Below are 57,671 nucleotides of genomic sequence, written 5' to 3'. Positions count from 1 at the left end.
GTCCAATCGCAGGCGCGATGGCTGGTGCTACCATAAACACCATCATAATCAGTGACATCACCCGTGCCATATCATTGCCGTTGTATTTATCACGCACCACGGAAATGGTCGCCACATACGGCCCGGCCACGCCAATGCCCTGAATAAAACGACCCAGCAAAAACACCTCAAAACTGGTAGTGAGATAACACAGCAAGCTACCCACAAAATAAATGGCAATGCCGGAAAACAAAATGCGCTTGCGGCCAATGGCATCCGACAATGGCCCGGCAATCAGCTGACCCAGTGTCATGCCCGCAAAAATACAGGTAATCACCCATTGCACATGGTTGGGGTTATCAGTTGCAAACACACGGCCAATTTGACCCAATGCAGGCAAAATAGCATCTATGGAAAAAGACACCACCGACATCAGTAGCGCCATCAGCAAGGCAAATTCTCTGGAATGAATTTTGGACATGATTATTCTCATTAATATAAAAAAACTGGCCTACCCAAGCCTGCTTTACCGCGCTAACATCGTATTATTGTGTGTTGACAGTTTAATAGTTATACCTGCCGTATTCCAAGATCTAGTATTTTGCCCAGTTTAAAAATTCTAATTAGGACAGCAATAAAACTTAAACCAGCCCGGCCAGATATTTGCCAAACCATTTTGCGGTTTCAATATCGCCTTTTGGCGGCGTTTCTTCAACGGGTGCATTATCGGACTGGGTCATTAGGCCCAAAAAGCCGGACAGCCGGTTCAGGTCATTTTCATTGTGACCGGATGGCATTAGCGGAATACCACTCCACAGCATGCCATGCTGCATGGCAAACAGGCAAATTTGCTGCAATACCGCCAGCTTATCACCGCTTAAACCGCCAGAATTGGCAAACCCTGCTGCCAGCTTGCCCACCCACAGGCGGTTTTTCCAGCGTTTGGAGGTAGCATCCATAAACAGCTTAAAGCCACTGGTCACGCTACCCATATAAGTGGGTGAACCAAAAATGATGGCATCTGCATGATCCAGTGCATGCCAGTCTACATGCTCTACCGACATCACATGCACCTGAGTATTGGCTACCTGCCGGGCACCATCTGCAATGGCACGTGCCACGCGTTCGGTATGCCCATACGGACTATGGTAGACAATACACACCTGTTTGCAGGGTACTGGCGGGGTCAAAGCAGGATTAGAAGCAATAGCGTGGGTCAATTCAACATCCTAAAAGCGGCCTGCATAAAAATGCAGCTCAGGCGCCACATCATAACAGTTTGCAGGTTTCACCACAAAAGCTGATGCAAAACATCATCATAAAAACAGCAATACACAACACGATAGCCAGTATGTAGTTATCAACTTATTTACCCACTCATTCAGCATTCTGGATCATCACAAAGGTTGCCATGCGGCCTGTCCTTGCTGTGTGCCGGTATGAGTAAAACGTAGTGGAATCCTGATAACTGCATTGTGCGCCACCACTGATGTGCTGGATTCCCAATCGGTGCAGACGCTGGCTGGCTAGTTGATAAATATCGGCCAGATATTTACCTGTCTTATGGTTGATAAAAGCACTGGCGGCCTCAGAATGGTGCTGGGTAAAAGCCTCAAACACCTCTGCGCCCACTTCAAAACTGCATGGGCCAATTGCCGCTCCAAACCAGGCAAACACAGCAGGTGACTGCATGGCATTGACAGTATTTTCAATAATACCACCCAGCAAACCACGCCAGCCTGCATGAATACAGCTCACCTCAGTGCCGTCTGCATTGCTCAGCACAATTGGCAGACAGTCAGCAGTCATGATCATGCAGGCCACACCAGTTTGCCGCGTCACAAGCGCATCTGCATTGATGGGCGAAAATGGCATGGCCTGTTCAGTGACTTCATGCACGCGGGTACTATGGGTCTGTTCCAGCCATACCAGACGTTTGGCCCCATAAGGCTGCAATGCCTTTAACAGCTCAATGCGCTGCTGCTGGACGGTGCCGGCATCATCCCCCACATGCAGCGCCAGATTAAAACCATCAAATGGCGCAGCACTTTGCAGTAATGGATTAAATGCCTGCCGGGTGGTTTGCCCTGCCAGTATCTGAGCAGGCAATCCTGTTGCATTGATTAATTGAGGCATGTCCGGCTGCACAAGATTTTCCATCATTTTCACCTTGTTTATACGCTAACCGGATTAGGTATGATGCCCTTCATCACGCAGCGCCTGAACCAACTGGCTGAAATCATCCGGCCATGGCCCTTCAAACTGCATTTGCTTGCCCGTATGCGGATGCACCAGCCCCAGTTTGCGGGCGTGTAATGCCTGCCGCTTGAAATTTTGCAGGTTCTTGATCAGATTCTGGCTGGCCCCTTGTGGCAAGCGCCGACGGCTGCCATACATCGGATCACCCACCAGCGGAAAGCCAATATGCGACAAGTGCACACGAATTTGATGGGTACGTCCGGTTTCCAGTTGCGCCTGCACCAGTGTATGTGTGCCAAAGCGTTCCAGCACGCGGTAATGGGTCACCGAAGCACGTCCGCCGGGCTGTACACTCATGCGGGTACGCTCTACCGGGTGGCGTTTGATGGGCTGATCCACCGTGCCACCAGCAATCACATGACCCACCACCACTGCATCATAAATCCGGTACACCGACTTGTCGGCCAGCTGCTTGCTGAGGTGATGCTGAGCTGCCAGATTTTTGGCAACGACCAATAGGCCACTGGTGTCCTTGTCAATGCGGTGCACCAGACCAGCACGCGGCAATTCCTTGAGCTTGGCATCATGGTACAGCAGGCCATTTACCAGCGTTCCAGACCAGTTGCCTGCCCCCGGATGCACCACCAGACCAGCGGGTTTGTTAACGACCAGAATATGCTCATCTTCATACACAATATCCAGTGCCATTGGCTCTGGCTCAGTGGTGTTCTGCTCTTGCAGGGTCACTTCCAGATTGAGCACTTCGCCGCCCAGACAACGGTTTTTGGGTTTTACACTTTGGCCATTAACGGTAAGCTGGCCATCCTGTAACCAGCTTTTGAGCCGTTCACGCGAGAATTCAGAAAAAATACTGGCCGCCACCTGATCAAAGCGCAGCCCAAGCATCTCATCGGGCACCACCGCCTGCTGCGAAATTCTGGTTGCACTAGCTGCTTGATTTGACGCCAGATCTACCTCAAACAGGTCTTCTTGCAGATCAGCAAATAACGCATTGTCATCCTCAGGCAGCTCATTTATGCTTGAATCTGGTGTTTGCTGTAGATTTTGTGTATGGGCCATTTGGTATCTGTCATCAAAAATGGTTAAATAGCCCCCATTGTAGCGTATTGCCCGTTAAGTCCAGAGGAGTATTTATGTCGCTGCCCCGTTTTAGTGTGTTGATGTTGTCATTATCCGTGGCAATTGCAGGAGGAATGGCGGGTTGTAGCAGCTTTCCAAAAAAGAAAAATGATCTGAAGGACGCAGGCCCGCAGCGCAGTGAGCAAGCCTATTATGAGTCTGCACAAAAGAGCCTGAAACGCGGCCAGTACACCGAAGCCAACAAATCACTGGAAGCGCTGGATACCTATTATCCAACCGGTGAATATACTGAACAGGCCCAGCTAGACCTGATGTATTCCCGTTTCAAGCAGGGTGATTATCCGGGCGTGGTGACGCTGGCGGATCGCTTCATTCGCTTATACCCCAGCAATGCCCAACTGGACTATGCCTATTATATTCGCGGGGTTGCCAACATGGAGCAGCATTATGATGGTTTGCTGCGCTACACCAACCTGAACCAGTCACACCGTGATGTCAGCTACCTGCGTCTGGCCTATAGCAGCCTGCGTGAATTTGTACAGCGTTTCCCCAACAGCCGTTATGCGGTAGATGCAGCGCAGCGTATGCAATACGTTAATCAGGAACTGGCTGAAAGCGAAATGAACGTGGCACGCTACAACCTGAAACGTCAGGCATGGCTGGCTGCGGTACAACGTGCACGCTGGGTGCTGGAATATTATCCTCAAACCCCGCAAGTTCCTGAAGCACTGGCCACTATTGTGTATGGCTACCAGAAACTGGGCGACCAGCAAACTGCCAATCAGTACCTTGAAATCATTCGCCTGAATTATCCCAAGCTGATCAAGGGCAATGGCGTAGACCTGAATGCAGCACGCGGCAAGGCCTCCTGGGTTAACCGTGCCACGCTTGGTATTTTTGGCCGTGAAGCGCAATCGTTTGTGCCACAGAACCGCGAAAATGCAGCCGTTGTGGTTCCGCCTGCGGCCACCCCGGCCACCAGCAATGAACTGACATCCGAGCAGATCAAGCCTGATGTTCCGCAACCGGATCTGGATAATGCTGTACAGCAGCCTCCAGTTCCCAGCATTGGTCTGGGCCTGCCCGAGCTGACCTCGCCGCAGCAGCAGCCGGAATCTGCGCCATCCAATGCGCCATAACTTTATAATGCGTGCAAAACATAACTGATTATTCACCTTATGCTATAGTGCTCCCACTGCCTGTTTTTGGTAAATAGTGCAGCGGGGGCAACATGGCAATTCCACAACATACCATCGACCAGATACTGGATCGCATTGATTTGGTAGAGCTGATTGGCAGCCGGATCAAACTCAAAAAATCAGGCAAAACCTATACTGCCTGCTGTCCGTTTCATCAGGAAAAATCCCCGTCATTTAATGTAGACCGCAATAAAGGCTTTTATCATTGCTTTGGCTGTCATGCGCACGGCAATGCTATTGGTTTTTTGATGGAATATGAAAACCGCAATTTTATTGATGTGATCAAGGATCTGGCGCAGCAAGCAGGGATTGAACTGCCCAAAAATTCACAGGATGACAATAACAAATTTAGCTATAAACGCAGTGCAGCGCCCAAGCCAGCTGTGCCTGCTGCTAAAAAACCCGTAGCACCACAGGCTGGCACCCCCGCCAGAAATATCAAAACGCCTGCTAGCCATCAAGCTGCATCTGATAGTGATCCTTTTGATATTCCCACAGATGTTGATGGTACAGCGCATCTGATGCTAGATGACATCTGGCATGACAGCACCAGTCAGGACGTGCCCAATGATGACATGGCAAATAATGCCTCATCGAAAGAAGGTAATTTGTATGACCTACTGGAACAGGTGGCACAGTTTTACCAGCAGCAACTGGCTAAAAACAGTGCAGCGCAAGCCTATTTAACCAGTCGTGGGCTGGATGAAAAAGCGTGTGAATTCTGGCGGCTGGGTTATGCGCCAAGTGACTGGCAACATCTGCAACAGCATTTTTCCCGCGATATTGAAGGCTTAAAAACCGTCGGCCTGATCCGTGATAGTGAAAAAGGTCGGGCCTATGACCTGCTGCGTGACCGGGTGATTTTTCCCATTCGGGATGCCAAAGGCCGTGTGGTGGGTTTTGGTGGCCGCGCCATGAGCGATGACATCAAGCCCAAATACATTAACTCGCCGGAATCAATCATTTTCCATAAAAGTGAAATCCTGTATGGCCTGTATGAAGGCCGCAAGGCCCGCGCTACTCAATGGCTGATGGTAGAAGGCTATATGGACGTGATTGCCCTGCAACAGGCTGGGCTGGCTGGCGCAGTGGCATCCCTGGGCACAGCCACCAATGTGGAACATCTTAATACCCTGTTTAAGCAAAGCAACAAGATCACGCTGGCCTTCGATGGCGACGCGGCTGGACAGCGTGCTGCGTGGCGTACCCTTGAGCTGGCATTGCCTGCGCTGACTGATGGGCGAGAACTGCGCTTTCTGGTGTTGCCCGAACAGCATGATCCGGATTCCTTAATCCGGCTGGAAGGCTTGAGCGGTATCCGGCGGCGGATTGAACAGGCGCCGCCGCTGTCGGACTTTTTGTTTGAAAGTCTGGCCCAGCAAATTGACATTAAGACACCTGAAGGCAAAAGTCGCCTGATGCAGGAAGCCCGTTCCTTAACTGCCCTGCTGCCTGCAAAAGGTAGTTTTAAGCGACTGCTGGAACAATCCTTGCGTGACCGTTTAGGGCTAGGCTGGAATAAAAAACCAGCGGCACAGCAGCAATTATTATCGTTTGAACAAAGCTCCAGCCTGGAAGAAAAAGCCCTGCTGCTGCTATTACAGTATCCGGCTTTATTTAACCAGATGAGTGGATTACTTGAGCTGGTAGATGCTAATCATGCCTTTGGTCGTGCGCTATACCTCATGCAGCAGGCCGATGAAGAACTGCCGGACGACCCGGAACAATGCCTGTATTTCATGCTGGGTGCGTGGCCCAATGAACAGGAGCGCAACAAGTTATGTCATCTGCTCGATGCCGTGGATATGGGCGTCTATGTGCAGCAGCCTGAACGGCTGGATGGCCTGTGTCAGGAACTGGTGATGCAGCTTACCGAACAGTATTTACGCAAAAAACTGAATTTATCCGGCTCCATTCAGGTTCGCCAGCAATTAAAAAACCAGTTGCTGGAAATTCGCAAGAAACAATCGTTTCGGGAAGATATTGTTTAAAAATCTTCAGGTCTAAGACCTGTTTATCATTTTTAAAACTTCAATAAAGCCAGAAGTTTATCGATACTCCACCGCTTTAGTGACTGTCTTTATTTTGCCATGATTTTGTCACTTGCCTGTCATCAGCCCACTATAGCTTAAGCCAGTCTTTAATCTGGAACTGCTTTATGCAACTCAACTATAAATCGCTCATCATTGCCATGAGTGCACTGGCGCTTGCCGCCTGTAATGACGACAACGATAACCAGGACAACACTGCCCCGGTAGCCCAAGTACAAACTGGCTATTTTATTGATAGCGCAGTAAGTGGCCTCAGCTATAGCAGCAGCTCGCAACAGGGCGTTACGGGCAGTGATGGTAAATTTAATTATAAAGCCGGGGAAACCGTTACCTTTAAACTGGGTGACATTACACTGGGTACAGTCAAACCTACTTCCGACAAGGTACTACTTAAAACATTGAATAACGGGACTACTGAACAAGGCAACCTGAGCAATAGCAGCATTAATCGTGCAGTATTGCTGCAAACACTGGATCAGGATGCCGACAGCAGCAATGGCATTCAACTCGCCAGTACAACATTGGCACAGCTTAAAAATATTGGCACGCTGGATTTTACTATCGCGCCTGAGCAGTTTGCCCAGCAGCTTAGCAGTTTGCTGAGCAAATTGAATATTTCAGCCAGTATCGTGGACGCGGCACTGGCAAAAGATCAACTGCTTGTTAGTGAAGCCAGTGCGATGGGTAAAGCCACGATCAGCTACGACAAAACCACAGGCAGCGGGCTGGTCAGCAGTATTGAACGCCACGTCATTCCTGATATTTACGTGCCTTATAGCGGTACCAATGCCAGTCTTAAGCAATATTTCCCCAAAGGCTTTCCATTGGCCGTGGGTTCGGGACTAAGCTTTGTGAGCGCACAAAATGGCGTTTCTACCTTTTATGCCATTACGGATCGCGGGCCAAATGCCGACTCACCGATGCTGGCAGATGGCACAGCCACCAAGGTTTTCCCGGCACCACAGTTTGCCCCTACGTTGGTTAAACTGACTGTTGACCAAAATGGCGTCAAACTGGCCAGCCAACTGGAACTCAGTCTAAACGGCAAGAAAATTACTGGCCTGCCCCTGCCGTCTGGTAGCGTTGGTTCCAGTAACGAAGCGGCCCTATCCGAAGACCTAAAAATCAATCTGGGCACAGATGCTAATGGCTTGGACACTGAAGCCATCACACTGGATGCAGACAATAAGCACGGCTGGATTTGTGATGAATACGGCCCGTTTGTGGCCAAGGTTGAACTGTCCAGCGGCAAGATTATCGAAAAATTTGGTCCTGGGACTGGCCTGCCTGCCCTGATTGCCAAGCGCCAGCCAAACCGTGGTTGTGAAGGCCTGGGCTATAACAACGGCAAGCTGTATGCCATTGTGCAAAGTACGCTGGACATCAGCAAAAACAGCGCCCTGTTTACCCGTCTAGTGGAATTTGACCCACAAACCCGCACCAGCAAAACCTACGCCTACCCGATTACTCCAGCGGACTGGCAGGATGGCAAGGCCGGCAAAGCCAAACTGGGCGATCTGGTGGCACTGGGCAATGGCCGCTTTATGACCATTGAACAAGGTACTTTTGCCGACAATAAAATCCATAACAAGCTGTATGTGGTTGACATCAAGAACGCCACAGATATCAGCAACCTGAAATCCGGTGAGGATGAGCTGGAAAAAATCAAGGAGCCTGCCAAGTTACTGGCTGCAGGCGTTAAGACAGCCAGCAAAACCTATCTGCTGGATTTGAAGGATTACGGCTGGCTGATGGAGAAAGCGGAAGGCCTGACCTTAATTGATGCCAACACCCTTGCCATTAGCAATGACAATGACTTTGGCCTGTGTGTCGATGCGCGAGACAAGAGAGGCAATAACATAGATGCCACTGAATTAACAGTTGACGCACAAGGCAACCTGACGGATAAAAATGGCAATAGCGGCTATAGCTATAAAATTATTGCCAACAAACCGGAAGAACGCCATAGCCAGTTGTGGTACATCAAACTTAATCAATCGGTAAAATAATATTGCTTAGACTTTATTCATAATTTATTACTTTGCCTTCGACCATTTCGACAAGTCCGGCGTGAGCTTGGTCGAGTGCTCAATGACCGCAGGCTACAGTGGTTGTCCTTCGGCAAGCTCAGGAACCATGGTTGGTGAGCTTGTCGAACCATGTCGAAACCACACTTTTAAAAGAACTCTATTTTTTACAGATCACAAAAAGGCGGCTATAAATTAATAGCCGCTTTTTTAATACTTATGATACGGGTTCAATTAAGGCTTTAGCAGCTCATTGCTGGGCTGTGGTTGCGCTGTCTGCTCCTTGCCTTCTGCTGGTTCATTCGAGACAAGCGCTTCAATTCCCAAAGCACTCATGCTCCATTCCAGTATTTCCGGATTTTCATGCATGGCCGCCTGCCGAACCAGCTGGGATGGCGCATGGGCCAGCTTTGCGGTTAAGGCATTAGCCAGTCGTTCCAGCACCTGTTCGGCATTCTGTCCCTGTGCCAATAGCTGTCTGGCCTTGTCCAGTTCACTGGCCTTAAGCTGCTCAATATGCCCACGATACGCCACAATATACGGTGTAGCCTGCTCACTGCGCTGCTGACGGATAAATTGCGCTGACAACTGGCTTACCATCACTTCAGCTTCCAGCGCTGCCTGTCGGCGCTGTGCCAGATTGCCCTCAATGACGGTTTGCAGGTGATCCACATCATATAAATACACATCATTGAGCCGCGATACGGCCTGATCAATATCACGCGGCACGGCCAGATCAACCATCAGCATCGGCTTGAAGCGGCGTTTTTTAAGCGCCTGCTTAACGTCACTGGCATCAATAACCTGATGCAGACTGCCCGTGCAACTGGACACAATATCAGCACGTGGCAAGGCATCCGCCAGTTGATCAAAAGGAATAATTTCCACAGGCACCCGCGCCATCAGCTCATCCGCCAGCAGGGTTGCGCGCTCCACGCTACGATTGCAAATCAGCAGACGTCCCACGTTTTGCTCAACCAGATGACGTGTCACCAGTGTGTTCATTTCACCGGCTGCCACAATAAGCGCAGTGGTTTGGCTTAAGCTGCTAAATACCTGCTGCGCCAGTTGCACTACGGCATAGCCCATGGAAATGGCCTGCTCACCGACAGCCGTTTCAGAACGTACTTTTTTGGCTGCATAAAAGGCATGTTCAAACAGGCGGCTTAACTGGCTGCTCACCGTACCGGCCTGCCGGGCCAATTGTAGTGCGTTTTTCACCTGACCAAAAATCTGTGGCTCACCCAGCACCATCGAATCCAGACCGCTGGCGACCCGAATCAGGTGAGTAATTGCTGATTCATTATCAAATTGATAAACATGCTGCAACAGATCAGTACGCTGCAAACCATTAAAATGGGCCAGCCAGTCGAGTAGTAGATCGGGTTTTGGCGTAATGGCATAAATCTCGGTGCGGTTGCAGGTGGACAGAATCACCAGATCACTGAGATGACAAAATGCACAGGCTTCATGCAGTGCTGTGGTCAGACGCTCAGGCGAAAACGCGACTTTCTCACGCAAGTCAACTGATGCCGTAGTGTGGTTAACGCCTAACGCAAAGAAACCCATATTGCGTGGATTGCTGCAAAAAAAATATGTGCTATTGTGCGTTATCTACCGCACAAACTCAAACTATTCGCAAAAACAGGAACACCTTTGTCCGTATTTTCCCCCTCACATGCTTGTGTTAGCGCTAGTCGGCAATGCCTGTACAGCTTGCTGATGGGGAGTATTATTTCACTGCAATCGGCGCAGGCCTTTAAAAATAGCAATACCCCTATAACTCCGGTCAATGACCACTTTAGTGGCAGCATGCAGGCCGAGTTTTTACTGGCCCGGCAACAACAGGCCAAAGCCGTGGCTATTTACCAGAAAATGGCCTTTGAAACCCTCACACCCAGCATTCTGGAGCGTGCCCTGACTGTATCAATTGATGCACAGGATGATAAAACCGCGCTGAACATTGCCAAGCATTGGGTAGAAAATGAACCTCAGGACACCCCGGCCCAGTTTTATTTAGCGCACCTGGCACTTAAAACCCATGACTATCCATTGGCTGGGCGGATTCTTGACCAGATTTTAAGTGCCGATGCGGATGTTGCACTAGATCAGGTACTGGCTGGTATTTATCCTGAAAATGAACAGGATCGCCAGCAACTCTTAAATGCCCTGATTCATCTGGATATGCACAGTAACCCGTCACTGCTGGTTCTGATTGCAGGCTTGCAGGCTCAAAATGGGCAACTGGACGAAGCCTTAAAACGCATCAACCGTGCGCTTAAAAAGCGTCCTGATGTCACTGCATTTATGACGCTAAAAGCCAACATCCTGATTGCCCAAAATAAAAATGCCGAGCTGATGCAATGGCTGGACAAGCAAACCACGCTACAACCCAGCAATAAAAGCCTGAAACTGTTTGAAGTCCGCTATTTGCTCAAGCAAAACCAGCAGCCCAAAGCCCTTAAAAAACTCGATGGCATGATCGGGCAATGGCCTGATGACACCGAAATTTTGCTGCTGGCCGGCCTGGTGAGCATTGATGAACAGCAATATGCCAAGGCAGAACAATACCTGCTGAAGCTGTTACAGCAGGAAGCCTACATGGATCAGGCGTATTATTATCTGGCCATCAATGCACAGCGGCAGCACAAGATTGATCTGGCAAGCGCCTACTACAAGCGGGTGGAAGGCACATTGTATCAAAGTGCCCAGAAAAAAATGGCGCTGATGCTGGCAGAACAGCAGGCCCTGCCACAGGCCATTTCCCATCTGACGCAGGAACGGGTTAATCATCCCGGTGAAGCCAGTTTTCTTTATCAGTTACAGGTACAACTGCTTAAGGATAACCATCAGCCGGACACAGCACGCTCCCTGCTGGATGAAGCCCTTAAAAACCTGCCTGATGATCCTGAACTGATTTATGCCCGTGTGTTGCTGCTCAAACCCACTGAACAGGCCTTGCTGGATCAGGAGCTGGAACGCCTGCTAGGTATTGAGCCCAATAGCCCAACTTATTTAAACGCTTACGCCTATACACTGGCCACCCAGAATCGCCGTCTCAATGATGCCCGGCAACTGGCGGAACGGGCCAATACGCTGGCTCCCGACCAGCCTGCCATTCTGGACACGCTGGGGCTAGTGGCATTCCTGCAAAAAGACTATGACAGTGCAATCAAAGCGCTGCAAAAAGCCCTGTCCTTTGGCGATAATCTCAACATTGCCCTACGGCTGGCCAAGGTTTATCAGGCCAAAGGGGAAATGGCAGCTTATACCGCCTTAAAATCCAAACTGCAAGCCCAGTATCCCGACAATATTCAGGTGCGAGGCCTATAACCTTTGCTGGAATTTTTTAGCTTTTTTCAAAAAACCACAAAATGCCTGCCCTGGCTATCACCAATTTCCCTACAATACATGATTAATTTCACTCACTTAAAATTAAATCATGTCTGTTCAGATTACCCAGCCCCAAACCTTTCGTCTTTCTGCTGCCTTATTGGTTGGCTGTATCAGTCTGGGGCTAAGTGGTTGTCAAAAAACCCTTAAAGCCCCAACCTTAAGCACGCCCCTGCCTAGTCAGGAAATGGTTAAAACCCAATTTAGTATTGCAGGCAAAATTGGTGTTAGAACGCCACAGCAAAATGGCAGTGCCTTTTATGCCTGGACTCAGGTCAATAATTACTTTGCCATTGACCTGACAGGTGCGCTAGGCATCGGGCAAACCCGCATTGAAGGCATTCCCGGCAAGGTCACATTAACCAGTGCTAAAACCGGAACCTTGCAGGCCGCGAGTCCAGAAGAACTACTGCAACAGGCGACTGGCTGGCAAGCTCCTATTTCCTATCTGGTTTCGTGGGTGCAAGGCAAACCGGCCTCCAGCAGTGCAAAAGCCCAGTATGATGAACAACACCGTTTAAAAACGCTTGCCGAAGGGGGCTGGCAGGTGCAGTTAAGCTATGACAATGCAGAGCCGCTACCCCAAAAACTGGTGATGGTTCAAGCCCTGCCCCAAGGTGAAAACCGCGTGACCCTTACTATCCAGTCACGTGAGGATGCAGCACAACAATGAGTCAACTCACGCTTCCCTCGCCAGCCAAGCTAAACCTGTTTTTGCACATTACCGGCAAACGCTCTGATGGCTATCACAACCTGCAATCTGTATTTCAACTTATTGATTTATATGATTACCTGAGTTTTGATATTAACCATACCAGCTTAAGCATCAACCAGCTGGATGAGGTTACCAGTGAAGATAACCTGATTATTAAGGCAGCGCGTTTATTAAAACAGCATACTGGCTATTCCAAGGGTTGCCGGATTGAACTGCAAAAAAACATTCCCATTGGTGGCGGGGTTGGTGGCGGTTCTTCCAATGCAGCCACGACTCTGCTGGCTTTAAATAAACTTTGGCAAACTGGCCTAACGGTGACTGAACTGGCCAAGCTGGGTATTCAACTAGGTGCGGATGTTCCTATTTTTGTTCTGGGTAAAAATGCCTGGGCGGAAGGCGTGGGTGAGCGGTTGGTCGCTGTCGATTTGCCGCAAATTGATTATATTGTGCTCAAGCCTGATTGTTTTATCAGCACTAAGCAACTTTTTTCACAAGAATCATTGACAAGAAACACGCCAGAAACTACATTTGCCGCCTATCAGCAAAACCCAACGCAATTTGGTAATAATTTCGAGGCAATTGCCCAAAAATTATATCCCGAAGTTGCACAAGCGCTAGCCTATCTCAACCAGTTTGGTCAGGCACGTTTGACAGGTACAGGAGCCTGTGTGTTTTTACCGGTTCAGCCGGAACAGGACATCACAGCGATAATGCAGCATGCACCATGCAAAAGTTATTTTTGTCATGGTCTGCAAAATTCTCCGGTACATGAACAGTTGGGTCTGGTTTAACGTGGTATCAATGTGATTATCTACGTCAACAGGGGCGTCGCCAAGTGGTAAGGCACCGGGTTTTGATCCCGGCATCCGTTGGTTCGAATCCAGCCGCCCCTGCCATTTTAACTGGCTGATATCATTTTAAAACTGGAACATCGTTGTGCTTAACTGTTTAAAATGTGGTTTTTCAACAGCACATTTTATGTAAATCAGCTTGACAGTTTACAGCAACAACACTATAGTTTCCGCCGACTTAGGGGCGTCGCCAAGTGGTAAGGCACCGGGTTTTGATCCCGGCATCCGTTGGTTCGAATCCAGCCGCCCCTGCCATATTCCAAACTATTTTTCCTTAATTCTTTTAGAAAATCATAGGCTTTCTAATTTATAGCGGAAGAGTAGTGCTTTTCGTTTTTGTTGTTGCGCTTAAGTGAATATAAGACTTTATTTTGTTTTGTAGAGCAAAGTAATTTCAGTTATTCCCTATAGAAAATCACAGATTTTCTCATGCGCCTGGGCAGCTCTTAGCAGTTGCTTTATTTTTGCATGAAAATTGTAGATTTCCTCTTGCGCTCGGGCAAAGCAGTGCTTTGCTTTAACCTCGCTCAGGTGAAACATGCCCAATCTTGTCGTTTTTAGTGGCAATGCCCACACCGCCCTGGCCCATAAAGTGGTCAGTCATCTTCATATTCCATTGGGTTCGGCCATTGTTAACCGTTTCTCTGATGGCGAAATCGCGGTGGAAATCACTGAAAATGTTCGCGGTAAAGATGTATTCATCGTTCAGCCAACCTGTAGCCCGACAAACGACAACCTAATGGAAATTCTGGTCATGGCCGATGCGTTGCGTCGTTCCAGTGCTGGCCGTATTACCGCAGTCATTCCCTATTTTGGCTATGCCCGTCAGGACCGTCGTCCGCGTTCTGCCCGTGTACCTATCACTGCCAAAGTCGTTGCCGACATGCTGACCACCGTCGGTATTGACCGCGTGGTGATGATTGACCTGCATGCTGACCAGATTCAGGGTTTCTTTGATATTCCAGTTGACAACATCTATGGTTCACCCATTTTACTTGCCGACCTGCGCCAGCAACAATATGACAACCTGATCGTGGTTTCTCCTGATATTGGTGGTGTAGTACGTGCCCGCGCCATTGCCAAACAAATGGGCGATGTAGATCTTGCCATTATTGACAAGCGTCGTCCGAAAGCCAATGAATCTCAGGTCATGCATATTATTGGTGATGTTTCAGGCCGTGATTGCGTGATTGTTGATGACATGGTGGACACTGCTGGAACCCTCTGCAAAGCTGCTGAAGCCCTGAAAAAATTTGGTGCTCGCCGTGTGGTGGCCTATTGTACCCATCCGGTATTATCTGGCCCGGCCATCAGTAACCTGGAAAATTCAGTTATTGACGAGTTGGTAGTTACAGATACCATTCCATTATCGGATGCTGCCCAGCAATGCGGTAAGATTCGTCAGGTGTCAGTATCTGCAATGGTTGCCGAAACGGTTCGTCGTATTAATAACGAAGAATCCATCAGCGCCATGTTTGATGAAAGTATTTAATGCTGTTGAATAAAATTTAACCCTATTTTTTTGTAGTAACACTTGTTGTTTGCTACAAAAAATCCCAGCTGAACTGGTCGCAAGTTCAGCTTTTTTTAACTGTTAGGACATATCATGACTGATTTTAACTTAAATGCCGTAGCACGTGATCAGCAAGGGAAAGGTGCGAGCCGCCGCCTGCGTCACGCTAATCTGGTACCTGCCGTGATTTACGGTGGTGAACAAGCTCCTCAGAGCATTTCCATTGCATTCAAGGATCTGGTAAAGGTTCTGGAAAGCGAAGCGTTTTACTCGCACATTGTTAACCTGAGTGTTGACGGTCAGGTACAACCTGTTGTGCTAAAAGCATTACAGCGTCATCCAGCTAAAAACTTCCCAATGCATGCTGACTTCCTGCGTGTTGATGCAACCCATACGATTAACGTACGTGTTCCATTGCACTTCATTAATCAGGAAACTTCAGTTGGCGTGAAGCAGCAAGGTGGTATTGTTTCCATTATTGCAAACGATGTAGAAATCATTACCCTGCCTGGCAACCTGCCTGAGTTCATCGAAGTTGACCTGGCTCAGGTTGAAGTCGGTACTGTGGTTCACCTGTCTGACATTAAACTGCCAGAAGGCGTAAAAATTGCTGCGCTGGAACAAGGTACTAGCCATGACAACGCCATTGCTAACATCCATGCACCAGCTGGTGGTAGCCAGGATAGCGCTGAATAAGCCTAACCTGTCATATTTGAGCTAGACCATTGAATAAATTGTCACTCATTGTTGGTCTGGGCAATCCGGGTTCGGAATATGCCCAGACCCGTCATAATGCGGGCTTCTGGTATGTCCAGCAACTGGCCGACCAGTACCGCATTAGTCTTAAGAACGATCCGCGCTTTTTTGGCATTTCCGGTCGTGGCACGATTGAAGGACAGGAAGTCAGATTATTACTTCCAACCACGTTCATGAATCGTTCCGGACAATCGGTTGCTCCGTTTGTCAAATTTTTCCAGATTCCAGTTCAACAAATCCTCATTGCGCATGATGAGCTTGATATGCCTGCGGGTACCATTCGCCTCAAGACAGGGGGCGGTCATGGTGGCCATAATGGGCTGCGTGATATTGTGCCGCATATTGGCGCTGATTTTCACCGCCTGCGTATTGGCATTGGTCATCCGGGTTCGCGTGAAAAAGTCACTGGCCATGTTTTAGGCAAGGCACCGCAAGCCGAACAAAATTTATTGGATCAGGCCATTGAACAAGCGCTCCAGCAAACCCATCTATTGGTAAATGGTGACGTGTCTAAGGCCATGAACCAGTTGAATGCATTCAAGCCTGAGCGAGGATAAGTAGAGCATCGCTCTACCCGAGCGCAAGAAAAAAATCTATGATTTTTTTGAGAGGATAAAGCAAAGCCACTTCGTTTCACTACGTCTTGCGGAATGTTGTTCCTCATTTGCCGCGTCGCAAGATCGAAGGCTATGCCTGAGGTAAAGAGGATAAAGCTCAACTCGCCGTATCATTTACATTCAATCTCAGGATTTTGTGATTATCCGCACAAATTACTTGCAGCACCGCCCTGAACACGGCAAAATGTCGCCGTTTCAAAGCGGAACAAGCTTTTGCAAAATATCCGGCGCTTAAACTGCTGATATTTTGCCAGCGTTGGTTACCCTACTCCTCAGGAGACATTTGCCATGCAAACTCATATGCTTAAATGTAAAATTCACCGTGCGGTTGTAACCCATGCTGAGCTACATTATGAAGGTTCCTGCGCCATTGATGGCAAGCTGATGGATCTGGCCGGATTATTGGAATATGAACAAATTCAGGTCTGGAATGTGACCAATGGCAAGCGTTTTACCACTTATGCCATTCGTGGTGAAGATAACTCCGGCATTATTTCGGTCAATGGTGGTGCAGCGCATCATGCGGATGTGGGCGATATTATTATTATTGCAGCGTTCGGGGTTTATACCGAAGTTGAGCTAAAATCCTACAAGCCACGTTTGGTTTATGCCAACCCGGATAATACCGTTAACCACACCACCAATGTGATTCCAGTTCAGGTAGCCTGATCGACTCAAAAATATCTAGACTTTCCAGTCTGCTAAGCTAATGCTGGCTGGAAAGCGCTCAAAAAAGCCTATGCAATGACATAGGCTTTTTATTTAAGTACTGATCTTTAAGCACTAGCTGGTTGGTACATTATTCATGTACGCTTTCATCGGCTGGTACTTCAGTAATTTTTCCACCCTGCGCCAAAAAGCGCGCGACTTCATCTTCCAGTTGCTGGCGAATGGATTGTTTAGCCGTTACGGTTAAGCTTTCAGCTTCAGCGAGATCAGCATCTGTCAAGCTTGGCGCGTCATCCGCGCTGTCCGTACTGCCGACATCCGTGGACACAGTTTCGGTTTCATCAACATCTACTGCTTCTACGTCACTGTCAGCATTGTCGTAGTCATCATCGTGATCAATAGTCATTGTCATTACCCCTAATGTATCTCTTGAAATTAGTCAGTTTTCTTAAGACAGGTTGGTGCTCAAGAATTTCGCTAACTGTAGCAATCTCGAAATATCCTTGCTAGTGGTGGTGACAATAACTTGCTATTTTTTTAAGCGGTTCAACAAAACATGGGTAAATAGTAACCCAAAAGCTAGAACTGGTAATATCTCGTATCTTTTATTGCAGATTTACCACTGGCTTGTTCAGTAAATATATTCAGCAATAACGGATTGTTAGCTACAAAATGCATGCCCTCACTTCGCAACCACTGCACTGCTTTTAACTGACTGCCTTGCAACCAGCCAAGTCCGGAAAAACTATGCATCATCAGGCTATTGTGGCTACGGCGCTTGACCTCATAACGGTTCAGGGTTTGCCAGTGTGCCCATAGGCCACGCTCCTCATCGCGCATCAGGTTATCGACCAGCAGCGCCGCGTCCAGACAGCCCAGATTAACGCCCTGTCCTGCCAATGGATGCACTACATGCGCTGCATCGCCAATCAGTGCCAGGTGCGGCAACACATAGCGATCAGCTTGCCTAGCCGCCAGAGGAAACGCTGCACGGGACTCTACCGCTGTTACCTGGCCTAGCATGTGGCCACTGGCATGCGTAATTGCCGCCAGAAAATCAGCATCACTAAGCTGGCTTAATTCTTCGGTATCCTGCGCTGGCAGCGTCCACACTACGGATTGCCAGTGCCCGGCGGGTTCATCCGAGCTTAAACCAGTTAAGGTTAAATCCATCATGGGCAAAAAGGCCAAAGGCCCTGTGGGCAAAAAAACCTGACGGGCAATTTGCTGATGCGGCTGTTCGGTTTTAATCGCGCAGCTAATGGCAGTTTGCTGATAATCCAGCACGTCAACACCAATGCCTGCCATTTTCCGAACCAAGGAATTGCCGCCATCCGCGCCAATGAGCAAGGTGGTATTAAATTGCTGGCCGCTAGTTAAGGTAATTTGCCAATAGTCACCAAATGGCTCAATACGCTGTACCCGCACCTGTGTGTGATAGCGTTGAATCTGCGCTTTGAGTTCATGCTGAATGGCCAGTCCCAGCACGCTAGGCTCTACCATACTGCCCAGTAAGTCCTGAGCCGTGCGTGGTGCGGTATGGTCTGTTTTGCCAAACTCCAGGATGCCGTAACCATCCCGTGACCAGACCTGCATGCCATAGTAATCGGCCTTGCGCTGAATATGCGGCCATACGTCCGTTTGCTTGAGAAGGCTGATTGTAGCCGGGCTTAAGGCCAGCACCCGGGCATCACGGCGCTGTAAAATGCTGTTGTCCAGTTCAGGCGCAGCATCCAGTACAATTGGCTGAATTCCAGCTTTGGCCAGTAACAAGGCACATAAACCACCAACCAGTCCACCGCCGATGATGACGACCTTTTCAATCGGTGCTGTTTCTCGTTGCTGATTAACCGACATATGCTGCCCCTATCCTAAGCTACTCGTTTTATGCTGACATTTTAATAGGATCTGCTGACCAAAACCCTGCATGATTGCCGGCATCATTCAATTCTGCCGCATCATTTTTATTTAAACCTTTAAACCCATGGCGTAGGTTGCCACCAGTTGCTTGGCTCCAGGAATAACATCAAATGCCACAAGGCCGGTATTGCGCGCCAGCTTCAGCAGCGGATTCTGGTTGGAAAACCCTCTCACCACGCTATCACAAAAACGGATCACGCGCTTCTGGTCACTCAGGCGTGCCTGCTCGTAATGCTTGAGGCGGACGTTGTCACCCATGTCCTGCCCAGCCTGATATTGCTCAGTCAGGTAACGGGTGAGTACATGCGCATCACGCATACACAGATTAAAACCCTGACCTGCCACGGGATGCAAGGTATGCGCAGCATTGCCCATCAGCACCACACGGCCAGACACTTGGCTATGCGCCAATACCTGTGACAGCGGGTAGGCAAAACGCTTGCCGGTTTTGGTAAATTCGCCAGCCCGGTTGCCATAGGTATGCTGCAAAGCCTGCAAAAATTGCTGGTCATTATGCTCGCCCAGCCATTGCTGCTCACTGCCCTTTTCGACTGTCCATACGACTGATCGGCGATAACTATCCTGCTGGCCCGTGATGCCAGGCAATGGCAATAGTGCCAGCGGGCCATTTTTGCTAAAGCGCTCAAAGGCCACTTGTCCGTGCGGCTTGCTGGTTTGCACTGTCGTGACAATCGCAACTTGCTGGTAATCGTGCTCATCCACACCAATACCGAGCGCCTTACGACAAAATGAATCACGGCCATCGGCTGCAATCAGCAAACCTGACTGAAACTCCAATTGCTCGCTGCCCTGCTGCGCGGTAACCCACACCTTGCCTGCATCCTGTTGCAGCGATGTCACCTGAATGCCGTCTACCAGTTCAATATTGGCATTGGCACCCACTTCACTGAGCAATACCCGGCCCAGCCAGGCGTTTTCAATCACCTGACCGAAGCTTTCCACCTTTTCTTCGTGGGCCTGCAAACGTGCTTTGCCAAAACCACCCTGCTCGCTAATATTCACCTGCAAAATCGGCGTCGCATGCTGCGATAGCTTTTCCCAAAGCCCCAGCTCGCTAAAGATCTGTACGGTACGACGTGACAATGCCGTATTACGGGCATCAAAACTGGAATGATAGGTATCAGGTTCACCAGAGGTATTTTCAGGATATTTCACTGCTTCCAGCAAACGAATGGCAATGCCTTGTCGGGCCAGCATCAAGGCAAGGCTTAAACCGACCATACCACCGCCGACAATTAATATGGGTTGCTGCATTACTTTAGTTCCTTGTTAATCCAGAAAATTTGTATTGTGTACCCATATGCCATCCATACCTATGAAATAAGTATGAAAATCGGCAATCTCAACATTGTAAACATCTGCAACATAGGGAATATGATTCCCACTCTCATCAATATAATAATTATTGCATCCTTTACCGGTCCTTACCAAGCCAACCTTACTGGTAATTAATTCATTCAAGTCAATGACATGACCATAAGATTCTCCTATACGGTATTCATCATTACTAGGCAACCACGCAAGATTTGAATCTTGCAGTTGAAATAATGGTGTCGTTTGTGCTATTGAATATAGATTATTATTTACATCCCTAACCACATCTCCTTCTTGGAGCTGATCTACACGTAACCAATGACCTTTAGTTTTCTTAAAGCTTTGTTTTTCCAGAGAAGGTGAAGCTGTTCCACACTTCCACACAGGATGGTTCGGTGTAGCAAAATAAGTTGATAAGCCCGGCTGCTCAGTAGTAATATCATCCACAAGATCATAGACTCTTAATGCCCATATCTCTTTTTTTGTGTATTTAAAGTTTTTAACCACTGGCTTATAGTCTTGAATATCTTCATCAGTATCTGGCCTACACAAAACCAAATCGTCAACCTGAAGCTGTTCAATTGGCTTCCACCACTCCAATGGTATATTTTTGTCTTCTTTTACCCTTATCAAGGTTCCTGCAACACAACCGCTCATATCTATTTTCCAATATTTTTTATCAATTTCTTATTTGCCCATCAATCCTTCAATCTCTTCCACGGTTTTTGGCACGTCTTTGGTTAATACCTCATTACCAGATTCAGTGACCAGCACATCATCCTCAATACGAATGCCAATGCCGCGCCAGCGTGCCTCAACGGTTTCATCATCCGGAGCAATGTACAGGCCGGGTTCAACTGTGACCACCATGCCGGGTTGATAAGGCCGCCATTCATTGTTTAGCTTATAGCTGCCTACATCATGCACATCCATGCCTAACCAGTGCCCTGTGCCATGCATATAAAACTGGCGATAGGCTTCGCTGGCAATTAACTCATCAATATCACCTTGCAATAAACCCAGCTCAACCAGCCCTTTAGTGAGAATCTTAACGGCAGTTTCATGTGGCAAGCGATAATGATTGCCCGGCTTGGTGGCTTCAATGGCAGCCAGTTGCGCTTTTAATACCAGCTCATATAGGGCTTTTTGCTCAGGCGAAAACTTGCCATTGACTGGAAAGGTGCGGGTAATATCTGCAGCATAATGATCCAGCTCAGCGCCCGCATCAATCAGCACTAAGTCACCGTCCTTTAAGGGCTGGTTGTTTTCCACATAATGCAAAATGCAACCATTGGCACCACCACCCACAATGCTGTTATAAGCAGTCTGGCAGCCATTTTGCGCAAAGATATACAAGAGTTCAGCTTCAAGCTGATATTCCATCATACCCGGCTTCACCTGCTGCATGGCACGCACATGCGCCTGCGCACTAATTTGCGCAGCGCGATGCATCAGGTCGATTTCATGCGCATCCTTGAACAGGCGCATTTCATCCAGCAAGGAATCCAGCTGAATAATTTCCACCGGCCCTTGCCCGCCCTGACGCTGGTTGGCCGCAATTTTCTTGAGCCAGCCTATTACCCGTAAATCAAAGGCAGCATCCTGTCCCAGCCGCACGTACAAACGTTTTTTACCACTGAGCAAACTAATGATTTGCTCATCAAGCTGTTCAATGGTAAAGGCCTGATCCGCCGCATACTGGCTCACTGCGCCTTCTGTCCCTGCACGCAAGCCATTCCAGATTTCCATTTCCCGGTTGCGCTCACGGCAGAACAGCGTATAAAGCTGATCACTACCAGTTTGCAGCACTGCCACTGCTTCCGGCTCGGCAAAACCAGTCAAATAATAAAAGCTGCTATCAGCGCGAAACTTATAGTCGGCATCGCGGTTACGGTACATTTCTGCACGGGTGGCAATAATGGCAATGGCGTCATCACCCATTTGTTCTAACAGGCGGGCACGGCGGTAAGCAAAAGGCATTTGGGCTGGTGAGGTCATCGTGTAATCATTGACTCTAATCAGAGGTTTTTAAGATCATTCCCTCTTTTCGCGAGGGAATGCAAGCATTTTTATTAAAGTCACATTGATTAAGGCCGTAATATCGGTGTTAATGTCGGCTTAACCACAGGAGGTTGCAGCTCAGGACGGCCGATCCGGTGTAAACATCTCTACAATGGAGATATTGTCATCCTGCACCGTTCTGGCTGACGATGCCTGATTTTTTAAATTTTTTTTAAAAATTGCTGTCTCGGCTAATGGCTGCTTCTGGCGCCCTGTAGAAAGACTCACCGGAATCAGGCGTACAAATTCCACCAGATCCGCATAGCTGGCCTCGCCTTCTTCGTCATCATCGCTGGCTTCAAACTCAACCGCAGCCACATCCTGCAAATCTTGTAACAATTCAGACTCATCATTACGCAAGTGGCCAGAAGCCAGGCCAAAACCCAGCACCACGCCATTACACCAGTCTGCCAGGCATTGCACCCGTTCTTCCAGGGTATGCTGGTCATCAGGCAGCATAGGCATATAATCCAGACTATCGTCAGCCAGTGCTGCTGCGGCATCTTCTGCCTCATCCACCAGTAGTTGCAGGGCATTGGTATCCAGTGGCTCAAAATCAAGCTGTTGCAGCATATATTGCCACTCGTCGCCTGTGGGTGCCTGCGCTACTGCGACAATTCCCATCACCAAACCATGCAGCTCACTGGGGCTTGCCAGCTCAGGAATATCCTTAAAAGCGGCTTCCCATTCATTCCAACCTGAAATATCGTCTTGCATTACATTGACCAACCTCTATCTTGACCTCTATATTACTCTTCATTGTTAAGCGACGCGACCCAATCATGTTGGAAGAAGTTCAGCGTTTACAAACGCTCATTCAAAAATTAACCACTCAGTTGCAATTGGTGCAAACGCAGAATCAGGAATTGCGTACCGCGCTGGAAGCCAAGCCAAAAACGGTGGAAGACCCGGCAGTGCGCGAAGCACTGGAACTTACCAATGTCCGTAATCAGGAACTGGAACAGGAACTGGAGCAATTCCAGCAGCGCTATATTAGCCTGCAAACCGATGCGACTGCGCTGGCCGAGCGCTATGGCCGCCTTGAACAAAATGCGGGCGAGCTAAAAAATCGCTTTGAGTCCTTACTGGTGGTGCGTGACCAGTTAAAGACTGAACGTGACAAGCTGGCCAGCGACCAGCAGCAACTGGGCCAGAAGCATCAAAGCCTGATCAAGGAACGTGATGGCTTAATCGTTAAGAATGAACATGCCAAGCAAAAAGTGGAAGCCATTATTCAGCGGCTGGCGTCGCTAGGACAAGGTTTAAACCCATCACAGGCCAATCAGGACATTGCTGCGCTTGAAAACCCTGCGGCTGAAGAAGAAGGAAATCAGTCATGACTGTTGATGTAAGAATTCTGGATCGTAGCTACAAACTGGCTTGTGAACCTAGCGAGGAAGAACAGCTGCAAAAAGCTGTAAGCCTGCTGGAACAAAAACTTCAGGACATGCGCCGTAGCATGCCAAGACTGGAATCCGAGCGCGTGGCGGTATTAACTGCCTTGAGTCTGGCTCAGGAAGTCTTAAGCCTTAATAAGGACTTGCAGGAACAAACCCACTGTCAGCGCCTGATCAAGCAAATGATCAATGATGCGGAAAAATCACTGGCACAGCTGGGCTAACTGGTGCCTTTTCTTCACAATATGAAGGTCAAGACCCAAAATTGTTTTTTATACAGAGTGCCACAAAAGCTTTGCTAAAAAATAAAGCAAACGCACAACAGTGGGGATTACAGTAAGCCAAGACTGCGTTATAATGCATTCAATCTGAAGTGTTCGCCAGTGTGTCCTAATCCCCTGAGCCGATATCAACACGTATGGATGCGGTCTGCTGACTTTGTGTGCATGTCTACCCTGAGTAGAAAGCCTGTAAGTTGGCGTCGCCTCCGCCTTGAACTTTAGGGTTCAAGGGTAACGACACACAGCGGCACTTTGGAGCATTTATTTTTCTATTCCATTATTTTTATAATAACTGCCTTTTATAACAGCTAGCTTTTATTGCAATTTGCTCTATATCCTTCGGGACTTATCCCAACCAGCGCCTTAAATGCCCTCGCAAAATTCGATGATGATGAGTAACCCAGTTCATGGGCAATCTGGGTAATGCTGTCTGAACAATGCGCAAGTCTTTGTTTGGCCCTTAGGGTAATCACCTTTTTCTTGATCACATTAAAATCTGTGTTTTTCTTGCGTAGCTGACGTTGCAAAGTCTTGGTTGAGACATGCAGCAGGTCTGCACATTCAGCCAGGGTTGGCATCTGGTAAGCATTCATCAATACCCGTTCAATCCACTCGGGAAAATCCTGTCCATAGGTAATTTCCTTCATTTGTTCCTGACACCGTCGCTCTACGGCCTTGAGTGTCATCTCGTCAGCCAGCGGTAATTTATGCTCAAGCAGGCTTTGACTTAAAATGAGTTTTATTCCCGGCTTATGCAGGCTGTTAAAATGAAATTTTGCCGAAGTTAATTGATTGAATTTATGCACATGCAACGGCTCAGGGATGGACAAAAAAATATGATAGCTGGCCAGCTGCTGGCTGATTAACTCGTTAATATTATTTTGCAGCGCAACGGCAATGGCTTCAATATGAAAATTCAGGGTGAGCGGTTCCAGCAGCAGTTCAGGTTCAATGGTTAGTTCCATCTGGTTGTGCGGGTTATAATGGATGAACGCCTTGAAGCTGGGCATGATCAAGCTAAAGTAACGGGTAACCAGCCTGAGGGCATGTTCAATAGTGTCGCAAGTTAAAATCGCATAACCCACCAGACTATGTGAGCTGAGGTGCAATGAACGGCCTAGCTCAAAGGCCAGATCGCGGTTAGCCGGATACTTTAAGCAGTACTGAACAAATTTTTCTACCTTCTCTATCGACACCTTGAGATCAGGTTCAGCCAGGAATTTTCCAATATCAATATTAAGCTCATCACATAAGGCCTGCGTGGAAATATTCCTTGCGGCAATGAGTTCGATCAGTCGCAAATAGTAGCGCACCGGAATAAGCGGAATGGTTTTATTGATCATTTTTGCATGAGTCAGGGCTGGTTTAATACAGTAATTTAAAAACACTGAACCTGTGGAAAGGCTCAGTATTCCTCGCATCGTTTTAGCACATCAACCTTAAATTCCTTAAAGGTTAATGCTTCACAGCATAATCATTTCAAAATCAGAGTTACTCACTCCACAGTCAGGACATGACCAGTGGGCTTGAATATCTTCCCAGCGCGTGCCAGCGTCAATCCCTTCTGCGGGCCAGCCTTGCGCTTCGTCATAGATCCAGCCGCACACAATACATTGGTATTTTTTCATGTGACGCTCACTTTGCCAAAACAGCTGGTTTTGCTGCGAGGTTAAATAAATGTGCGTACTTGCTTAACAGCTTCTGACGCGCTTTGGGATAAATATTGAGCTTATCAATCTGCCCTGCATAGTGCTGAATCACTCGTTCATCCATTTGCTTAAACCACCAGCCTGGAATCAGGGCGGGCAATACCATACTGGCATAGCCGGCAGGTAATTGCGGTACATTGTCATAATGCCGCAGTGACTGAAAACTGCGCGTGGGATAAGCATGATGATCGGAATGCCGCTGGAGCTGGTATAACAGGACATTACTAAACATGCTGTTATTGTTCCAGCTATGTTCCGGCATGGTTCGCGCATAACGCCCGTTGCCTAAGTCTTCGCGCTTGAGGCCATAATGTTCCATATAATTGACGGCTTCAAACAGGGTGATGCCACACAATGCCTGTGTTACCTGGGTTGGAATAATGCGGGGGCCAAAGCATTTCAGCATGAGCAGATGATACGCCGCACTCATGGCCCAGCCGTGAATCAGTTCATTATCCAGCGACCAGAATGTTTTGCCTTTACGCTCTAAACGTCGGGTTTCAATATCAATGGCAGACTTGAAACTTCCAACGACGGTGCGCGGCCAGAATTGCCAGAAGCTTTCACCCAGTTGCGAAGATGCCGGGTCTTCAGGGGTTGCCACGCGGCGGTGATGGCCATACGGATGCTCAATGCGAAAATGATTGTAGCCCGTAGGCGCCAGACACAGATGCGATAAATAATGTTCAAGCTTGCCGGATTTGTGACTGAGTTCATGGGCAGTATTGATTGCAACGCCATTGACCACACCCAGAAGATGGCCAAACAAAATCCGGTCTGCCAGTGGCGTGGTCGTTCTGCTGGCAATATAGTTGCCATAAACATTGGCTGCCAGTTGAAAGGGAATGAATAACTTGACTACCCGTGCATAGTAGGGATCATGCTCCAGCGCTGCAATGGCTTCTTCTGGCGGGTTGTCAGGGTCTTCACCCAGATGTTTATCAATGGCTGGAATGATCAGATGCAAGGCCAGCGGGCCAGCCGAGGCAAATAGTTTCCGGGTTATCCTGGGGCCAAACTGATAGCCCAGAAAAGCCGCATTGGCAATATTGGGAACTACCAGCCCCAACAGCCATAGTTTTCGTTTGTTGTCCCTGAACTTGACCGAAGGTTTGGATAAATCAATAGGGTTTATTGCATTCATCACCGGCTCCACAGCGTTTTATCTTGTCTTGATAAAGCAAATTGTGGCGCTTGGCGTTTTTTGCTGAAATTCATTAACAGACATTGATCATTCATTTAAAGACATCTTGCTATTTAATTAAGCATTGTCTGTTTTAGACTTTTTAAAGAATCGAAAATTGCCTATGCCTGCCCTGCAATGCTGGTTTTTAAAATTTATGGTTTGTATTCGCTTAAAAAAACAAGGCCGGTTTGATCAATCGGCCCCTGCTTATAGATTTGGCTTTGTAGATTTAGTTTTGCAGATTTGGTCTGATTTACTAGAATCTGTTATTCCTCATTCATGCTGCATTCGTAGTTGGTCGGTTCAAACTTGCAACGTACCCGCTTTAAAAACTGCATCATGGTTTTGTCGTAATAACCGTCCTGGGTCATGGCAATCCGGGCTTCACGCATCATTTTTAGATAGCCCGGTTTGTCGGTGCCGGGTACATCCATCCAGTATTTTACCGGGATATCATTTTCGGTTTGATAGACAAAATCGTAGGCAGGCGCAAGGTTAAGCGAACTAACCTCACGCACAATTTGCCCCAGACCATCTGGGAATTTGCCCCGGTGCATCATCAGCACGCCAGTCACCTGCATGAGTGGAAAGCGGATAATTGCCCCTTTGATTTCTCCATTTGGGCCAATCATGCCTTTGGACAGCTCCATCGGTTTAAAGATCAGTGCCGGGCCTGCCATAATCTGCACTTCACCGTTGTTAAACTTGCCGCCCACCGAGGTAAAATCTACGGCAACAGGCTGGGCACCAATGCGCTGTACCAATTTGGCCTGTGATTTGTCAAAATCAAAAACGGCTACTTTTTTGCCGGCTGCCTTGGCCAGTGTATTGATTTTGCGGTCATTGACCATGATGTAAGCAGCGCCCAGCGGAATGATACCGACCACCTCATAATCCCGGTTGGTCATGCGGCTGGCAAATTCAGGGCGTGACAGCAGGCTAATGGCTTCAGATAACTGCTTGTAGGTGAGGATGCCGCCAATGGCATCCATGCTGCCGGCAAAGGCATTGAACTGACGTGCCCGGATATTGCTCATGCCAGCGCCATCACATTTTTTCATCTTAAAATCTTCGGCCAACACGCGCTCATCGCTATAGACACGGATTTTGGTTTCGGTACTGGCTCTTTTTTTCAGTTTGGGATAACCAATATCAATGCGTAAGGTCAGTGGATTGAGCATGGTGACATTCAGGTCAATGCCAATGTCTTTGGCCATGCGGGTGTATTTGGGCACTTCGGTCAGATAGCTCATCGCCTGCTTGAAGCTCTCCCCTTTTGGCCCATCCGGTGAATACACACACAAGGTGACTTGTTTGGGGATTTTTTGCCAGGTGGACGGGTTATCCATCAGCTTTTGAATGCGGCCAATCACCGACTGGCTGAGTTGTGGCTCAGGTTTACTAAGCGGCGCAGCAGACACTGTTGCAGGCAATAATACAGGCGCAAAGGCTGCCCATAATACACTGCTGCGCAATAGATTCTTTAGGGCAAACTGCTTGAGATTTTTCATTATTTTACATCCTGCTTGGTTAATCCTTCAGCAGGATTAAAGCACGCCTTGTTTGCAGCCACATTGACACTTGTACAGCTAAGCACCTGAGAGTTTGGTCAATGGGCCACTTTTCACAACGTTTCTATATCCGGACTTAAGCTTAAGTTTTAAGGGATTAGCTTAATTCACTTTGAACTTGCTCAAGCGCAAGGCATTCATCACCACGGATACCGAGCTTAACGACATTGCCAGTGCTGCCATCATGGGTGTGAGTAAAATGCCAAATACGGGATAAAGCACCCCGGCAGCAACAGGCACACCAATCGCGTTATACAGCAGGGAAAAGGCAAGGTTTTGCTTCATGTTTTTAACCGTGGCCTGTGACAAACGATAAGCCCGCGCAATCCCATACAGGTCACCTTTCACCAACGTCACACTGGCACTTTGCATGGCAATATCAGTGCCTGTGCCCATGGCAATTCCCACACTTGCTGCTGCCAGTGCAGGCGCATCATTAATGCCATCACCCGCCATGGCCACCACCTTGCCCTGCTGTTGCAGCGTCTTGACCAGCTCAGCCTTGCTTTGCGGGGTCATGTCGCCATAGGCCTGGGTAATCTCCAGGGTATTGGCCACCACATTGGCACTAGCCTGACTATCACCCGTAGCCATAATCACCTCAAGGTTTTGCGCTTTTAAGAATGCTAAAGCCTTCGCGGTAGTGGCCTTGATGGGATCATTCACACTCACCAAAGCAGCCAGTTGTCCATCAATAGCAAAGTACAAAATGATTTCGCCCTGATGACGCAATTGTTCAGCCTGACGCTGGATGGCACTGTCTAGTACTATGCCCGCCTGTTTCAGCCAGCTTTCACTGCCTGCCATTAACTGGTGGTCATTAAGCGTAGTTTGTACACCAATCCCGGAGGAGGAATCAAAATCCTGTACGGGTTGCAGGGTGATATTTTTAGCGTTTGCAGCCTGCATAATGGCACGCGCCAGCGGGTGTTCACTGCCCTGCTCCAGTGACGCCAGCATGCCCAGCAGTTCATCATGATCATACTGTGCTGTAAGAGCAATCAAGCGATTCAATACTGGCCGTCCTTCAGTTAAGGTACCGGTTTTATCAATCACCACCGTGGTCACTTGCCGTAGCTGCTCAATGGCTTCGGCATTACTAAACAGTACCCCGCTGGTTGCGGCGCGTCCGGTTGCCGCCATAATCGACATTGGTGTTGCCAAGCCTAATGCGCAAGGACAGGCAATAATTAGCACGGCCACACTATTGAGCAAGGCATAGCTTAATTGTGGCTCCGGGCCAAGCAACGCCCAGACTACAAACGTCAGCACTGCAATCGCCAGTACTACCAGCACAAAACCACCTGCTACTTTGTCGGCAATGCGCTGCATGGGCGCACGCGAACGCTGGGCATCGGCCACCAGTCGCACAATCTGAGCCAGCATGCTGTCCTGTCCCACATGCTGTGCTTCAATCAGCACGCTGCCACTGCCATTCATGGTGGCACCAATCACCCGGTCACCAGCCTGTTTTTTAACCGGCATCGGTTCACCGGTCAGCATGGATTCATCAATACTAGTGCTTCCCTCTAATACAATTCCATCTACCGGAATTTTATCACCGGGCCGGATGCGCAATTGATCACCCACCTGTACCTGTTCCAGCGGAATTTCCTGTGTTTGCCCATCTTGCACCCGCCATGCAGTACTGGCCTGTAAACCCAGCAGGCTTTTTAATGCGCTGGAAGTTTTAGACCGGGCTTTAAGTTCTAGAATCTGCCCAAACAGGGTGAGTGACACAATCATGCAGGCCGCTTCAAAATACACCCCTACCCGGCCATGCATATAAAACGATTGCGGGAAAATTTGCGGAGCAACCGTGGCCACTACGCTGTATACAAATGAGGCGCTCACACCAATGCCAATCAATGTCCACATATTTAAATGGCGGGTTTTTAAAGATGCAAAACAGCGCTGCAAAATTGGCCTGCCTGCCCATAGGATCACTGGTAGGCTGAGCAGCAATTCCAGTCCACTGCGTACCGTCGCAGACAGCCCTGCAATATGGTGCCCCAGCATGGCCAGTGCCATCACAATGATAGATAGTGGCAAGGTCCAGTAAAAACGATGGCTAAAATCCACCAGTTCCGGCGATACTTCATCGGTTAAACTGGGCTGCATGGGTTCCAGCGCCATGCCACAAATGGGGCAAGTGCCTGGCCCTTTTTGCACAATTTCCGGGTCCATGGGACAGGTGTACAACATGTCTGCTGCACCGGCTGGCAATGGTTCTGCGGCTTTTGGCTGTAAATACTGTTGCGGGTTGGCCTGAAATTTGGTTAAACAGCCTTCCCGGCAAAAATAATAGTGCTGCTGCTGATAATCCGTATGCCATTGGCTAGCCATGCTGACCGTCATGCCGCACACCGGGTCAATGGCTGAATCAGTTGGGTAATCAGGTTTTGCATTGGACTTTGTTCCGCCACAGCATCCCTGTTTTTCTGGCTCAGTTGCGTTTGACTGGATTGTCTGATGTTGATGATTCGGCAAATGCGGGTCGCTGGTATCTTGAGGCACTTCGCCACAACAGGAGGAATGGGCTTTATGGTCTGAGTGATCTGGTTCAGTATGATTCATGATAAACAACCTGATTTGACATTTCTTGCCAAACACGATAAACCCTGTACTCAGGTACAGAGTCAAGTCCACTTTGTAACCATGTTTTGTCAGCAGCAATTTTTTTAACGATTCATTTTTGCTCAATCATGAGGTCGCAATTTCCATGCTCACCATTGGCAAACTGGCCAAACAGGCCGGGGTTTCCAATGAAACCATCCGTTATTACCAGCGCATTGGCTTACTGCGAATTCCTGAAAGTACCCAGGCTTATCGCTACTATCAGGAAAACGATCTTGAGCGCCTGTTATTTATTAAACGGGCCAAACAGGCCGGCTTGCAACTCAATGAAATTGCCGAGTTGCTGGCACTGGATGGCATGCAGGACAAGCAGCGCGTGCGTGAAGTCATTAAAAATCGCCTGCATGAAATCCAGCACCGTATTGATGAGCTGCAACATTTGCAACATCGCCTGAGCACCTGGATTGATGAATGTGAGCATTCTACCAATGCCAATTGTCCAATTTTGCAGGCTTTAAATGACGTTACATCTAAATCTGACTAAAAGCCAAGACAATCAACACATGACCCCAGAACAGCTTAAGCATTTACGCCAGCAATTACGCAAGCAACGCCGTGCTTTATCCCAGCGCATCCGGCAGCAGGCAGGCCGCAAGGTGGCTCAGCGTCTGCGCAGGCAGGCAGTATTTCGGCAAGCGCGCCATATTGGTATTTACCTGAGCGCCTTTGGTGAAGTCCCCACTCAAGCCATTATTAAACTAGGCTTAAAGCAACAGAAAAACATTTACCTGCCGCAAATCCGTAATTTTGACCAGAAACTGCAATGGGTGCGCATCAATCGCCAGCAGTGGCAAAACCGGCGTTTTTCCATTCATCGACTAGGCATGCATGAACCCCGGCAACGTAGTATTAGCGTTAACCGGTTGGATTTGCTGATTATGCCGCTATTGGCTTTTGACAAATATGGCTCCCGAGTTGGTATGGGCGGCGGCTACTATGACCGTACCTTATGGAAAAAGCACAAGGCTTACCGGTTAGGGCTGGCCTATGACTTCCAGCAAACTGAGTATCTTGAGCGGCAGCCGTGGGATCAACCGCTGGATGCCGTGCTGACACCTTCGGGATTTTCTTCATTTCGTAGCCTGAAAAATCATTGACAATAACAACTTGATGGAAGCCTTTTGCCAACGCTATGGTTCTTTCTCAGGAAGGGTTTTAGCAGTATTTTTCAGCATCGCGATCCGAGATGAGAATCAGTCCACTTTTTTGTGAATAAATGATGCCTTAGGTCTGAACCATTTGCGTCAAAAGTCCAGACAAGGTAAATTGCAGCACCAGTATTCGTTGTATTTTTATTCGTGGCAGAAGTTAACTTTGTCACTGCTTGAAGGGTTCGTTAATGAGTTTATTTATTTCCACAGCCTACGCGGCTGCTCCTGCGGCTGGCCAGCAGAGTCCGCTGCCATCCATCCTGATGATGGTTGGTTTTATCCTGATTTTCTATTTCCTGATCTGGCGTCCACAAGCCAAGCGCACCAAGGAACACCGCGCAATGGTTGACAGTGTCAGCGTGGGCAGTGAAGTGGTATTTGCCGGTGGATTAATGGGCCGCATTACCAAGGTGGAAGGGGACTATGCGGTGGTTGAACTCAACCGTGGCAATGAAGTAAAAATTCAAAAAGCTGCGGTCATTTCCGTATTGCCAGAAGGCACCCTCAACAGTCTGTAATTTTATAGGGATTGGTTTCGCAATCCCTTTTTTCATTAAGTAGAATTCAAATGCGTTATCCAGCGTGGAAATATGTACTGATCCTTTTTGTTCTGGTCATCAGTACATTATATGCCCTGCCCAGTCTCTATCCTGACGAGCCAGCGGTTCAGATTTCAGGCGCCAAGGCAGGAAGCCAGATCGACCAGACGGTATTGAACCGTGCAGAACAAATCCTAAAAAGCGCCAGTATTGCAACCCATGACGGCAGTTTTGGCCAGAATGCGGCACTGCTTCGCGTGCGTACCAGTGAAGACCAGCTTAAGGCACAGGAAGTATTACGCCGTGAACTGGGTGAAAATTATGTTGTTGCACTAAATCTTGCACCTACCACCCCGGCATGGTTACAGGCCATTGGTGCCAAACCCATGAAGCTGGGGCTGGACTTACGCGGCGGGGTACATTTCCTGCTGGAAGTGGACATGAGCAAGGCACTGGAACAACGGCTGGAAACCGCTACAGCAGATATTCGCCGTAACCTGCGTGACAACAAGGTCAACTTTAATGCGGTAAGCCAAAACAAAGACAACATTGTGGTGAGCTTTGCCAACACCACAGACCGTGACAATGCAGTCAGTGTACTGCGCCGCCAGAGTAATGACTTTAGCATTCAGTCACTGGCTTCCACTGATGGTCCGATCCTGCAATTAAAATATACCGAAGCCCGCTTGCAGGAAATCAACCAGTACGCGGTGAATCAGAACTTAACCACTCTGCGCAACCGGATTAACGAGCTGGGCGTGGCTGAAGCATTGGTACAAAGTCAGGGTAGCAATCGCATTGTGGTGGACTTGCCCGGTGTACAGGACACGGCTGAAGCCAAGCGTGTACTGGGCCGCACCGCCAATCTTGAATTCCGTTTAGTATCTGAACAGGCAGACACCTATGCAGGTGGCCCCGTGCCTGCTGGTACTCAGGCTTTCCCGTTTGAAAAACTGGATGGCCCTACCATTTTGCTAAAACGCCAGCGCATTGTCACTGGTGAGCGTGTGCAAAATGCCATGAGTGGCTATGATGAAAACAACCAGCCTGAAGTCAACATCACGCTGGATACTGCAGGTGGCAAGCTGATGGCTGATGCCACCCGTAATGCAGTTGGCAAGCAAATGGCGGTGCTGTTTATTGAAAACAAGCAGCGCATTAGCTATGTGACTGATCCAGCAACCGGTAAAACGGTGGAAACCCGTACGCCTTATATCGAAAGTGTTGTGATCAACCGCGCCACCATTCAGGCGGTGCTGGGTTCAAGCTTCCGCATTACCGGCGTCGGCACGCCACAGGAAGCTTCTGAGCTTGCATTGTTACTGCGTGCAGGTGCTTTGGCTGCCCCCATGTACTTCGTAGAAGAACGTACCGTTGGTCCAAGCCTGGGTCAGGACAATATTGACAAGGGGATTTTATCTACCCAGGTTGGTTTTGTACTGGTTGCCCTGTTCATGATCGTGTTCTACCGCGTGTTTGGCTTAATTGCCAACGTGGCACTGTTTATGAACCTTGCCATGATTCTCACCGTCATGTCATGGATTGGTGCGGCCCTGTCGCTGCCCGGTATTGCCGGCATTGTGCTGACCATTGGTATGGCGGTGGATGCCAACGTGCTGATTTGTGAGCGAATCCGCGAAGAAATTCGCTGGGGAGCCTCACCCAAGCAGGCCATTGTGGCGGGTTATGACCGCGCCTATACCACCATTTTTGACTCTAACCTGACAACCTTACTGGTGGCTTTTATCCTGTTTGCCATTGGTACAGGTCCAATCAAAGGGTTTGCGGTCACACTGGCGATTGGCATTATCTGTTCCATGTTCACCGCCATTACAGTCACCCGTGGCATAGTACAACTGGTGTACGGCAAGCGCCGTATTGACCACTTGAGCATTTGAGGAGAACGTCCATGAAAAAATCAACTGCTCAACCCGATACGCCTGCAACCACCAACCAGCCACGTGAATATGGCCGTCGCGGTAATGAACCTGTCATTCACTTTATGCGTTTTAAAACGCCAGCGGCTATTTTTTCGCTGGTGTTTAGCCTGGTTTGCCTTGGCTTTATTTTTACCAAAGGCTTAAACCTTGGGCTGGATTTTACTGGCGGTGTCTCGGCTGAAATTAATTACAGCCAGCCAGTTGAGCAAAAGCAGGTGATCAATGCACTGGAAAACGCCGGTTTTAAAGAGCCTGTAGTGCAGTTTCTGGGCACCCAGCGTGACCTGATTGTTCGCATGCCGGCACAGGAAGGTGAAGACCTTAGCGCCCGCCTGAATCGCGCCGTACAGTTACCAAGCAATACAGCCACAGTACAAAAAGTGGATGCTGTAGGTTCACAGGTAGGTAACGAGCTATACATTCGCTCAGTAGGTGCAGTGGCACTAGCGCTAATCCTTATGCTGGTGTATGTAACCATTCGCTTTGAATTCAAGCTGGCCGTTGGTGCAGTTATTTCCCTGCTGCATGACACCATTGTAACCGTGGGTATTTTTGCCATTTTCGGCTGGCCATTTGACCTGACTGTACTGGCAGCCGTACTGGCCCTGATTGGTTACTCACTCAACGACAGTATTGTGGTATCAGACCGGATCCGTGAAAATTTCCGCAAGATTCGTGGCGCTGACCCGGTTGAAGTGGTGGATATATCCCTGACTGAAACCCTGCGCCGTACCATCATGACGGTGACTACGGTATTACTGGTTGATCTGGCCATGCTGTTTTTAGGCGGTGATGGCCTGTTCTGGTTTGCGGTGGCAATGCTGGTTGGTCTGTTTGTTGGTACCTACTCGTCCATTTATATTGGTACTTCCTATGCCCTGTGGCGTGGTCTAAACCGTCAGGATTTTATAGTTCAGGTAAAGCCTGAATTTGAAGAAACTGATGTAGTACCTTGATTAATGCTGTTTTAATCCTGCTTAAGGGTTAGCACCTTAAAGCCTGCTGGTTAATAGGATTCCTTATATTAACCAGCAGGCTTTTTTATGCCTGTTCATCCTGTTTTTTCACTGCTTTATAAGGGTAATGCCTGATAAAATTTCAAGGCAACCAGTTAAAGCTCACCTGCTGTGCTGAATGATGTTGCCATGCCACGCTATAGTAATAGGCTTCTGTTGCAAAACACTGATACGCCCATTCCCCAATAGCTGCCTGATAAGCCACAGCACTATTAGTATGAGGTTCAGAGCCGCTATAGTGTGTTTCCAGCGTATTCAGGTTTAAGCGAATGCCCAGTCCGCTAGCCTTAAGCACTGCTTCTTTAATCGTCCAGCATTTTAATAAATAAGCCTGTGGGTTTGCAGCCTGGGTAAAAACCTGCATTTCCGCTGCGGTAAGTATACGCTTTGCCAATCCTGCCAGATTGATAGTCCGCTGTCTGGCCTCAATATCCACACCAATAGCAATGCGCTGTTGATTAAAAACCAGAACAAACTGCTGCGCACAATGCGACTGGCTAAATTGCAGGTTTGGGGTATTCACTAAATAAGGCTTACCATAGCTATCTTTTGCAAAGCACAGATTTTCTGGGGATTGATCAAGCTGCGTGGCCAGAATTTGCCGCCGCCAGCTCCGGCTGATGAGCTGCTCCATCCTGCGCTGCGGATTAGTGGCTAAATTATTGTGATCTACCGCATTAACCTGCAAGTGATTCAGAGTTTCAGGCCGGATATGACGCAAGGCAATATGAATTAACAGGCTATTTGTCATCGTAGCCCTATCACTTGATATCAGAGAAAAACAGGCCAGCCATTAATCCTGCGCCAAAGTTAATTTATAAATGGTGGTGCTTAACTGTTCTGTGTCGTTGTCTTCACACAATAAAAATTCCAGCTTATGAGGCGTTTGCTGATACAGGGCCAGGCCTTCAAACTTGTGACAAGTACTGATTAACTGCACGTCCTGAATGGTTTTTGTATTTAAATCCATGTAGCCGATATAACTGCCCAGCACTTCTCCATCATCATAGGTTGAACTACTGTTTTCTGCAGTTGCCAGAAAATAAATAGTTTCCCCTACCAGAATAGCATCGGTAAAACCACTGGATACCTGATTCACAACGGGTAATTGCAGCGGTACAAATTCTATAGCTTGAACAATGTTATTGGGCTGAATGCTGCCATCGGGCCGGACGTCGCCGGATAAAATTAAATCCTGAACAATATTACCCTGCACGATAAAAATGCCATTTTGTGCTTGTGTGCCATTACCACGCTGGAACAACAGCCACTGGGACTGATGGTATATTGCCCCTTCAATATTAAGCTCATCATCATTTAACTGGGCGGTTTGCCTGAACTTCTCATATAGTGCAGACAGGTCATACTGCCGGGTTACTCCACTGCTGCCTTGATTTGCCTTGGAATCTGATAAATCATGGCGCACCAGCGCATTACGGCGCGGGGTAGAACCCGAGCCTAACAACAACAAGGCATTGTCATACTCAAGAATAGCCTCAAAATCAAATTTTTCAGGCTTGGGAATAAAGTCACGGCTATCAGCAAACAGTGCAATTTTATTTAGCTGGCCCTGTTCTAACTCATAGCAGTACAAATAGCTACTGTAATCTGAAATCAGGTAAAGGCGGGGATGCTGATAAACCAGTCCGGAAGCAGCACCCAGCCCCTCAACTTCCTGAAAGGCTTTTAATATAAATTGCATGATGCTGCCTGCTTGCTAGGGAATAGCTTATGATCATACAAAGAAAAAACGCCGCATTAGCGACGTTTCTTTTCCATTTTTTTGAACTTTTGTACATAACGCCGCTTGCGGTCGGCAACACGGGCATCCACCTGTGTACGACGTCCTTCAAACGGGTTAGTACCTGCCTTGAATTCAATTTGAATGGGTGTACCCTCCAGCTTGAAAACCTTGCGAAACACATTTTCCAGATAGCGGCGATAGTCAGCCGGAACTTTTTCGGTCTGATTACCATGAATCACAATTAATGGTGGGTTTAACCCGCCCATATGGGCATAACGCAGCTTGATCCGGCGGCCACTGATCATGGGTGGCTGGTGTTGTTCAACGGCATCTTCCAGAATTTTGGTCAGTTTTGGTGTTGGAATCTTGGTCATCGCCGCATCATAAGCCCGATGAATAGACGGATATAAATCGCCTACACCTGTGCCATGCAATGCTGAAATCAGGTGGATTTTTGCCCACGGAATAAAGTCAAAACGGCGCTCTACCGCTTCCTTGACCTGACCACGGTCATACTCAGTCATGCCATCCCACTTGTTAATGGCAATCACCACGGCACGGCCAGCTTCCAGCGCAAAGCCCAGCAGGTGTAAATCCTGCTCAACAATTCCTTCCCGCGCATCCAGCACCACCACCACCACATGCGCATCCTTGATGGCTTGCAGAGTTTTAACCACTGAGAACTTTTCAATCATCTCATTGACGCGGCCACGGCGACGCACACCCGCGGTATCAATCAGGGTATATTGCCGTCCCTGCCGCTCGTAAGGAATGTAAATACTGTCGCGTGTGGTACCGGGCATGTCAAACACCACCACCCGGTCTTCACCCAGCAGGCGGTTCACCAGTGTAGACTTGCCGACATTGGGACGACCAATAACGGCTAGACGCAAACCCTTGATATGCTCCTGCTCATCAATGGGCACATCTTCAGGCAATTCAGCCAGCACATCTTCCAGCAGTTGCTGTACGCCACGACCATGACTGGCTGCCACATGATGCGGTTCGCCAAAGCCCAGCTTGAAGAATTCACTGACCGCTGCCTCAGCATGGACGCCATCAACCTTGTTGGCCACCAGATGCACTTTTTTACCCAGTGCACGCAGGTCACGCGCAATTTGCTCATCAGAGGCCAATAAGCCAGCACGCGCATCGACCACAAACAGGATAATGTCGGCCTCTTCAATGGCTGTGCGTGACTGCTCAGCCATATAGGCATCAATGCCCTGCTCGCTTTCACCAATACCACCGGTGTCCACCACAATGAAAGACTTGTTTTCATAGGTGGCATCACCATACTGACGGTCACGCGTCAGGCCGGGAATATCAGCCACCAGCGCATTACGGCTTTTGGTAATCTGATTGAATAACGTTGATTTGCCCACATTGGGGCGGCCAATCAAGGCCAAAACAGGTTTCATGAATTAGGAGGCCTGCCACACACTTAAGTTGCCGGTACGGGTTGCCACGTACAGGCGGTTATCAATTGCACGAATGGTGGTAATTTCACCCTTGCTGTGTACTCGTCCCAGCACATTGCCAGTATTTGGGTCAATCAGATGCAGGTAGCCATCAAGGTCACCTACCACCACATACTGACCAATTACAACCGGGTTACTCAGCTTGCGATACGCCAGTGCATTTTGTTCCCAGGCTTTTTCGCCAGTCACCTGATTAAATGCCTGAATATGGCCTTCACTGGTGGCGACATAAACCAGGCCATTACCTACTGCCGGACTACGCAGGCTGCTGGTGTCCTGTGCCCACATCACACGCTGGGATTGCAGGTTCACAGCAGTGAGCTGGCCCTGATAGCTAACTGTAAACATATTATTGTCAACAATCACTGGCTCGCCATCAATATCGATCAGGCGTTGCACCTCAGAACGGCCTTCACTCACGGCCACACGGCGCTGCCAGCGTGGAATGCCGCTTTGCACATCAAGGCCATACACATAACCACTATTATTGGCCATGACCACAGTGTTGTCATCGCTGAGTACCGGCGCTGCATTACCACGTACACTTAACGGTGTGGTTGCAGTGTCAAACGTCCATACTGCTTCACCTGTGCTGGCATCAGTGCCAAATACCGTACCATCGTTGGCATAGGTAATAACACGGCCATTATGAATCAGTGATGGTGACAAGATGGAACCGGACAATTGACGCTGCCATTTTACTGCACCAGTTGCGGCATCCAGTCCATACAAATAGCCTTTACCCGAACCCACGACAACCAGCCCGTCAGCGGCGGTCACACCACTGGTCAGATTTTTGTCTTTCTTGCGTGGGCGGGTTTCCCAGATTTTTTTACCTTTTAAATCATAGGCAACCACTTCACCCTTACGGCTTACGGCATAAATGGCCTGATTACTGGCATCCAGTTGCAGGCGCAGTGGATCATACTTTTCACTACCACCAACGCTTTCTTTAAATACAGGCGTCAGGGTTTGCATCTGTGCCACTTTAGGCAATTTGCTGGGCTTGTGCTCTTCAACCTTGGGTCCCTTGCTACAACCCGCCATGACAGCCATCGCAATACAAGTCGTTAGCAATAGGGGTTTACGCAGATTACTCACTGCTATTTGATTTGCCATTATCCTATGCTCCTGAACCGGATTGTGCTGTAGGTACTGCTGGCGCAGCTGGAATAGAATTGGTTTCACTGGCCGGACGAATAGGGCCGTCTATTTTTAGCTCAGGAACCTGAACACCCAGACTTTCCAGTTTAACCTGCAATAACTGACGTGGCTCTTCACGTTTGGCCAAGGCATCCCAGGCAGCCTGATAAGCTGCCTTGGCACCAGCCAGATCATTTTTCTGAACCAGAATATCACCTTTGGCTTCATTGGCACTGGGCAGGAATGCAGCGTCATTCACCTGCTTAAGGCTGCTCAATGCAGCATCATGCTTGCCTTGCGCCATTTGCATATAAGCCAGACGCAACCATGCCAACTGCTTTAAACCTTGATCCTTAACATTGCTCTTGGTAGCCGCCAGTAACTGTTTTTCAGCAATGGCATAATCGCCTTTGGCTGCTGCAATCTTGGCACTTAAAAAATGGGTTTGCAGCGCCTGAGCGCTGTCTGTATTGGCTTTAACCAGTGCATCAGCCTGAGAGAAATACTGGGTACGCGCAGTCTGGTTATCCGGTGCAGCTGCCAGACGCTTGCTGGAATCCACCACCTGCTGGTATTGGGTTGCCAGATTGAAGCGCTCAACAGCCTGTTTCTTCTGCCAGTACTGCCAGCCAAAAAAGATAATCAGCGCCACCAGAATACCAGTGACAATGGCATTGCCATACGTTTTCAGAAAGCCTTTAAAGCGATCAATTTGTTCTTCATCACTTAAATAGGTACTCATCTAGGGCTTCCTGTCTGCGGGTTAAAAGAATCACTGCTGAAAGAATTAGTGGATAAAGAAGATTGCTCTACTGTAGCCGATTGTTGTAATTGTTCAAGTAAATAGCGGTTTAAATCCGTTAATGAAACAGTGGCTTGCTCACCAGTTGTCAGTGTTTTTGCCACGACCTGCTGACTGGCAGCTTCACGCTCGCCCAGAATCAAGGCAAGCCTTGCACCAGACTGGTCGGCTTTTTTCATCTGGCTTTTCAGGCTGCCCTGCGAACCAGTTTTTAGGCGAATCAACACGCCTTGCTGGGCAAACTGGCTGCGTAGCTGCTCGGCAAGGACCAGTGCCTGCCCCTGGCAAACCGGATCAGCCAGCAGGAATACATCACATTCAGTAACATTAATAGTGTGACTGGTTTGCTCCAGCAATAACAGCAAACGCTCCATCCCCAGGGCAAAGCCAACTGCGGGCACACTTTGCTCAGGCTTGCCCTTAAGCTGTCCCACCAGACCATCATAGCGGCCACCGGCACACACTGTACCTTGTGCCCCCAGATGTGTGGTTGTCCACTCAAAAACAGTTTTATTGTAATAATCCAGCCCGCGTACCAGCTTTTGGTTAATCACAAATTCAATGCCAGCCGCTGTTAGGTAGCCTTTAAGCTGCTCAAAATGGGCCAGGGTTTCCTCACCCATAAAATCATGCAGTTTGGGCGCATTTTCCAGAATAGCCTGGGTTTGGGCATTTTTACTGTCCAGAATACGCAGCGGATTGGTATCCAGACGGCGCTGTGAATCTTCATCCAGTTGTGGTTTGTGCGCTGTTAAATAATCCACTAAAGCCTGACGATATTGGGCGCGCTCATTACTTTCGCCCAAGGTATTGAGTTCCAGTTGTACCTTGTCGCTCACACCCAGACGCTGCCACAACCGTGCTGTCATCATGATCAGTTCAGCATCAATGTCCGGCGTTGCAATGCCAAAGGTTTCCACACCAAACTGGTGAAACTGGCGATAGCGGCCCTTTTGCGGTTTTTCATAACGGAACATGGGGCCAATGTACCAGACCCGTGGTGCCGCACCGCGCAGCAAATTATGTTCCAGCATGGCACGCACACAGCCTGCTGTTCCTTCCGGACGCAAGGTCAGCGAATCCGGTGGATCACCCTTGTCAAAAAAGGTATACATTTCTTTTTCAACAATATCGGTGGCATCACCAATCGAACGTTTGAACAAGTTGGTTTGCTCAACAATCGGCAAGCGAATTTGCTGGTAGCCATAGCTATCCATTAAACCTGTAAGCTGAACTTCCAGCGCACGCCACGCTGCCGTCTGGGCAGGGAGAATGTCATTAAAACCTTTTATTGCTACAATTGAACTCATAACCCACTCAAAGCGCTTTTATCATTTAGCGCGAATAATCTCTTTTTCTTTGGCTTTTTCAAGCGCATCCACTTTGGCACGCACCATCGCCTCAATTTCATTGACCAGCTGATTAGTGTCAATTAAATGGCTTTTTTCACCATTCATATAGACCAGTGAGCGCGGACTGGCACCCACCACCCCGATATCGGCTTCCTTGGCTTCGCCCGGGCCATTCACCTTGCAGCCAATCACCGACACATCCATCGGCGTGCGGATATCTTCAAGCCGCTCTTCCAGTGCATTCATGACCCGGATGACATCAAACTCCTGCCGCGAGCAACTCGGACAGGCAATAAAGTTAATCCCATTGGAACGAATATTTAGGGATTTTAAAATGTCAAAACCAATCTTGACTTCATCTTCCGGTTCAGCAGCCAGCGACACCCGTAGCGTATCGCCAATGCCTTCCAGCAATAATCCACCCAATGCAATAGCAGATTTTACTGTTCCTGAACGAAATACACCGGCTTCGGTCACGCCCAGATGCAGTGGATTATCAATTTGCTGAGACAGCAGGCGGTAAGCATCCAGTGTCAAAAATACATTGGAAGCCTTAACGCTCACCTTGAATTCATGGAAATTTAAACGATCCAGAATATCAATATGGCGCATGGCTGATTCCAGCAGGGCTTCACCGGTTGGCTCACCATATTTGACCTGTAAATCTTTTTCCAGCGACCCGGCATTGACCCCGATACGCATGGAAATGCCATGATGACGTGCCGCAGCCACTACTTCACGCACCTTGTCTTCATTGCCAATATTGCCGGGATTAATGCGCAGGCAGTCCGCCCCATAGTCAGCCACAGCCAGTGCAATCCGGTGATCAAAATGAATATCAGCTACTAATGGCACATCGACCTGTTTACGGATTTGGCCAAATGCTTCTGCGGCCTGCATGGTTGGCACCGACACACGCACAATGTCTGCACCCGCATTCACACAGCGGTTAATCTGTGCAACCGTAGCAGCCACATCGCAGGTTTCGGTGTTGGTCATGGTTTGCACGGTAATCGGCGCATCACCACCGACATACACTGATCCTACGCGGATTTTACGGGTCGGTCGACGCACAATCGGAGAGTGGTGCATTCTTTATGTTTTCCGTCAAAATTCTAAAGAGAAGTCCAAACAACAATCTGGGCAAACATTAAACCAAACCTGTTAACGCGATAACCGGAACTCAGCCTTGCCATTTACGGTATAGGGCGATAGGGAAATCTGTTCCTGATTAAAGCTTAAACTCACAGCAGCGGCATCATCCAGACGAATGCTAAATGGCGATTGTCCAGTTAGGGTCAATGGCTGGGTTTGACGGCCAGAGGCCAGATTCTTGCCGGTTGCATCATGGATGGACACAGTAACTGGATGACTAAAGGTCAGGCTCAGGCGGTCTTCACTGCTGGTTGCCGTTGCTGGTACTGATGCCGGCACTGGCAAAACTGCAGGCGCCGTCGTGGTTGCCACGGAATTTACTTCTGCGGCTACTGGTTCATCAGGCTGTGCCGACTTGCTGTTACGCCATGCCTTGATACCTGCATAAAGCAGCCAGACGATAGCAATAATAACCAGCGCCCCAACTATCCATTTGAGCCAGCCCAGTCGTTCACGACGGCCACGCTGCAAACGACCCAGCGCTTTTAAGGGAGAGTTTTCCAGTGCATGGTTGGTTGGCAGTCCGGTATCGCTGGTATAAATTTCATCAAAACGTCGAATCAGGTGACTGGCATCAGCTCCCAGCAATTTAGCATAGGTTCGTAAATAACCCTTGATAAATGCAGGCTCCGGCAGCGACTTGTAGTCATCAGCCTCCAGTGCAATCAACTGGCGTTCCGGCATATTCAATTCGCGGGCAACTTCACTTAGCTCACGCTTTTGCATGCTCCGCAATTGACGCAAATATTCACCAGGACGCTGCGCATTACTCAGGTTACCTGTACCTGATGATGGCTGCTGGTTGCTGTTTATTTCCATACTGCCTCAGGAGTTTGTTGCAATTGAAGATAACGTTGATACTCGGTGCTGGCTGGATAGTCTGCACCAAGTTGATTAATAAAATTTTTCATGCGTATGGTATCACGTTCTGCCCGGGCAATGCGGATTCCCAGCCATAAAGAACGTGCGCCCTGCTTTTGTGTGCCAATCTGGCGCAGGTAATCATTATAAAGCGCGCTGGCATCTCGTATCTGATTGCGCTGCAAAAAGATTTCGGCCAGTTCCAGCTTGGCAATCACTGAATCACGGTTAGCCTGCAAGGCTTGCTTAAAGGCTTTTTCAGCATTTTGGGTGTCATTTACCTGAAGATAGGTACGCCCCAGATTTTCAAGGGCAGCAGTACGGCCTTCATAGCCCAGTGTGGCCCCGGCTTCACGAAACTGGGCAATCGCTTCAGGGTAGCGCTTGCGGCCGCTTAGATACACGCCGTAGTTGTTGCGTGCCTGCGCATATTTGGGATCAAGCGAAATGGCACGCTTAAAGTAGGCTTCGGCCTTGGCCACATTGGAAGGACTACCCTCCTGCTGCAATAGCACGCCCATCATGTTGTTGGCTTCAACTGAGCTAGGTTCGGTTTCCAGGGCTTCATCCAGATTGCGCTTGGCAGCATCCAGATCACCACTGCGAATATATTCTGCGGCCAGTGCGGTACGGGTAGCAACAGCAGCCTTGGGATCGGCTTTTAATTTGTGGGTGGTCTGGCAACCTGTGAATGTTAATGCCATACCTAAAGCCACAGCACACATGCGGCCTAAATTTATTAATTGTCTATCACGGATATATGTCATTGTCATAACGGGTTTATGCTTAACGCTCACCTTAACCTCGTGTTCTTAGTATTTCAGTGTGATTCCCGTTCTTGGATGCACCCTGCTGCTGCAACACTTTTTTCTGCCAGCGTTCAGCACGACGGGTACGGTCTGCAACCTGTCCCACCAGTTGCCCACAAGCGGCATCAATATCATCACCGCGTGTCGTACGCACAGTACAGACGAACCCGGCATCAGACAGCTGCTTTTGAAAAGCCATAATCCGGTTGCGGCTGGAGCGGCCATACGGCGCATGCGGAAACGGGTTAAACGGAATCAGGTTAATCTTACTGGGTAAATCGCGTAAAAGTTGTATTAATTGTTTGGCATGTTCAGGCTGGTCATTCACGCCTTCGAGCATTACATACTCAATAGTGACATGCTTGCGGGCACTGTCAATCACGCCATCGGTAGAAATATAGCGGCGTGCAGCCGGGATCAGTTCAGCCAGTGGATATTTTTTATTAATGGGAACCAGTTCATTGCGTAGCGCATCATTGGGTGCATGCAGTGAAATCGCCAGCGCCACATCAATTTCTTCTGCCAGTTTGTCAATCATCGGCACAATGCCGGAAGTCGACAAGGTCACGCGGCGCTTGGACATGCCATAGGCAAAGTCATCCAGCATCAGGCGCATGGCCGATACGACCGGTTCAAAGTTCAGTAATGGCTCACCCATGCCCATCATCACGACGTTGGTGACAGTGCGGGTTCGCTCACCCACTGGCACATCTTCCATATAGGACTGATTCGCCACCCAGAGCTGGCCAATAATTTCGGCGGTAGCCAGGTCACGTTGAAAACCCTGCTTGCCCGTACTGCAAAAACTGCAATCCAGTGCACAGCCAACTTGCGAAGAAATACACAGCGTTTTGCGCGCACCAGTTTTGTCATCGGCGGGAATCAGTACGGTTTCAACCAGTGAACCCGCCCCGTCACCCACGCGGAACACCCATTTGCGCGTGCCATCTTTGGAGAAATTCTTATGCACCACTTCCGGTGCCTGAATATAGGCCACGGTTTTGAGTTTTTCACGCAGCTTACCGGCCAGATTGGTCATCTGGTCAAAATCAGTTACGCCAAACTGGTGAATCCACTTGAGCACCTGTGTGGCACGGAATTTCTTTTCACCCATTGCCTCAAAGAACTGTTCCATTTCCGGGCGCGACAGGCCCAGCAGATTGGTTTGATGTGCTTTAGACTGGACGGATAATTCACTGGCGCAAGCAGCCGCAGCAGATTGTTCCTGTTCTGCCGGGGATGGGGAAATATGTTCTGCTTGCGCAAGTAAATCAGGGGATTCGATGTGCATAACCTGTCATCTTTAAGACGAAATCAATAGCCAGCCAATGATAGCTACAGATTTGACAATGGATAAAATAATACATTGACACAAATGTCATATTGTATAAAAAACAAACCAGACAAGCATAACACTTATCTGGCTTGCAAAAATGAACGATTAACGAGTGCGTGGGCAGATTTCGTTATCGTTAAAGAAGTACGCAATTTCACGCTCAGCAGAGGTGGTAGAGTCTGAACCGTGAGCAGCATTTTCATCAATGCTGCTGGCAAAATCAGCACGGATGGTGCCTGGTGCTGCATCTTTAGGGTTGGTTGCACCCAGAATGTCGCGGTGAGCCAGTACAGCGTTTTCGCCTTCCAGTACAGACACAACCACTGGGCCAGAAGTCATGAAGCTAACTAGATCACCAAAAAAGCCACGCTCTTTATGTTCAGCATAAAAGCCTTCAGCATCAGCCTGGGACAGGTGCTTCATTTTAGTTGCAATGATTTTCAGGCCAGCTTTTTCAAAACGGCTAAAAATATCGCCGATATGGTTTTTGCTAACAGCATCTGGTTTAACAATGGATAAAGTACGTTCGATAGCCATGATTTAGCTCCTTAAAAAATTAAACATCAAAAAAAGATGGCGCATTATAACGCTGTCGTCCAACAAAGATAGCGTCAGACCAAAGCAAAATGTGTTTTGTCAGACGGTTTTTCAGCGCGAAAAGCGCAATGAATCCATTAGCCCCCAGCGTTTATTTTAGCTGGCTTCATCAATCCAGGCCATCTGGATACCTTCCAGAAGGCCTTCGTTGGAACGGTTAGGATCATCGGCAAAATCGGGTAATTCACAAACCCAGCGATGCAAGTCAGTAAAACGCACATATTGCGGGTCAACATCCGGGTGGGCTTCATACAGCTCAATGGCAATGTCGATGGTATCAGTCCAGCGCAAGCCCATGGTATCGCTCCAAAACTCTGGTTTATTTTAGGCGCCTACTTTAGCAAAAATTAGCGCCTGTGTTGCAGTGCCTTGTCATACATTTTAGCTTGATCAATACTGCGCGAAAGAAACCCTTAAAATAACCCTGCTTACATAACCCGTGGCCATAAAAACTGCCATGCACCGGCCAGCAACACCAGCGTACCACCCAGCTCGGCAATAATGAGCGACCACATAAATAACTGAATCAGCACACTAGGCAAGCTCATCGGCCCCAGACGATGCGGTCGGCGTAGCTGGTTATCGGTATCCTTTAACGCGCCATGAATCACATAGGTGCCAATGGCCAGCGCAAAATACACCACATTAGCCAGCACTGCCCACCAGTTGACCCACTCTGGCCATACAGAAAAATGCGCTAGTGCTGCCAGGATTAGCGCTGCACTGGCATACAGCAAGGACGCCCGATGAGCAATATCCACATAATAAGGTGCACGGGCTTTTTCACTTTGCATGATGGCAACGTATTTCCAGATTCCGGTGAGCAAGCCAATCAGCAAAAACACCCCAGACGCCAGCACTGCCAATGCCACAGCCGGACTTAATAGATCATCCATGAAAAAACTACCAGTTTAAAAATAAATTATGCGCTTAAAGCGCAACAGCATGCTAAATAGACTGACTGCTGATGTAAAGCAAAAGCTGAATAACCGCCAGCCCCTATCTTGATAATTAAAATTACTGGAGGTAAATACTGATTTAAGATGTTATTTTCTGACAATAAATATTATAGATTACAGCAGCACATACAGTGCCGGCGCCAGAGCAATAAGCAATCCAGCGAGCATTGCGCCAATGGCTGCACCAGCCAGCACATCACTGGGATAATGCAAACCCAGAATTACCCGTGATACAGCCACCAGTAAGGTAAATGGCAACAGGATGATTAATAAGACAGGCATCATATAACCCAGCAGGATACACAGCATTACGGCATGCAGGGTGTGACCCGATGGAAAACTGAAATGATCCAGTGGCCGCTCACCCAGCACCACGACCTGATGAACTTGGTAAGGCCGTGGCCGTAAGGTCTTTTGCTTTAATAGCTTATAAATTGCCGTGGCACATAGCATGCCCAAAATAATGTATAGCATTTGCCAATAATAACTTGCGCCCTGGATCAGCCATAGCACCAATAGGCTGGCATACCAGAACCAGCCATCGCCCAATCGGCTAATTATTTTAAAGAAAATTGCAATATTTTTTGTTGTGGAATATCGATTAAGTTTAATGCACCAGCTGAGATCCAGATACTGGGCGCGGCGCAAATGGGCACGCATTGTGGTTGCCTGAATTTTGTTCATAGGTTCTCCTTACGCTTGTTTAAGTCATAAATACTTAAGTGATAAATAGCGGGATCATTGCTTTGTTCCATGCAGTTGAGTAAAGGGATTGATGTTTATGGGCAGTCGTTTTTAAGGCAAATTCAAACTGGTCCACTGCCATAGACCAGCCAAACTGTTGTACTGTTTTTGTGGCTTGCACACCCATCTGCTGCAATTGCGCCAGTGCTGGCAACTGGGCAGCCAATTGCTGAAACTGGACTGCATCACCTAATCGACATGCCCAGCCATTAACATTATGCTGAATAGTTAGTGCAGCACAGGCATAATCATAGGCCAGTACTGGCAAACCGCTGGCCAGTGCTTCAAGCACTACATTGCCAAAGGTTTCCACTTCGCTGGCAAACAGGAATACATCAGCGCTGGCATAGTGCCGGGCTAGCTGCTCGCCGGTTTGCATCCCGGTAAAAATGGCTTCTGGAATCAGATTTTCTAAACGCACACGGTCTGGGCCATCACCAACAATCACTAGCTTAAAATCCCGTGCGGGCTGGCTGGATTTGACCTGCTGGTAAGCCTGTATCACCAGATCAATATTTTTTTCCGGTGACAAACGGCCCACATACAGCATCACCGTAGTTTGTGGGGTAGCCTGCCATTGTTCTCGCAACTGCTTACAGCGCTTTTGTGGATTGAAATGCTGGCTATCCACCCCGCGCGACACCAGTGCCAACGGGCAAGTAAAACCAGCGTTGGTCAACGCCTGCTGGGTATCTCCGCTCGGCACACAGGTCAGGTCTGTGCGGTTATGAAACCAGCGCAAATAATGTTGCACAGGTTTAATTAAAAATTTTAAGTCAAAAAACCGGCTAAATTCATGAAATGGCGAATGAAAACCACTGGACACCGGATAATTGCAGTGTCGTGCAATATTGAGCGCAGCCAGTCCTAGCGGCCCTTCCGTTACAAGATGCACAATGTCTGGTTTGAACTGATTCAGTGCCTTGGCAATTTTTCTAGATTGGGGATAACCAAAGCGCAGTTCAGGATATTTGGGGATACTGCTGGCCGCTACGAGGCATTCCGCAGTTGGCTTAAAACTGTGGCACTCGTTGGGCTGATAAGGCCGAACCAGTAAAATCCGATGGCCCCGCTGTTGCAGGCCTTTGCACAACTGTAATATCGACATGGCCACCCCATTAATTTCTGGCGGCCAGGTTTCAGTTACAATTGCAATGTTTAAAGCGCCACCCATAGCCTGGGAATGAGTATTGGAAAATGAATTAAAATTTTGTAGTAAGGTCATCTCTATTCTTCTTTATCTTTGGGTTCACCCCACACTAAACTGGTTAATTGACCAATAAGTGACCACTTTATGACATTTTAATGAATTATCTTTCTTTGAATCTTTTTTCATAAAACTACCACACATAAAAAAGCATGCCAACGCATGCTTTTTTATCTCATTCTTTTCATCACCTGTCTTATGACACAGGCTTTTGAGGCACAGTGATGCTTGGGTCGCTAACTTTGGCATCTGGATGCGCTTTTTGCAAACCCACCATATCCATCAGAATATTGGCTGATTCAGTAACAAAGGCTTCATCCTCTGGCAATGGTGGACGTTGGGCAGCTTTCATCTTGGCACGTGACTCAGAACGGGCATCCAGTGCTGCCTGATAGCTTTCCCAATTGGCATAAGGCTGTAAACCTGTAGCCGTACGGCGTACATTTTCAGCACGCAGGGTTTCTGCCTCCAGATCCTTGATTTCACGTTTGCGCACATCAATGTTCAAGGAAGACTGCTTTTTGTCCTTGGTTTTCTCAGCAATGCTTTTTAGCGCACTAAGATAAACAAACTGCGGCTCAGCGTTGGTACGTTGGGTTGACCAAGTTGTCACTTGCGGAACAAACGGGGTAACTACGCCTTCACGCTTATACGGCGCAGTCTGGATAGTATCCCATTTCAGCGCATTTTTGGCCTTGCGCTCACCCAGATCTTCATCATAGATATTGATCAATGGCACATCAGGTACTACGCCCTTGTTCTGGGTGCTACCGCCAGTAATCCGGTAAAACTTGCGCTGGGTTAATGTTGCCTGACCATAAGCCAGACTATCCAGTTGAACCTGTGCAGTGCCTTTACCTGTAGTAGTGCTGCCAATCACAATACCACGCTGGTAGTCCTGAATGGCTGCCGAGAAAATCTCACTGGCTGAAGCGGATGCCAGATTTATAATAACCGCCAATGGACCGCTATAAATCTGTTCACCGCCATCTTCGTCACGGAACACGTTGACATTGCCATTACCATCACGAATTTGAACCACAGGCCCGTCTTTAACAAACTGGCCCAGCATACGCGCGACTTCTTCCAGCGATCCACCCGGATTATTGCGTAAATCTACTACCACACCTTCAACATTTTGGGCTTGTAGTGAAACCAGTGCCTTTTGCGTGTCTACACTGACACTCCGGTAACTATTACCTTCACGGCGGGCCCGGTAGTTCAGGTAAAACGATGGAATCTCAATAACCCCAATCTTGTGCTCGCCATCATTGCGCTTCACATTCACCACACGTGAACGAACGCCGGAATCTTCTTCCTGAATTACATCACGCGTTAAAGTCACTACCCGCGCCTGATTGGCTGCTGCGCCAGTGGCCAATAAGCGCAAGGTCACTTTGGTGCCTCGCTTACCACGAATCAAACCAACAATTTCGCCACTTGGCCAGCCAATCACATCAACAATTGGCTCACCTTCCTGACCTACGCCAATAATCCGGTCACCAGATTTTACCTGTCCAGACTTGCTGGCTGGTCCGCCGTCAACAATGGTTTCAATCCGGGTATAGTCTTCATTACCGCGCTCAGGACGAATAGACACCCCAATACCTTCCAGCGCTAGTGTGGTCTGCCGGTTTAGCTCCATGGCCTCAATGGGCGCATAGTAGTTGCTGTGCGGATCATAGGTTGCCAGTGTTGCATTCAGGATTTTCTCCAGCACGCGGTCACTCTTAATCCGGGTTTGCTGCTCCATCTGGCGACGATAGCGTTTTTTTAGTGTTTCAACTGGAGTCAAGTCTTCCGGTGGGGTCAAGTCCTGACCGGCAGCTAGCGCAGGATTTGCTTTTAACGCCTGCTGCTTGGCCGCTTCTTCTTCTTTATTAATGTTTAGATTGATGAGCTGTGACACCAGCATTTTTTGCCAATGTTCCTGCTGGTCACGCTTGCTATTAAAAAATGGAGCTTTTTCACGGTCCAGTTCAATAAAATCATTACGGTGCAAGTTCTGGTTCTTGTCCAGTTGCTGCATAGCAAATTGATAAAAACTGTTCAGGCGTGTGCGATAACGGTCATAAATATTAAATGCAGGGGCCAGATCACCAGTTTTAAGCGACGTGCCCAGACTTGATGCGTATTTCTTATTGAATTCATCAATATCAGACTGTAAAAACAGGGTGTGGTCCGGGTCCAGTGAATCAATATACATAGCCAGCACGCGGCGCGATACATCAGCATCCAGACGCATGTTTAAATAATGCTGGCGATCTACCAGTGTTGCAACTTGCCGGGTAACCAGCGATTGCTCTCGTGTAGGTGCCAGCGTCACCTGCTGGTTGACAGTCGTAGCCGCAATGGCTTCATTCACTGTGTGAGAGAAAAAAAGACCGCCTGTCATCAAGGCTACGGCACAGGCTAAAGTTTGTAATTTCATAAGACGCTTGGGTTTCCTAATCACATGACCCGATTGTTGTATACCGACTTTTACAGCATTTTGCTTGCAGCGTTCAACCCACCGAATATTTTTCCATCAATAAACTTACTGTATTGTTCAGCACTATCTATTCCCAGATAGTTGCAGCATACCATCAAATTCCAGCTATACAATGTAGCAAAACTGATTATAAATGCGGTATTGTCTCCCCCATCAGATTTATTGGATATTTGTTGCATGATTGGCGCATTGATGCTGGATATTGAAGGAACCTCCCTCACTGTGGAGGATCAAAGGCTTTTAACCGAACCTCAAGTGGGTGGCATTATCCTGTTTGGCCGCAATATCCACAGTCCACAGCAAGTGCGTGCGCTCACCGATAGCATCCGTAATATCCGTCCGGAATTACTGATTGCCGTGGATCAGGAAGGAGGCCGTGTACAACGCTTGCGTGCCGGTTTTAGTCGCCTGCCATCCATGCGTGCCTTTGGCCATCTTTATGAAAAAGAACCGGAACAGGCGCTGATACTGGCTGAACAGTGCGGCTGGCTCATGGCTAGTGAAGTACTAGCGGTTGGTATTGATTTTAGCTTTGCTCCCGTGCTGGATCTGGATGGCATTAGTCAGGTGATTGGTGACCGTGGCTTTCATTCCAGTACAACTCAGGTGATAGCGCTGGCTTCTGCCTTTATGCAAGGCATGCATCGCGCTGGCATGGCCACTACAGGCAAGCATTTCCCGGGGCACGGCTCAGTTGAAGCAGATTCCCACATTGCAGCACCGGTTGATCACCGCACGCTAGCTGATATTGAACGCAATGACATGCAGCCTTTTATTCAACTTAAAGATCAGCTGGATGCCCTCATGCCAGCGCATGTGATTTATGATCAGGTTGACCCGAATCCGGCGGGCTTTTCGCCTTTCTGGCTGCAAACCATTATTCGCCAGAAACTGGGTTTTGATGGCGTGTTATTTTCTGATGACCTGTCGATGCAGGCGGCCTGTGTGGCTGGTGGCGCAGACGCACGCATCAAGGCTGCGCTGGCTGCCGGTTGTGATATGGGGCTGGTCTGCAATGACCGGGCTGCCGCATTAAATGCCTTAAATGCACTACAAGATATGCCGCTGCCCAATCAGCAACGTCTGGAAAAAATGCGCGGCAAGATTCCAGCCATAACAATTGCTGAAACACTGGATTTAGGACAGCAATGGCAGGCAATTAAAACACTGATTGAGCCGCTACTCACATAAGCAATTTATTAGCCATATAAACTATGGCTTAAACAAATTTTTAAATGAAAAATTGACCAAAGGAGGGTCAGACATGAACACCAAAACAACACAGGACTTATCGCCTCATCGCCATATCTCGTTTACCGCCCATTACACGGGCTATATCTGGTATTTGCTGGGCATTTCTCATGAACGCCTTGCCACCGCAAAAGGCAAGCAACTGGCTACCCTGCTGCATCCGTTTGAAACCCTCGCAGAAAAATTTGTGGGTCACAGCGTTCGCTCTACCTTAAAATTACGCCATCGCCTGATTGACCAGCGTCTCGAGCAACTGATTGCCCAGCATCCTGACCTCCAGATTATCGAGATAGCTGCCGGGCTATCACCACGTGGCTGGCGCTTTCGTCAAAAATACCCGGCAATTAGTTATATCGAAGTAGATTTACCAGCTATGGCTACAACCAAACGGGAAGCTCTTCAGCCCATTGACCCAGATGCCAAAGTGTATGGCTGTGATATTTTTAGTGAACAGTTTCAGCAGATTTTAAAGCAGGATCTTGACCATAGCCGCCCCATTGCTGTGCTGAGTGAAGGCCTGATTAATTACTTTTCAAAGGATTTAATTGGACAATTAAGCCAGATTTTAAGTACTGGTTTTCAGCAGTTTCCAAATGGTTATTTTATTAGCGATCTGTATCCCGAGCCAACGCATCGGCTGGCAAAAGTGATCTGGCACAGTAGCAAACTGTTAAAATTCCTGTCCAAAAGCGAGTTTCAGTTTTACTTTACCAGCCCGCAGGAAGCTGCAGAATTTTTTAAAATGCATGGCTTCAAAAAAACCCATATCCGCCAAGCATCCAATTTTGAGCATCCTGAAGAGCAAAATCATTTAGGAGATATTGTCTGGATTGTTGACGCTCAGGTTTAAATCGCCTATCAGCAAGGTATTCAAATTTCAGCCCCTTGAATATCTTGCTTTCAGTATAAAGGCATAACGCCTACTTACCTTGCTTAACCGAAACTATTGTCTTGTCTCGCTTAGACAGCAAACCGCTTGAAGCATCTTTCAACAAGCCCTGAAAGGTTAGACATTCCATATGCGTGGTTGCCGGGCATACCGCAGCGTGTTTCAAACCTTCACTCATGGCTTGTAAACGCTTTACCATCTGGTCAATTTCATTGGCTTTGCCAAGTAAGGTCTGGCGGTTAATATTGAGTTGGCCATCACTGGTAAACATGGCAGCAATTTCATCCAGGCTAAATCCAGCCAGCCTTCCCAATGCAATCAACGCCAGTTGATCCAATACATAAGGTGCAAATCGGCGTTTTAAACCTTGTCGTCCAATAGAAGCAATAAGCCCTTTCTCCTCATAAAACCGCAATGTCGATGCAGGTACGCCTGAGCGTTTTACCACTTCTGAAATATCCATTAAAAGCCCTTGACCTCAAGTTAACTTGAACTCGTATAGTGATTCAAGATTGATGTTTTTTCAATGGATCTATTCAGGAGGCAATATGGAACTTTCTATCAACACCATCGCTCGCATCATTATTGTGGGAGTTGGTGCAACTGCAATCATGGACCTATGGCTTATTTTGCTCAAAAAACTCAATATTCCTACCCTTAACTTTGCATTTTTAGGACGCTGGGTTGGACATGCTGTTAAAGGCCAATGGTTTCATCCAGCCATCAGTAAAACTGCGCCTATTCAGGGTGAGCTGGCATTAGGCTGGTGTACGCATTATGCCATTGGTATCTTATTTTCCATTTTATTAATCCTTATAACAGGAACAGCCTGGCTTTATTCACCAACTCTATTACCTGCACTCTTGGTCGGACTAATCACTGTTACGGCCCCACTTCTTGTCCTGCAACCTGCTATGGGGGCAGGCCTAGCCTCTCGCAACACCCCAACACCTCTACGCAATTGCTTAAAAAGCATAATTAATCATCTGGTATTTGGTGGCGGTTTATACATGAGCGCCTGGTTAGTCAATGCTTCCCATTAATCTCTAGATTTAACACTACAGTATTCCTATACAACTAATAACAGGAAAATAAACTTATGAAAAAAATCGCGATTGTCTACCATAGTGCTCACGGTCATACTGAACATATCGCACGCTGTATCAGGGAAAGTATCCAGAAAATCGATAACATTGAAGTGAGCTTACTTAATGCAGTTGAGCTATATGATCAACCGGAACAGTTGGTTGAATTCGACGGCATTATTTGGGGTTCCCCTACTTATTTAGGAGGTGTATCAGGTTCCTTTAAAAATTTTATGGACAGCACAGGTAAAATTTGGCGAATGCAGCAATTTAAGGGTAAATTGGCAGCTGCATTTACGGTTTCCTCTCTGCCAGCAGGCGATAAACAATCTACCTTACTATCACTATTCGTTTTTTCTATGCAGCACGGCATGATCTGGCTAGGCAATCCAATACTTCCTGAACAGCACAACGGCGTTCCTTATGAAGAAGCAGCTAATCGCTTGGGATCATGGTCAGGTCTAATGGCACAGACAGAACATAATTCCTCGGCTGAAAGTTTCGCAATGGGTGATATTAAAACTGCCCAAATATTTGGACAAAATTTTGCTCAAACACTTCAACAATTTAATATTTAAATTATAAAAATAAACCCGCTCATAAATAGCTGGTCTTTTCAAGCTTAGGCATAATTCTTATAGAGTCTTGTTTAATCTAGGGCATGTCATCAATTAGTTGAAAAGATAAGTAATGACTCTATAACTCGTGTATGACTAGACGCTATGCATTACGCGATGATCAGTGGGATCGCATCAAAGACCTGCTGCCCGGCCGTGCCAATACAGTTGGGGTAACTGCTAAAGATAACCGCTTATTTGTAGAAGCTGTACTCTCTTGCGCAGCAGTGCTGCTCATATCGTGCTGGTATTCCCTGGCGTGATTTGCCTGGACGGTTCGGTGATTTTCGCGTTGTGCATACCCGATTTAGCCGCTGGGCTAGATCAGGGATATGGCAAAGGATATTTGAGGTCTTGTCCAGTGACAGGGACAATGAATATGCTCTGCTTGACTCAACGATTGTACGTGCTCATCAGCATAGTGCAGGAAAAAGGGCGATCAAGCGATTGAACGCAGCAAAGGCGGATTGAGCGCTAAGATTCATGCCCGTATTGATGCATTAGGTAACCCCACAGGATTTCATCTCACCGCTGGGCAGAGTCATGATTTAAACGGTGCGGATTAACTACTTGATGTATCGTTAAGCTCAACATGGCTTATGGATAAAGCTTATAATTCCAAAGACAGGGTGATTGATCCAATCAATAGCAACAATGGTAAAGTGGTGATGCTAGGTAAAAGTAACTGTAAAGCACCACGTGAGTATGACCGACACCTATACAAGGCAAGACATCTGATTGAGAATTTCTTTGCCAGGCTCAAGCAGTACCGGGGCATTGCCACACGCTACGATAAGCTGGCTCAACACTTCCTATCAGCTATCTATCTTGCCTCAACAATCATTTGGCTTAATTGATGACACCCCCTAGAGCCTGCTAATTGTTTTAGCGGGCTTTTTTACTCAATCATTACATTACAGGCAATAAATAGCCCCAGCAACTCAAAGGTAATCCAAAACATTTAGAAACATAGTGGGGTATGGTATTGATAATGGTTCCTTTTAGGAATAATGAGCTGGCGCTGCAGCGCAGGTGTAGGTCACGACCCCTAAATAAAAAAGGGGATCAGTCTTGAACTGATCCCCTTAGGAATAATGAGCTGGCGATGCCCTACTCTCACATGGCGAATGCCACACTACCATTGGCGCAACGTGGTTTCACTTCTGAGTTCGGGAAGGGATCAGGTGGTTCACACGTGCTATGGTCGCCAGCACAACTGGTTGGTCTTTGATCTTATGGTCAAAGTACCCAATGCTGTACTTAAAGACTAGCTTTAAGATTTAGTCATGAATCAATGGAGTCTGATATTTGTCACTAGTATCTTGAATCAAGCAT

Annotated in this window: 53 protein-coding genes, 2 tRNA genes, 1 rRNA gene, 1 other RNA gene and 2 pseudogenes (1 of these 59 running past the window's edge); 25 read left to right on the top strand and 34 right to left on the bottom strand. The window is 48.2% G+C overall.

What is annotated here, in order from left to right:
* The 4 genes from Q337_RS0100330 to rluD all read right to left on the bottom strand — a co-directional run.
* Nucleotides 1-463 carry the 5' end (the start) of a multidrug effflux MFS transporter gene (locus tag Q337_RS0100330; RefSeq protein ID WP_026469877.1) on the bottom strand. 755 nt of this gene lie to the left of the window's left edge, so only the first 463 of its 1,218 coding nucleotides appear in the window; it begins with the start codon at nt 461-463; the stop codon falls past the left edge of the window.
* A 157-nt stretch (nt 464-620) separates the two neighbouring features.
* Nucleotides 621-1,169 (bottom strand): flavodoxin family protein, encoded by a 549-nt coding sequence (locus Q337_RS0100325; RefSeq protein WP_026469876.1) that lies wholly within the window; start codon nt 1,167-1,169, stop codon nt 621-623.
* A gap of 187 nt (nt 1,170-1,356) precedes the next feature.
* Nucleotides 1,357-2,139 carry a peptidoglycan editing factor PgeF gene (gene pgeF, locus Q337_RS0100320; RefSeq protein WP_228133055.1) on the bottom strand — a complete coding sequence of 261 codons (783 nt, stop codon included), beginning with the start codon at nt 2,137-2,139 and terminating at the stop codon, nt 1,357-1,359.
* A 30-nt stretch (nt 2,140-2,169) separates the two neighbouring features.
* Nucleotides 2,170-3,258, bottom strand: coding sequence for a 23S rRNA pseudouridine(1911/1915/1917) synthase RluD (rluD, locus tag Q337_RS0100315; protein ID WP_026469874.1), 1,089 nt, complete (start codon nt 3,256-3,258; stop codon nt 2,170-2,172).
* 74 nt (nt 3,259-3,332) lie between these two features.
* Between rluD and Q337_RS16250 the strand changes: the two genes are divergently transcribed.
* The 3 genes from Q337_RS16250 to Q337_RS18180 all read left to right on the top strand — a co-directional run bounded on the left by Q337_RS16250 (nt 3,333) and on the right by Q337_RS18180 (nt 8,538).
* A complete protein-coding gene (locus tag Q337_RS16250) occupies nt 3,333-4,418 on the top strand; it encodes an outer membrane protein assembly factor BamD (protein WP_084494658.1) in 1,086 nt (361 codons plus the stop codon).
* A 92-nt stretch (nt 4,419-4,510) separates the two neighbouring features.
* Complete coding sequence (gene dnaG, locus Q337_RS0100305; RefSeq protein WP_026469873.1) at nt 4,511-6,469, top strand: DNA primase; 1,959 nt, start codon at nt 4,511-4,513, stop codon at nt 6,467-6,469.
* 167 nt (nt 6,470-6,636) lie between these two features.
* The gene (locus tag Q337_RS18180; RefSeq protein ID WP_051526447.1) at nt 6,637-8,538 is read left to right on the top strand and encodes an esterase-like activity of phytase family protein; all 1,902 of its coding nucleotides are present in this window, start codon (nt 6,637-6,639) and stop codon (nt 8,536-8,538) included.
* A 252-nt stretch (nt 8,539-8,790) separates the two neighbouring features.
* Here the strand turns inward: Q337_RS18180 and hemA are convergent, their stop codons facing one another.
* A complete protein-coding gene (hemA, locus tag Q337_RS16240) occupies nt 8,791-10,125 on the bottom strand; it encodes a glutamyl-tRNA reductase (protein ID WP_051526446.1) in 1,335 nt (444 codons plus the stop codon).
* Nucleotides 10,126-10,212: 87 nt separating this feature from the next.
* On the opposite strand from hemA, the gene Q337_RS0100290 reads away from it, so the two are divergent.
* The 9 genes from Q337_RS0100290 to panD all read left to right on the top strand — a co-directional run bounded on the left by Q337_RS0100290 (nt 10,213) and on the right by panD (nt 17,070).
* Nucleotides 10,213-11,889, top strand: a complete 1,677-nt coding sequence (locus Q337_RS0100290) for a tetratricopeptide repeat protein (RefSeq protein ID WP_228133054.1) — start codon at nt 10,213-10,215, stop codon at nt 11,887-11,889.
* Nucleotides 11,890-11,998: 109 nt separating this feature from the next.
* A complete protein-coding gene (gene lolB, locus Q337_RS0100285; RefSeq protein WP_084494657.1) occupies nt 11,999-12,622 on the top strand; it encodes a lipoprotein insertase outer membrane protein LolB in 624 nt (207 codons plus the stop codon).
* Entirely contained in the window at nt 12,619-13,455 is an 837-nt protein-coding gene (ispE, locus tag Q337_RS0100280; RefSeq protein ID WP_026469870.1) for a 4-(cytidine 5'-diphospho)-2-C-methyl-D-erythritol kinase, read from the top strand. Before lolB ends, ispE begins: the two co-directional genes overlap by 4 nt.
* A gap of 30 nt (nt 13,456-13,485) precedes the next feature.
* A tRNA-Gln gene (locus tag Q337_RS0100275) sits at nt 13,486-13,560 on the top strand.
* 135 nt (nt 13,561-13,695) lie between these two features.
* Nucleotides 13,696-13,770, top strand: a tRNA-Gln gene (locus Q337_RS0100270).
* A 283-nt stretch (nt 13,771-14,053) separates the two neighbouring features.
* Entirely contained in the window at nt 14,054-15,007 is a 954-nt protein-coding gene (locus Q337_RS0100260; protein WP_026469869.1) for a ribose-phosphate pyrophosphokinase, read from the top strand.
* A gap of 114 nt (nt 15,008-15,121) precedes the next feature.
* Nucleotides 15,122-15,724, top strand: coding sequence for a 50S ribosomal protein L25/general stress protein Ctc (locus Q337_RS0100255; RefSeq protein WP_026469868.1), 603 nt, complete (start codon nt 15,122-15,124; stop codon nt 15,722-15,724).
* A 29-nt stretch (nt 15,725-15,753) separates the two neighbouring features.
* Nucleotides 15,754-16,341, top strand: coding sequence for an aminoacyl-tRNA hydrolase (gene pth / locus Q337_RS0100250; RefSeq protein ID WP_026469867.1), 588 nt, complete (start codon nt 15,754-15,756; stop codon nt 16,339-16,341).
* Between the two features lie 348 nt (nt 16,342-16,689).
* On the top strand, nt 16,690-17,070 hold the full coding sequence (gene panD / locus Q337_RS0100245) for an aspartate 1-decarboxylase (protein ID WP_026469866.1): 381 nt from the start codon (nt 16,690-16,692) through the stop codon (nt 17,068-17,070).
* A gap of 130 nt (nt 17,071-17,200) precedes the next feature.
* Here the strand turns inward: panD and Q337_RS0100240 are convergent, their stop codons facing one another.
* From Q337_RS0100240 to Q337_RS0100215, 6 genes are all read right to left on the bottom strand, one after another.
* Nucleotides 17,201-17,482 carry a hypothetical protein gene (locus tag Q337_RS0100240; RefSeq protein ID WP_026469865.1) on the bottom strand — a complete coding sequence of 94 codons (282 nt, stop codon included), beginning with the start codon at nt 17,480-17,482 and terminating at the stop codon, nt 17,201-17,203.
* Nucleotides 17,483-17,649: 167 nt separating this feature from the next.
* On the bottom strand, nt 17,650-18,927 hold the full coding sequence (locus tag Q337_RS0100235; RefSeq protein WP_026469864.1) for an FAD-dependent monooxygenase: 1,278 nt from the start codon (nt 18,925-18,927) through the stop codon (nt 17,650-17,652).
* Between the two features lie 111 nt (nt 18,928-19,038).
* Nucleotides 19,039-20,265: a 2-octaprenyl-6-methoxyphenyl hydroxylase gene (gene ubiH / locus Q337_RS0100230; RefSeq protein WP_026469863.1), complete on the bottom strand. Its 1,227-nt coding sequence runs from the start codon at nt 20,263-20,265 to the stop codon at nt 19,039-19,041.
* Between the two features lie 15 nt (nt 20,266-20,280).
* Nucleotides 20,281-20,982: a hypothetical protein gene (locus tag Q337_RS0100225; RefSeq protein ID WP_026469862.1), complete on the bottom strand. Its 702-nt coding sequence runs from the start codon at nt 20,980-20,982 to the stop codon at nt 20,281-20,283.
* 30 nt (nt 20,983-21,012) lie between these two features.
* The gene (gene pepP / locus Q337_RS0100220; RefSeq protein WP_026469861.1) at nt 21,013-22,323 is read right to left on the bottom strand and encodes a Xaa-Pro aminopeptidase; all 1,311 of its coding nucleotides are present in this window, start codon (nt 22,321-22,323) and stop codon (nt 21,013-21,015) included.
* A 141-nt stretch (nt 22,324-22,464) separates the two neighbouring features.
* Complete coding sequence (locus Q337_RS0100215; protein WP_026469860.1) at nt 22,465-23,103, bottom strand: UPF0149 family protein; 639 nt, start codon at nt 23,101-23,103, stop codon at nt 22,465-22,467.
* A gap of 65 nt (nt 23,104-23,168) precedes the next feature.
* Between Q337_RS0100215 and Q337_RS0100210 the strand changes: the two genes are divergently transcribed.
* The 3 genes from Q337_RS0100210 to ssrS all read left to right on the top strand — a co-directional run bounded on the left by Q337_RS0100210 (nt 23,169) and on the right by ssrS (nt 24,327).
* Nucleotides 23,169-23,726: a hypothetical protein gene (locus tag Q337_RS0100210; protein ID WP_026469859.1), complete on the top strand. Its 558-nt coding sequence runs from the start codon at nt 23,169-23,171 to the stop codon at nt 23,724-23,726.
* Nucleotides 23,723-24,007, top strand: coding sequence for a cell division protein ZapA (locus Q337_RS0100205; protein WP_026469858.1), 285 nt, complete (start codon nt 23,723-23,725; stop codon nt 24,005-24,007). Before Q337_RS0100210 ends, Q337_RS0100205 begins: the two co-directional genes overlap by 4 nt.
* 138 nt (nt 24,008-24,145) lie before the next feature.
* A non-coding RNA gene (gene ssrS / locus Q337_RS18515) (6S RNA) lies at nt 24,146-24,327 on the top strand.
* Between the two features lie 45 nt (nt 24,328-24,372).
* On the opposite strand, the gene Q337_RS0100200 is transcribed toward ssrS, so the two are convergent.
* The 5 genes from Q337_RS0100200 to Q337_RS16235 form a co-directional block, all read right to left on the bottom strand.
* Nucleotides 24,373-25,407 carry a helix-turn-helix domain-containing protein gene (locus tag Q337_RS0100200; protein WP_026469857.1) on the bottom strand — a complete coding sequence of 345 codons (1,035 nt, stop codon included), beginning with the start codon at nt 25,405-25,407 and terminating at the stop codon, nt 24,373-24,375.
* 120 nt (nt 25,408-25,527) lie between these two features.
* Nucleotides 25,528-25,692 (bottom strand): rubredoxin, encoded by a 165-nt coding sequence (locus Q337_RS0100195; protein WP_026469856.1) that lies wholly within the window; start codon nt 25,690-25,692, stop codon nt 25,528-25,530.
* Nucleotides 25,693-25,699: 7 nt separating this feature from the next.
* Nucleotides 25,700-26,917 carry an alkane 1-monooxygenase gene (locus Q337_RS0100190; RefSeq protein ID WP_026469855.1) on the bottom strand — a complete coding sequence of 406 codons (1,218 nt, stop codon included), beginning with the start codon at nt 26,915-26,917 and terminating at the stop codon, nt 25,700-25,702.
* Between the two features lie 308 nt (nt 26,918-27,225).
* Nucleotides 27,226-28,470 (bottom strand): putative solute-binding protein, encoded by a 1,245-nt coding sequence (locus tag Q337_RS0100185; RefSeq protein WP_034279129.1) that lies wholly within the window; start codon nt 28,468-28,470, stop codon nt 27,226-27,228.
* Nucleotides 28,471-28,632: 162 nt separating this feature from the next.
* Nucleotides 28,633-31,107, bottom strand: coding sequence for a heavy metal translocating P-type ATPase (locus tag Q337_RS16235; protein ID WP_084494656.1), 2,475 nt, complete (start codon nt 31,105-31,107; stop codon nt 28,633-28,635).
* A gap of 145 nt (nt 31,108-31,252) precedes the next feature.
* Between Q337_RS16235 and Q337_RS0100175 the strand changes: the two genes are divergently transcribed.
* From Q337_RS0100175 to secF, 5 genes are all read left to right on the top strand, one after another.
* The gene (locus tag Q337_RS0100175) at nt 31,253-31,651 is read left to right on the top strand and encodes a heavy metal-responsive transcriptional regulator (RefSeq protein WP_026469853.1); all 399 of its coding nucleotides are present in this window, start codon (nt 31,253-31,255) and stop codon (nt 31,649-31,651) included.
* A gap of 19 nt (nt 31,652-31,670) precedes the next feature.
* Nucleotides 31,671-32,264: a 5-formyltetrahydrofolate cyclo-ligase gene (locus Q337_RS0100170; protein WP_026469852.1), complete on the top strand. Its 594-nt coding sequence runs from the start codon at nt 31,671-31,673 to the stop codon at nt 32,262-32,264.
* A gap of 242 nt (nt 32,265-32,506) precedes the next feature.
* A complete protein-coding gene (gene yajC / locus Q337_RS0100165; RefSeq protein WP_026469851.1) occupies nt 32,507-32,836 on the top strand; it encodes a preprotein translocase subunit YajC in 330 nt (109 codons plus the stop codon).
* A gap of 50 nt (nt 32,837-32,886) precedes the next feature.
* A complete protein-coding gene (gene secD / locus Q337_RS0100160; protein WP_026469850.1) occupies nt 32,887-34,755 on the top strand; it encodes a protein translocase subunit SecD in 1,869 nt (622 codons plus the stop codon).
* Nucleotides 34,756-34,766: 11 nt separating this feature from the next.
* Nucleotides 34,767-35,753 (top strand): protein translocase subunit SecF, encoded by a 987-nt coding sequence (gene secF / locus Q337_RS16230; protein WP_051526444.1) that lies wholly within the window; start codon nt 34,767-34,769, stop codon nt 35,751-35,753.
* Nucleotides 35,754-35,895: 142 nt separating this feature from the next.
* Here secF and Q337_RS18175 read toward each other — a convergent pair whose 3' ends face one another.
* The 16 genes and pseudogenes from Q337_RS18175 to Q337_RS16205 form a co-directional block, all read right to left on the bottom strand.
* Nucleotides 35,896-36,564 (bottom strand): 4'-phosphopantetheinyl transferase family protein, encoded by a 669-nt coding sequence (locus Q337_RS18175; RefSeq protein WP_051526443.1) that lies wholly within the window; start codon nt 36,562-36,564, stop codon nt 35,896-35,898.
* A gap of 42 nt (nt 36,565-36,606) precedes the next feature.
* On the bottom strand, nt 36,607-37,515 hold the full coding sequence (locus Q337_RS0100145) for a DUF6929 family protein (RefSeq protein WP_034279128.1): 909 nt from the start codon (nt 37,513-37,515) through the stop codon (nt 36,607-36,609).
* A 56-nt stretch (nt 37,516-37,571) separates the two neighbouring features.
* On the bottom strand, nt 37,572-38,978 hold the full coding sequence (gene der, locus Q337_RS0100140) for a ribosome biogenesis GTPase Der (RefSeq protein ID WP_026469848.1): 1,407 nt from the start codon (nt 38,976-38,978) through the stop codon (nt 37,572-37,574).
* Between the two features lie 3 nt (nt 38,979-38,981).
* Entirely contained in the window at nt 38,982-40,157 is a 1,176-nt protein-coding gene (bamB, locus tag Q337_RS0100135; RefSeq protein ID WP_084494655.1) for an outer membrane protein assembly factor BamB, read from the bottom strand.
* Nucleotides 40,158-40,161: 4 nt separating this feature from the next.
* The gene (locus Q337_RS16220; RefSeq protein ID WP_084494654.1) at nt 40,162-40,923 is read right to left on the bottom strand and encodes a YfgM family protein; all 762 of its coding nucleotides are present in this window, start codon (nt 40,921-40,923) and stop codon (nt 40,162-40,164) included.
* A gap of 89 nt (nt 40,924-41,012) precedes the next feature.
* Nucleotides 41,013-42,293 (bottom strand): annotated as a pseudogene (hisS, locus tag Q337_RS16215) (histidine--tRNA ligase); the annotation flags it as partial.
* A gap of 21 nt (nt 42,294-42,314) precedes the next feature.
* Nucleotides 42,315-43,427, bottom strand: a complete 1,113-nt coding sequence (gene ispG, locus Q337_RS0100120; protein WP_026469846.1) for a flavodoxin-dependent (E)-4-hydroxy-3-methylbut-2-enyl-diphosphate synthase — start codon at nt 43,425-43,427, stop codon at nt 42,315-42,317.
* A gap of 72 nt (nt 43,428-43,499) precedes the next feature.
* Complete coding sequence (locus Q337_RS0100115; protein WP_026469845.1) at nt 43,500-44,309, bottom strand: helix-turn-helix domain-containing protein; 810 nt, start codon at nt 44,307-44,309, stop codon at nt 43,500-43,502.
* On the bottom strand, nt 44,300-45,076 hold the full coding sequence (gene pilW / locus Q337_RS0100110) for a type IV pilus biogenesis/stability protein PilW (RefSeq protein WP_026469844.1): 777 nt from the start codon (nt 45,074-45,076) through the stop codon (nt 44,300-44,302). The genes Q337_RS0100115 and pilW overlap by 10 nt, the downstream gene beginning before the upstream one ends.
* A gap of 73 nt (nt 45,077-45,149) precedes the next feature.
* A complete protein-coding gene (gene rlmN / locus Q337_RS0100105; protein WP_034279127.1) occupies nt 45,150-46,451 on the bottom strand; it encodes a 23S rRNA (adenine(2503)-C(2))-methyltransferase RlmN in 1,302 nt (433 codons plus the stop codon).
* A gap of 150 nt (nt 46,452-46,601) precedes the next feature.
* On the bottom strand, nt 46,602-47,033 hold the full coding sequence (gene ndk, locus Q337_RS0100100; protein ID WP_026469842.1) for a nucleoside-diphosphate kinase: 432 nt from the start codon (nt 47,031-47,033) through the stop codon (nt 46,602-46,604).
* Nucleotides 47,034-47,189: 156 nt separating this feature from the next.
* Nucleotides 47,190-47,390 carry a Fe-S cluster assembly protein IscX gene (iscX, locus tag Q337_RS0100095; protein WP_026469841.1) on the bottom strand — a complete coding sequence of 67 codons (201 nt, stop codon included), beginning with the start codon at nt 47,388-47,390 and terminating at the stop codon, nt 47,190-47,192.
* A gap of 131 nt (nt 47,391-47,521) precedes the next feature.
* A complete protein-coding gene (locus Q337_RS0100090; protein WP_026469840.1) occupies nt 47,522-47,989 on the bottom strand; it encodes a hypothetical protein in 468 nt (155 codons plus the stop codon).
* Between the two features lie 177 nt (nt 47,990-48,166).
* Complete coding sequence (locus tag Q337_RS0100085; protein ID WP_026469839.1) at nt 48,167-48,712, bottom strand: phosphatase PAP2 family protein; 546 nt, start codon at nt 48,710-48,712, stop codon at nt 48,167-48,169.
* A gap of 58 nt (nt 48,713-48,770) precedes the next feature.
* A complete protein-coding gene (locus Q337_RS16210) occupies nt 48,771-50,021 on the bottom strand; it encodes a glycosyltransferase family 4 protein (RefSeq protein ID WP_051526442.1) in 1,251 nt (416 codons plus the stop codon).
* 178 nt (nt 50,022-50,199) lie between these two features.
* Nucleotides 50,200-52,434: a carboxy terminal-processing peptidase gene (locus tag Q337_RS16205; protein WP_051526441.1), complete on the bottom strand. Its 2,235-nt coding sequence runs from the start codon at nt 52,432-52,434 to the stop codon at nt 50,200-50,202.
* A 237-nt stretch (nt 52,435-52,671) separates the two neighbouring features.
* Here Q337_RS16205 and nagZ point away from each other — a divergent pair, with 237 nt between their 5' ends.
* Complete coding sequence (gene nagZ / locus Q337_RS0100065; RefSeq protein ID WP_026469837.1) at nt 52,672-53,685, top strand: beta-N-acetylhexosaminidase; 1,014 nt, start codon at nt 52,672-52,674, stop codon at nt 53,683-53,685.
* A gap of 73 nt (nt 53,686-53,758) precedes the next feature.
* Complete coding sequence (locus Q337_RS0100060; RefSeq protein ID WP_026469836.1) at nt 53,759-54,595, top strand: class I SAM-dependent methyltransferase; 837 nt, start codon at nt 53,759-53,761, stop codon at nt 54,593-54,595.
* A 70-nt stretch (nt 54,596-54,665) separates the two neighbouring features.
* On the opposite strand, the gene Q337_RS0100055 is transcribed toward Q337_RS0100060, so the two are convergent.
* Entirely contained in the window at nt 54,666-55,097 is a 432-nt protein-coding gene (locus tag Q337_RS0100055; protein ID WP_026469835.1) for a helix-turn-helix domain-containing protein, read from the bottom strand.
* Nucleotides 55,098-55,182: 85 nt separating this feature from the next.
* Here Q337_RS0100055 and Q337_RS0100050 point away from each other — a divergent pair, with 85 nt between their 5' ends.
* The 3 genes and pseudogenes from Q337_RS0100050 to Q337_RS18510 all read left to right on the top strand — a co-directional run bounded on the left by Q337_RS0100050 (nt 55,183) and on the right by Q337_RS18510 (nt 57,193).
* On the top strand, nt 55,183-55,677 hold the full coding sequence (locus tag Q337_RS0100050; protein WP_034279126.1) for a DUF2938 domain-containing protein: 495 nt from the start codon (nt 55,183-55,185) through the stop codon (nt 55,675-55,677).
* Nucleotides 55,678-55,733: 56 nt separating this feature from the next.
* On the top strand, nt 55,734-56,297 hold the full coding sequence (locus Q337_RS0100045; RefSeq protein ID WP_026469833.1) for a flavodoxin family protein: 564 nt from the start codon (nt 55,734-55,736) through the stop codon (nt 56,295-56,297).
* 131 nt (nt 56,298-56,428) lie between these two features.
* Nucleotides 56,429-57,193 (top strand): annotated as a pseudogene (locus Q337_RS18510) (IS5 family transposase).
* A gap of 240 nt (nt 57,194-57,433) precedes the next feature.
* Here the strand turns inward: Q337_RS18510 and rrf are convergent.
* Nucleotides 57,434-57,548 (bottom strand): 5S ribosomal RNA (rrf, locus tag Q337_RS0100030).
* Between the last annotated feature and the right edge of the window lie 123 nt (nt 57,549-57,671).

This window comes from Alkanindiges illinoisensis DSM 15370 (assembly GCF_000619845.1).
In the GTDB taxonomy this organism is placed as follows: Bacteria; Pseudomonadota; Gammaproteobacteria; order Pseudomonadales; family Moraxellaceae; genus Alkanindiges; species Alkanindiges illinoisensis.
This window is presented reverse-complemented; position numbering and strand designations above follow the sequence as displayed.

Coding starts and splice junctions, on each gene's coding strand:
- pgeF (WP_228133055.1), bottom strand. CDS start 2,139: ATGGAAAATCTTGTGCAGCCGGACATGCCTCAATTAATCAATGCAACA.
- rluD (WP_026469874.1), bottom strand. CDS start 3,258: ATGGCCCATACACAAAATCTACAGCAAACACCAGATTCAAGCATAAAT.
- Q337_RS16250 (WP_084494658.1), top strand. CDS start 3,333: ATGTCGCTGCCCCGTTTTAGTGTGTTGATGTTGTCATTATCCGTGGCA.
- dnaG (WP_026469873.1), top strand. CDS start 4,511: ATGGCAATTCCACAACATACCATCGACCAGATACTGGATCGCATTGAT.
- Q337_RS18180 (WP_051526447.1), top strand. CDS start 6,637: ATGCAACTCAACTATAAATCGCTCATCATTGCCATGAGTGCACTGGCG.
- hemA (WP_051526446.1), bottom strand. CDS start 10,125: ATGGGTTTCTTTGCGTTAGGCGTTAACCACACTACGGCATCAGTTGAC.
- lolB (WP_084494657.1), top strand. CDS start 11,999: ATGTCTGTTCAGATTACCCAGCCCCAAACCTTTCGTCTTTCTGCTGCC.
- ispE (WP_026469870.1), top strand. CDS start 12,619: ATGAGTCAACTCACGCTTCCCTCGCCAGCCAAGCTAAACCTGTTTTTG.
- Q337_RS0100260 (WP_026469869.1), top strand. CDS start 14,054: ATGCCCAATCTTGTCGTTTTTAGTGGCAATGCCCACACCGCCCTGGCC.
- Q337_RS0100255 (WP_026469868.1), top strand. CDS start 15,122: ATGACTGATTTTAACTTAAATGCCGTAGCACGTGATCAGCAAGGGAAA.
- panD (WP_026469866.1), top strand. CDS start 16,690: ATGCAAACTCATATGCTTAAATGTAAAATTCACCGTGCGGTTGTAACC.
- Q337_RS0100240 (WP_026469865.1), bottom strand. CDS start 17,482: ATGACAATGACTATTGATCACGATGATGACTACGACAATGCTGACAGT.
- Q337_RS0100235 (WP_026469864.1), bottom strand. CDS start 18,927: ATGTCGGTTAATCAGCAACGAGAAACAGCACCGATTGAAAAGGTCGTC.
- ubiH (WP_026469863.1), bottom strand. CDS start 20,265: ATGCAGCAACCCATATTAATTGTCGGCGGTGGTATGGTCGGTTTAAGC.
- Q337_RS0100225 (WP_026469862.1), bottom strand. CDS start 20,982: ATGAGCGGTTGTGTTGCAGGAACCTTGATAAGGGTAAAAGAAGACAAA.
- pepP (WP_026469861.1), bottom strand. CDS start 22,323: ATGACCTCACCAGCCCAAATGCCTTTTGCTTACCGCCGTGCCCGCCTG.
- Q337_RS0100215 (WP_026469860.1), bottom strand. CDS start 23,103: ATGCAAGACGATATTTCAGGTTGGAATGAATGGGAAGCCGCTTTTAAG.
- Q337_RS0100210 (WP_026469859.1), top strand. CDS start 23,169: ATGTTGGAAGAAGTTCAGCGTTTACAAACGCTCATTCAAAAATTAACC.
- Q337_RS0100205 (WP_026469858.1), top strand. CDS start 23,723: ATGACTGTTGATGTAAGAATTCTGGATCGTAGCTACAAACTGGCTTGT.
- Q337_RS0100200 (WP_026469857.1), bottom strand. CDS start 25,407: ATGATCAATAAAACCATTCCGCTTATTCCGGTGCGCTACTATTTGCGA.
- Q337_RS0100195 (WP_026469856.1), bottom strand. CDS start 25,692: ATGAAAAAATACCAATGTATTGTGTGCGGCTGGATCTATGACGAAGCG.
- Q337_RS0100190 (WP_026469855.1), bottom strand. CDS start 26,917: ATGAATGCAATAAACCCTATTGATTTATCCAAACCTTCGGTCAAGTTC.
- Q337_RS0100185 (WP_034279129.1), bottom strand. CDS start 28,470: ATGAAAAATCTCAAGCAGTTTGCCCTAAAGAATCTATTGCGCAGCAGT.
- Q337_RS16235 (WP_084494656.1), bottom strand. CDS start 31,107: ATGAATCATACTGAACCAGATCACTCAGACCATAAAGCCCATTCCTCC.
- Q337_RS0100175 (WP_026469853.1), top strand. CDS start 31,253: ATGCTCACCATTGGCAAACTGGCCAAACAGGCCGGGGTTTCCAATGAA.
- Q337_RS0100170 (WP_026469852.1), top strand. CDS start 31,671: ATGACCCCAGAACAGCTTAAGCATTTACGCCAGCAATTACGCAAGCAA.
- yajC (WP_026469851.1), top strand. CDS start 32,507: ATGAGTTTATTTATTTCCACAGCCTACGCGGCTGCTCCTGCGGCTGGC.
- secD (WP_026469850.1), top strand. CDS start 32,887: ATGCGTTATCCAGCGTGGAAATATGTACTGATCCTTTTTGTTCTGGTC.
- secF (WP_051526444.1), top strand. CDS start 34,767: ATGAAAAAATCAACTGCTCAACCCGATACGCCTGCAACCACCAACCAG.
- Q337_RS18175 (WP_051526443.1), bottom strand. CDS start 36,564: ATGACAAATAGCCTGTTAATTCATATTGCCTTGCGTCATATCCGGCCT.
- Q337_RS0100145 (WP_034279128.1), bottom strand. CDS start 37,515: ATGCAATTTATATTAAAAGCCTTTCAGGAAGTTGAGGGGCTGGGTGCT.
- der (WP_026469848.1), bottom strand. CDS start 38,978: ATGAAACCTGTTTTGGCCTTGATTGGCCGCCCCAATGTGGGCAAATCA.
- bamB (WP_084494655.1), bottom strand. CDS start 40,157: ATGGCAAATCAAATAGCAGTGAGTAATCTGCGTAAACCCCTATTGCTA.
- Q337_RS16220 (WP_084494654.1), bottom strand. CDS start 40,923: ATGAGTACCTATTTAAGTGATGAAGAACAAATTGATCGCTTTAAAGGC.
- ispG (WP_026469846.1), bottom strand. CDS start 43,427: ATGCACCACTCTCCGATTGTGCGTCGACCGACCCGTAAAATCCGCGTA.
- Q337_RS0100115 (WP_026469845.1), bottom strand. CDS start 44,309: ATGGAAATAAACAGCAACCAGCAGCCATCATCAGGTACAGGTAACCTG.
- pilW (WP_026469844.1), bottom strand. CDS start 45,076: ATGTGTGCTGTGGCTTTAGGTATGGCATTAACATTCACAGGTTGCCAG.
- rlmN (WP_034279127.1), bottom strand. CDS start 46,451: ATGCACATCGAATCCCCTGATTTACTTGCGCAAGCAGAACATATTTCC.
- ndk (WP_026469842.1), bottom strand. CDS start 47,033: ATGGCTATCGAACGTACTTTATCCATTGTTAAACCAGATGCTGTTAGC.
- iscX (WP_026469841.1), bottom strand. CDS start 47,390: ATGGGCTTGCGCTGGACTGATACCATCGACATTGCCATTGAGCTGTAT.
- Q337_RS0100090 (WP_026469840.1), bottom strand. CDS start 47,989: ATGGATGATCTATTAAGTCCGGCTGTGGCATTGGCAGTGCTGGCGTCT.
- Q337_RS0100085 (WP_026469839.1), bottom strand. CDS start 48,712: ATGCGTGCCCATTTGCGCCGCGCCCAGTATCTGGATCTCAGCTGGTGC.
- Q337_RS16210 (WP_051526442.1), bottom strand. CDS start 50,021: ATGACCTTACTACAAAATTTTAATTCATTTTCCAATACTCATTCCCAG.
- Q337_RS16205 (WP_051526441.1), bottom strand. CDS start 52,434: ATGAAATTACAAACTTTAGCCTGTGCCGTAGCCTTGATGACAGGCGGT.
- nagZ (WP_026469837.1), top strand. CDS start 52,672: ATGATTGGCGCATTGATGCTGGATATTGAAGGAACCTCCCTCACTGTG.
- Q337_RS0100060 (WP_026469836.1), top strand. CDS start 53,759: ATGAACACCAAAACAACACAGGACTTATCGCCTCATCGCCATATCTCG.
- Q337_RS0100055 (WP_026469835.1), bottom strand. CDS start 55,097: ATGGATATTTCAGAAGTGGTAAAACGCTCAGGCGTACCTGCATCGACA.
- Q337_RS0100050 (WP_034279126.1), top strand. CDS start 55,183: ATGGAACTTTCTATCAACACCATCGCTCGCATCATTATTGTGGGAGTT.
- Q337_RS0100045 (WP_026469833.1), top strand. CDS start 55,734: ATGAAAAAAATCGCGATTGTCTACCATAGTGCTCACGGTCATACTGAA.